The 54,994-nt window shown below is 72.1% G+C and carries 63 protein-coding genes and 1 riboswitch (2 of these 64 running past the window's edge); of the genes, 40 read left to right on the top strand and 23 right to left on the bottom strand.

Translation table 11 applies throughout. The features are described 5' to 3' along the window. The 5 genes from BT341_RS25785 to BT341_RS25805 all read left to right on the top strand — a co-directional run. Positions 1-384 carry the 3' portion of an oxygenase MpaB family protein gene (locus BT341_RS25785; protein WP_072478731.1) on the top strand. The gene continues 543 nt to the left of window position 1, outside the view, so 384 of the gene's 927 nt are visible here — the last part of the coding sequence; the start codon falls outside the window, past its left edge; the stop codon is at positions 382-384. A gap of 9 nt (positions 385-393) precedes the next feature. After that, on the top strand, positions 394-1,419 hold the full coding sequence (locus BT341_RS25790; RefSeq protein ID WP_072478732.1) for an LLM class F420-dependent oxidoreductase: 1,026 nt from the start codon (positions 394-396) through the stop codon (positions 1,417-1,419). A 118-nt stretch (positions 1,420-1,537) separates the two neighbouring features. Then, entirely contained in the window at positions 1,538-2,851 is a 1,314-nt protein-coding gene (locus tag BT341_RS25795) for an MFS transporter (protein WP_072478733.1), read from the top strand. Then, the gene (locus BT341_RS25800; RefSeq protein WP_072478734.1) at positions 2,838-4,253 is read left to right on the top strand and encodes a pyridoxal phosphate-dependent decarboxylase family protein; all 1,416 of its coding nucleotides are present in this window, start codon (positions 2,838-2,840) and stop codon (positions 4,251-4,253) included. Before BT341_RS25795 ends, BT341_RS25800 begins: the two co-directional genes overlap by 14 nt. After that, a complete protein-coding gene (locus BT341_RS25805; RefSeq protein WP_072478735.1) occupies positions 4,250-4,708 on the top strand; it encodes a hypothetical protein in 459 nt (152 codons plus the stop codon). The genes BT341_RS25800 and BT341_RS25805 overlap by 4 nt, the downstream gene beginning before the upstream one ends. Before the next feature lie 42 nt (positions 4,709-4,750). Here BT341_RS25805 and BT341_RS25810 read toward each other — a convergent pair whose 3' ends face one another. From BT341_RS25810 to mrf, 8 genes are all read right to left on the bottom strand, one after another. Further along, on the bottom strand, positions 4,751-5,023 hold the full coding sequence (locus BT341_RS25810; RefSeq protein ID WP_072478736.1) for a DUF6295 family protein: 273 nt from the start codon (positions 5,021-5,023) through the stop codon (positions 4,751-4,753). A 12-nt stretch (positions 5,024-5,035) separates the two neighbouring features. After that, positions 5,036-5,776, bottom strand: coding sequence for a dienelactone hydrolase family protein (locus BT341_RS25815; protein ID WP_072478737.1), 741 nt, complete (start codon positions 5,774-5,776; stop codon positions 5,036-5,038). Then, positions 5,773-7,443, bottom strand: a complete 1,671-nt coding sequence (locus tag BT341_RS25820; RefSeq protein WP_072478738.1) for an MFS transporter — start codon at positions 7,441-7,443, stop codon at positions 5,773-5,775. The genes BT341_RS25815 and BT341_RS25820 overlap by 4 nt, the downstream gene beginning before the upstream one ends. After that, the gene (locus BT341_RS25825) at positions 7,440-7,874 is read right to left on the bottom strand and encodes a MarR family winged helix-turn-helix transcriptional regulator (protein WP_072482178.1); all 435 of its coding nucleotides are present in this window, start codon (positions 7,872-7,874) and stop codon (positions 7,440-7,442) included. The genes BT341_RS25820 and BT341_RS25825 overlap by 4 nt, the downstream gene beginning before the upstream one ends. Positions 7,875-7,951: 77 nt before the next feature. Beyond that, positions 7,952-8,113 carry a hypothetical protein gene (locus BT341_RS45495; protein ID WP_177328895.1) on the bottom strand — a complete coding sequence of 54 codons (162 nt, stop codon included), beginning with the start codon at positions 8,111-8,113 and terminating at the stop codon, positions 7,952-7,954. After that, the gene (rpmF, locus tag BT341_RS25830; protein WP_072478739.1) at positions 8,110-8,259 is read right to left on the bottom strand and encodes a 50S ribosomal protein L32; all 150 of its coding nucleotides are present in this window, start codon (positions 8,257-8,259) and stop codon (positions 8,110-8,112) included. The genes BT341_RS45495 and rpmF overlap by 4 nt, the downstream gene beginning before the upstream one ends. After that, positions 8,259-8,513, bottom strand: a complete 255-nt coding sequence (locus BT341_RS25835) for a type B 50S ribosomal protein L31 (protein ID WP_072478740.1) — start codon at positions 8,511-8,513, stop codon at positions 8,259-8,261. The genes rpmF and BT341_RS25835 overlap by 1 nt, the downstream gene beginning before the upstream one ends. After that, positions 8,510-9,760: a ribosome hibernation factor-recruiting GTPase MRF gene (mrf, locus tag BT341_RS25840; protein WP_072478741.1), complete on the bottom strand. Its 1,251-nt coding sequence runs from the start codon at positions 9,758-9,760 to the stop codon at positions 8,510-8,512. Before mrf ends, BT341_RS25835 begins: the two co-directional genes overlap by 4 nt. 78 nt (positions 9,761-9,838) lie before the next feature. Between mrf and rpmB the strand changes: the two genes are divergently transcribed. The 5 genes from rpmB to cobA all read left to right on the top strand — a co-directional run bounded on the left by rpmB (position 9,839) and on the right by cobA (position 12,110). Continuing rightward, entirely contained in the window at positions 9,839-10,075 is a 237-nt protein-coding gene (gene rpmB / locus BT341_RS25845; protein ID WP_072478742.1) for a 50S ribosomal protein L28, read from the top strand. Beyond that, positions 10,075-10,242, top strand: coding sequence for a 50S ribosomal protein L33 (gene rpmG / locus BT341_RS25850; RefSeq protein WP_072478743.1), 168 nt, complete (start codon positions 10,075-10,077; stop codon positions 10,240-10,242). Before rpmB ends, rpmG begins: the two co-directional genes overlap by 1 nt. Continuing rightward, entirely contained in the window at positions 10,242-10,547 is a 306-nt protein-coding gene (gene rpsN / locus BT341_RS25855; protein ID WP_072478744.1) for a 30S ribosomal protein S14, read from the top strand. Before rpmG ends, rpsN begins: the two co-directional genes overlap by 1 nt. Continuing rightward, positions 10,544-10,798 carry a 30S ribosomal protein S18 gene (gene rpsR, locus BT341_RS25860; RefSeq protein ID WP_072478745.1) on the top strand — a complete coding sequence of 85 codons (255 nt, stop codon included), beginning with the start codon at positions 10,544-10,546 and terminating at the stop codon, positions 10,796-10,798. Before rpsN ends, rpsR begins: the two co-directional genes overlap by 4 nt. An 85-nt stretch (positions 10,799-10,883) precedes the next feature. Continuing rightward, the gene (gene cobA, locus BT341_RS25865; protein WP_072478746.1) at positions 10,884-12,110 is read left to right on the top strand and encodes a uroporphyrinogen-III C-methyltransferase; all 1,227 of its coding nucleotides are present in this window, start codon (positions 10,884-10,886) and stop codon (positions 12,108-12,110) included. Here cobA and BT341_RS25870 read toward each other — a convergent pair. After that, on the bottom strand, positions 12,098-12,973 hold the full coding sequence (locus BT341_RS25870; RefSeq protein WP_072478747.1) for an alpha/beta fold hydrolase: 876 nt from the start codon (positions 12,971-12,973) through the stop codon (positions 12,098-12,100). The two genes, cobA and BT341_RS25870, sit on opposite strands and share 13 nt — an antisense overlap. A 135-nt stretch (positions 12,974-13,108) precedes the next feature. On the opposite strand from BT341_RS25870, the gene BT341_RS25875 reads away from it, so the two are divergent. Beyond that, entirely contained in the window at positions 13,109-13,951 is an 843-nt protein-coding gene (locus BT341_RS25875) for a crotonase/enoyl-CoA hydratase family protein (protein WP_072478748.1), read from the top strand. A gap of 34 nt (positions 13,952-13,985) precedes the next feature. Then, positions 13,986-15,689, top strand: coding sequence for an AMP-binding protein (locus BT341_RS25880; RefSeq protein WP_072478749.1), 1,704 nt, complete (start codon positions 13,986-13,988; stop codon positions 15,687-15,689). Between the two features lie 111 nt (positions 15,690-15,800). On the opposite strand, the gene BT341_RS25885 is transcribed toward BT341_RS25880, so the two are convergent. After that, entirely contained in the window at positions 15,801-16,196 is a 396-nt protein-coding gene (locus BT341_RS25885) for a hypothetical protein (protein WP_072478750.1), read from the bottom strand. A 32-nt stretch (positions 16,197-16,228) separates the two neighbouring features. Further along, a complete protein-coding gene (locus BT341_RS43670) occupies positions 16,229-16,744 on the bottom strand; it encodes a hypothetical protein (protein ID WP_084742998.1) in 516 nt (171 codons plus the stop codon). Between the two features lie 318 nt (positions 16,745-17,062). Between BT341_RS43670 and BT341_RS25895 the strand changes: the two genes are divergently transcribed. The 8 genes from BT341_RS25895 to trxA all read left to right on the top strand — a co-directional run bounded on the left by BT341_RS25895 (position 17,063) and on the right by trxA (position 21,237). Next, positions 17,063-17,296 carry a hypothetical protein gene (locus BT341_RS25895; protein WP_072478751.1) on the top strand — a complete coding sequence of 78 codons (234 nt, stop codon included), beginning with the start codon at positions 17,063-17,065 and terminating at the stop codon, positions 17,294-17,296. A 13-nt stretch (positions 17,297-17,309) separates the two neighbouring features. Then, positions 17,310-17,927: a cardiolipin synthase ClsA gene (gene clsA / locus BT341_RS25900; RefSeq protein WP_072478752.1), complete on the top strand. Its 618-nt coding sequence runs from the start codon at positions 17,310-17,312 to the stop codon at positions 17,925-17,927. Between the two features lie 99 nt (positions 17,928-18,026). Then, positions 18,027-18,413: a glycine cleavage system protein GcvH gene (gene gcvH, locus BT341_RS25905; RefSeq protein WP_072478753.1), complete on the top strand. Its 387-nt coding sequence runs from the start codon at positions 18,027-18,029 to the stop codon at positions 18,411-18,413. 136 nt (positions 18,414-18,549) lie between these two features. Then, entirely contained in the window at positions 18,550-19,020 is a 471-nt protein-coding gene (gene garA / locus BT341_RS25910) for a glycogen accumulation regulator GarA (RefSeq protein ID WP_072478754.1), read from the top strand. Beyond that, on the top strand, positions 19,017-19,763 hold the full coding sequence (gene ftsR / locus BT341_RS25915; RefSeq protein ID WP_218177776.1) for a transcriptional regulator FtsR: 747 nt from the start codon (positions 19,017-19,019) through the stop codon (positions 19,761-19,763). The genes garA and ftsR overlap by 4 nt, the downstream gene beginning before the upstream one ends. A gap of 216 nt (positions 19,764-19,979) precedes the next feature. Next, a complete protein-coding gene (locus BT341_RS25920; RefSeq protein ID WP_004559569.1) occupies positions 19,980-20,453 on the top strand; it encodes a bifunctional nuclease family protein in 474 nt (157 codons plus the stop codon). 41 nt (positions 20,454-20,494) lie between these two features. Then, positions 20,495-20,890: a MerR family transcriptional regulator gene (locus tag BT341_RS25925; RefSeq protein ID WP_072478755.1), complete on the top strand. Its 396-nt coding sequence runs from the start codon at positions 20,495-20,497 to the stop codon at positions 20,888-20,890. Positions 20,891-20,901: 11 nt separating this feature from the next. Then, on the top strand, positions 20,902-21,237 hold the full coding sequence (trxA, locus tag BT341_RS25930; RefSeq protein ID WP_072478756.1) for a thioredoxin: 336 nt from the start codon (positions 20,902-20,904) through the stop codon (positions 21,235-21,237). On the opposite strand, the gene BT341_RS25935 is transcribed toward trxA, so the two are convergent. After that, positions 21,218-21,829: a TetR/AcrR family transcriptional regulator gene (locus tag BT341_RS25935; protein WP_072478757.1), complete on the bottom strand. Its 612-nt coding sequence runs from the start codon at positions 21,827-21,829 to the stop codon at positions 21,218-21,220. The genes trxA and BT341_RS25935 overlap by 20 nt on opposite strands. A 299-nt stretch (positions 21,830-22,128) precedes the next feature. On the opposite strand from BT341_RS25935, the gene BT341_RS25940 reads away from it, so the two are divergent. The 3 genes from BT341_RS25940 (at position 22,129) to BT341_RS25950 (ending at position 26,317) form a co-directional block, all read left to right on the top strand. Beyond that, positions 22,129-22,707 carry a MerR family transcriptional regulator gene (locus BT341_RS25940; RefSeq protein WP_072478758.1) on the top strand — a complete coding sequence of 193 codons (579 nt, stop codon included), beginning with the start codon at positions 22,129-22,131 and terminating at the stop codon, positions 22,705-22,707. 42 nt (positions 22,708-22,749) lie between these two features. After that, a riboswitch (glycine riboswitch) is annotated at positions 22,750-22,848 on the top strand. Between the two features lie 356 nt (positions 22,849-23,204). Continuing rightward, the gene (locus BT341_RS25945; RefSeq protein WP_072478759.1) at positions 23,205-24,140 is read left to right on the top strand and encodes an NAD-dependent epimerase/dehydratase family protein; all 936 of its coding nucleotides are present in this window, start codon (positions 23,205-23,207) and stop codon (positions 24,138-24,140) included. Next, complete coding sequence (locus BT341_RS25950; RefSeq protein WP_072478760.1) at positions 24,137-26,317, top strand: glycosyltransferase family 2 protein; 2,181 nt, start codon at positions 24,137-24,139, stop codon at positions 26,315-26,317. The genes BT341_RS25945 and BT341_RS25950 overlap by 4 nt, the downstream gene beginning before the upstream one ends. Here the strand turns inward: BT341_RS25950 and BT341_RS25955 are convergent. Continuing rightward, positions 26,241-26,747, bottom strand: a complete 507-nt coding sequence (locus BT341_RS25955; RefSeq protein WP_072478761.1) for a GtrA family protein — start codon at positions 26,745-26,747, stop codon at positions 26,241-26,243. The two genes, BT341_RS25950 and BT341_RS25955, sit on opposite strands and share 77 nt — an antisense overlap. 179 nt (positions 26,748-26,926) lie before the next feature. Here BT341_RS25955 and BT341_RS25960 point away from each other — a divergent pair, with 179 nt between their 5' ends. Then, positions 26,927-28,081, top strand: coding sequence for an NAD-dependent epimerase/dehydratase family protein (locus tag BT341_RS25960; protein WP_072478762.1), 1,155 nt, complete (start codon positions 26,927-26,929; stop codon positions 28,079-28,081). A gap of 50 nt (positions 28,082-28,131) precedes the next feature. Here the strand turns inward: BT341_RS25960 and BT341_RS25965 are convergent, their stop codons facing one another. Beyond that, positions 28,132-28,491, bottom strand: a complete 360-nt coding sequence (locus BT341_RS25965; protein WP_072478763.1) for a nuclear transport factor 2 family protein — start codon at positions 28,489-28,491, stop codon at positions 28,132-28,134. Between the two features lie 182 nt (positions 28,492-28,673). Here BT341_RS25965 and BT341_RS25970 point away from each other — a divergent pair, with 182 nt between their 5' ends. Both BT341_RS25970 and BT341_RS25975 read left to right on the top strand, forming a co-directional pair. Next, positions 28,674-29,483 (top strand): helix-turn-helix domain-containing protein, encoded by an 810-nt coding sequence (locus tag BT341_RS25970; protein ID WP_177328896.1) that lies wholly within the window; start codon positions 28,674-28,676, stop codon positions 29,481-29,483. A 42-nt stretch (positions 29,484-29,525) separates the two neighbouring features. Then, positions 29,526-30,296, top strand: coding sequence for an aldo/keto reductase (locus BT341_RS25975; protein ID WP_072478765.1), 771 nt, complete (start codon positions 29,526-29,528; stop codon positions 30,294-30,296). Here BT341_RS25975 and BT341_RS45500 read toward each other — a convergent pair. The 5 genes from BT341_RS45500 to BT341_RS26000 form a co-directional block, all read right to left on the bottom strand. Then, complete coding sequence (locus BT341_RS45500) at positions 30,293-31,315, bottom strand: hypothetical protein (protein ID WP_245805104.1); 1,023 nt, start codon at positions 31,313-31,315, stop codon at positions 30,293-30,295. The two genes, BT341_RS25975 and BT341_RS45500, sit on opposite strands and share 4 nt — an antisense overlap. 650 nt (positions 31,316-31,965) lie before the next feature. Continuing rightward, a complete protein-coding gene (locus BT341_RS25985) occupies positions 31,966-32,841 on the bottom strand; it encodes a 3-methyladenine DNA glycosylase (protein WP_072478767.1) in 876 nt (291 codons plus the stop codon). Beyond that, positions 32,838-33,881, bottom strand: a complete 1,044-nt coding sequence (locus BT341_RS25990) for a hemolysin family protein (RefSeq protein ID WP_072478768.1) — start codon at positions 33,879-33,881, stop codon at positions 32,838-32,840. The genes BT341_RS25985 and BT341_RS25990 overlap by 4 nt, the downstream gene beginning before the upstream one ends. Then, the gene (locus tag BT341_RS25995; RefSeq protein WP_072478769.1) at positions 33,878-35,200 is read right to left on the bottom strand and encodes a hemolysin family protein; all 1,323 of its coding nucleotides are present in this window, start codon (positions 35,198-35,200) and stop codon (positions 33,878-33,880) included. The genes BT341_RS25990 and BT341_RS25995 overlap by 4 nt, the downstream gene beginning before the upstream one ends. A gap of 348 nt (positions 35,201-35,548) precedes the next feature. Continuing rightward, positions 35,549-36,133, bottom strand: coding sequence for a TetR/AcrR family transcriptional regulator (locus tag BT341_RS26000; RefSeq protein WP_072478770.1), 585 nt, complete (start codon positions 36,131-36,133; stop codon positions 35,549-35,551). A gap of 184 nt (positions 36,134-36,317) precedes the next feature. Here BT341_RS26000 and BT341_RS26005 point away from each other — a divergent pair, with 184 nt between their 5' ends. The 5 genes from BT341_RS26005 to pip all read left to right on the top strand — a co-directional run bounded on the left by BT341_RS26005 (position 36,318) and on the right by pip (position 40,493). Then, the gene (locus BT341_RS26005) at positions 36,318-36,722 is read left to right on the top strand and encodes a hypothetical protein (protein ID WP_072478771.1); all 405 of its coding nucleotides are present in this window, start codon (positions 36,318-36,320) and stop codon (positions 36,720-36,722) included. After that, positions 36,719-37,366, top strand: a complete 648-nt coding sequence (locus tag BT341_RS26010) for a DUF3558 domain-containing protein (protein WP_072478772.1) — start codon at positions 36,719-36,721, stop codon at positions 37,364-37,366. The genes BT341_RS26005 and BT341_RS26010 overlap by 4 nt, the downstream gene beginning before the upstream one ends. A gap of 3 nt (positions 37,367-37,369) precedes the next feature. Next, entirely contained in the window at positions 37,370-38,713 is a 1,344-nt protein-coding gene (locus BT341_RS26015) for a WXG100 family type VII secretion target (protein ID WP_072478773.1), read from the top strand. A gap of 25 nt (positions 38,714-38,738) precedes the next feature. Next, positions 38,739-39,467: an ESX secretion-associated protein EspG gene (locus BT341_RS26020; RefSeq protein WP_072478774.1), complete on the top strand. Its 729-nt coding sequence runs from the start codon at positions 38,739-38,741 to the stop codon at positions 39,465-39,467. A gap of 78 nt (positions 39,468-39,545) precedes the next feature. Beyond that, a complete protein-coding gene (gene pip, locus BT341_RS26025; protein ID WP_072478775.1) occupies positions 39,546-40,493 on the top strand; it encodes a prolyl aminopeptidase in 948 nt (315 codons plus the stop codon). On the opposite strand, the gene BT341_RS26030 is transcribed toward pip, so the two are convergent. Next, positions 40,494-41,693: a Glu/Leu/Phe/Val dehydrogenase dimerization domain-containing protein gene (locus BT341_RS26030; RefSeq protein WP_072482181.1), complete on the bottom strand. Its 1,200-nt coding sequence runs from the start codon at positions 41,691-41,693 to the stop codon at positions 40,494-40,496. Positions 41,694-41,816: 123 nt separating this feature from the next. Between BT341_RS26030 and BT341_RS26035 the strand changes: the two genes are divergently transcribed. The 8 genes from BT341_RS26035 to BT341_RS26070 all read left to right on the top strand — a co-directional run bounded on the left by BT341_RS26035 (position 41,817) and on the right by BT341_RS26070 (position 50,312). Beyond that, the gene (locus BT341_RS26035) at positions 41,817-42,743 is read left to right on the top strand and encodes a LysR family transcriptional regulator (protein ID WP_072478776.1); all 927 of its coding nucleotides are present in this window, start codon (positions 41,817-41,819) and stop codon (positions 42,741-42,743) included. Between the two features lie 120 nt (positions 42,744-42,863). Further along, positions 42,864-44,123 carry a glutamate-cysteine ligase family protein gene (locus tag BT341_RS26040; protein ID WP_072482182.1) on the top strand — a complete coding sequence of 420 codons (1,260 nt, stop codon included), beginning with the start codon at positions 42,864-42,866 and terminating at the stop codon, positions 44,121-44,123. Continuing rightward, a complete protein-coding gene (egtB, locus tag BT341_RS26045) occupies positions 44,120-45,457 on the top strand; it encodes an ergothioneine biosynthesis protein EgtB (protein ID WP_072478777.1) in 1,338 nt (445 codons plus the stop codon). The genes BT341_RS26040 and egtB overlap by 4 nt, the downstream gene beginning before the upstream one ends. A 4-nt stretch (positions 45,458-45,461) precedes the next feature. Continuing rightward, positions 45,462-46,217 carry an ergothioneine biosynthesis protein EgtC gene (egtC, locus tag BT341_RS26050; RefSeq protein WP_072478778.1) on the top strand — a complete coding sequence of 252 codons (756 nt, stop codon included), beginning with the start codon at positions 45,462-45,464 and terminating at the stop codon, positions 46,215-46,217. Next, entirely contained in the window at positions 46,214-47,191 is a 978-nt protein-coding gene (gene egtD / locus BT341_RS26055) for an L-histidine N(alpha)-methyltransferase (RefSeq protein ID WP_072478779.1), read from the top strand. Before egtC ends, egtD begins: the two co-directional genes overlap by 4 nt. Positions 47,192-47,237: 46 nt before the next feature. Further along, positions 47,238-47,660 (top strand): nitroreductase family deazaflavin-dependent oxidoreductase, encoded by a 423-nt coding sequence (locus tag BT341_RS26060; protein WP_072478780.1) that lies wholly within the window; start codon positions 47,238-47,240, stop codon positions 47,658-47,660. Positions 47,661-47,802: 142 nt separating this feature from the next. After that, on the top strand, positions 47,803-49,404 hold the full coding sequence (locus BT341_RS26065) for an alpha/beta hydrolase (RefSeq protein ID WP_072478781.1): 1,602 nt from the start codon (positions 47,803-47,805) through the stop codon (positions 49,402-49,404). A 203-nt stretch (positions 49,405-49,607) separates the two neighbouring features. Beyond that, entirely contained in the window at positions 49,608-50,312 is a 705-nt protein-coding gene (locus BT341_RS26070; RefSeq protein ID WP_072478782.1) for an MgtC/SapB family protein, read from the top strand. Between the two features lie 31 nt (positions 50,313-50,343). Here the strand turns inward: BT341_RS26070 and BT341_RS47935 are convergent, their stop codons facing one another. From BT341_RS47935 to acnA, 3 genes are all read right to left on the bottom strand, one after another. Beyond that, positions 50,344-50,679: a hypothetical protein gene (locus tag BT341_RS47935; RefSeq protein WP_218177777.1), complete on the bottom strand. Its 336-nt coding sequence runs from the start codon at positions 50,677-50,679 to the stop codon at positions 50,344-50,346. A gap of 54 nt (positions 50,680-50,733) precedes the next feature. Further along, positions 50,734-51,504 carry an alpha/beta fold hydrolase gene (locus BT341_RS26080; protein WP_072478783.1) on the bottom strand — a complete coding sequence of 257 codons (771 nt, stop codon included), beginning with the start codon at positions 51,502-51,504 and terminating at the stop codon, positions 50,734-50,736. Positions 51,505-51,575: 71 nt separating this feature from the next. Beyond that, positions 51,576-54,389 carry an aconitate hydratase AcnA gene (acnA, locus tag BT341_RS26085; RefSeq protein ID WP_072478784.1) on the bottom strand — a complete coding sequence of 938 codons (2,814 nt, stop codon included), beginning with the start codon at positions 54,387-54,389 and terminating at the stop codon, positions 51,576-51,578. A gap of 358 nt (positions 54,390-54,747) precedes the next feature. On the opposite strand from acnA, the gene BT341_RS26090 reads away from it, so the two are divergent. After that, on the top strand, positions 54,748-54,994 hold the 5' portion of the coding sequence (locus BT341_RS26090) for an NlpC/P60 family protein (protein WP_072478785.1). 1,067 nt of this gene lie beyond the right edge of the window; only the first 247 of its 1,314 coding nucleotides appear in the window; its start codon is at positions 54,748-54,750; its stop codon lies off the right edge, out of view.

Below are 54,994 nucleotides of genomic sequence, written 5' to 3' on the forward strand. Positions count from 1 at the left end.
CGGGACGTCCTCGACATCGCCCGGATCGCGAAACCGCCGTTCCTGCCGTGGCTGCCCGACGCGCTCTGGCGCCCGCTCGGCACGCTGATCGCGAAGAACTTCGTCTGGCTGACGATCGGCCTCTACGACCGCGAGGTCCGCGACCTGCTCGGTTTCCGCTGGTCCGAGCGGGACGCGCGCCGGCACCGCCGGGCCGGGAAGCTGATCAACGCGTTGTTCGAGCTCGTCCCGCACGACCGCCGCTACCACCCCCGCGCCCGCGCCGGCTGGCGCCGGGCGCGCGGCGAGGTGGCTCCGGACGCGCCGGTGGTCGAGACTCCACCCAGGAACCTTCCCCCGCTGCCGGAGCGGGGCAAGCCCGAGCACTACGCGCCGAACGTCTAGGAGGCATTCGTGAAGCTGGGATTCCACGTCGGGTACTGGGGCAGCGGCCCGACCCCGGGCGCGCTGGAAGCGGTCCTCGCCGCCGAGGAGCTCGGCTTCGACTCGGTGTGGACGGCGGAGGCCTACGGCTCGGACGCGTTCACGCCGCTGGCCTGGTACGGCGCGTCCACCAGCCGGATCCGGCTCGGCACCAACATCGTCCAGATGGCCGCGCGCACCCCGACCGCGACGGCGATGAGCGCGCTGACCCTCGACCACCTCTCGGGCGGGCGGATGGTGCTCGGGCTCGGCGCGTCCGGCCCGCAGGTCGTGGAGGGCTGGTACGGGCAGCCGTACCCGAAGCCCCTGGCCCGCACCCGCGAGTACGTCGACATCGTCCGGCAGGTGATCGCCCGGGAAGCGCCGGTGACCCTGGACGGCCAGTTCTTCCAGCTGCCGCTCAAGGGCGGGACCGGGCTCGGCAAGCCGCTGAAGCCGACCGTGCACCCGCTGCGCAAGGAGATCCCGATCCACCTGGCCGCCGAGGGCCCGAAGAACGTCGCGCTGGCCGCGGAGATCGGCGACGGCTGGCTGCCGCTGTTCTTCTCGCCGAAGAGCAACGCGTTCTACCAGGCCGCGCTGGAGGAGGGGTTCGCGCGCCCGGGCGCCCGGCACACCCTGGAGACGTTCGAGGTGCCCTGCTCGGTCCCGGTGATCGTGCACGACGACGTCGAGGAGGCGGCGAGCTGGATCAAGCCGTCACTGGCGCTCTACATCGGCGGGATGGGCGCGAAGTCGGTGAACTTCCACCACGACGTCTTCGCGCGGCTGGGCTACGAGGACGTGGCCGACAAGGTGCAGGAGCTGTACCTGGCGGGCCGCAAGGACGAGGCCGCCGCGGCGATCCCGACGTCGCTGGTGGAGGACACGTCCCTGATCGGGCCGCCGGCGAAGATCCGCGACGAGCTGCAGGCCTGGGAGGAGACGGTGGTGACCCAGCTGCTGCTGCGCGGGGACGCGGCGACCCTGCGGAAGATCGCCGCCGCCATCGGGTAGCGCGGGCCGCTCCGTGGCCCGGGTCACGACGATGGCACGATTCCCCTCGACCACTACCGGGTGCGCGCCGAGATCGAATACTCATGGCCTGCACCCGGTACGCATTCCGAGGAGGACCATGGCGACGCTGTCCGGCCGGACGAGGTTCCGCTATTCGCTCGGCTCCTTCGTCACCGGGTCCTTCGGCACGGTCCCCGGCCTCGTCCTGGTCAAATACCTCACCGACACGATGGCCGTGCCGGCGGGCTGGGCCGCGGCGATCGTGTTCGTGCCCAAGGCCTGGGACGTGCTGTTCAACCCGATCGCCGGCCGCCTGTCCGACGCCGACCTGCTCAAGACCGGCAGCAGGCGGCGTTTCCTGCTCGTCGGCGGCATCGGCGTCGCGATCCTGTTCGCGGCCATGTTCGCCCACCCCGGCTTCGGGAACCCGCTGCCGGACGCGCTGTACGTGGCGCTCACGTTCGCCGCCTGCGCCACGGCGTACGCGCTGTTCCAGGTGCCGTTCAACGCGCTGCCGGCCGAGCTGACCGAGTCGGCGACCGAGCGCACGAAGCTCACCAGCGTCCGGATCGGCGTGCTGGCCGTGACGATCCTGGTCTGCGGCGGGGGCGCCCCGGCGATCACCGCCGGCATCGGCGGGGTCGCGGGCTACCGGGCGATGGCCGTGGTGATCGGGCTGATCGTGCTGGCCGCGACGCTGCTGGTGTACTTCGGCCTGAAGGACGCGCCGGTCGGCTCGCTGCGGCCCAACACCGTCAGCCTCAAGGAGCTGGTGCGGACGCTCGCCGCGTGGCGGCCGTTCCGCTGGCTGCTCGGCACGTACTTCATCCAGGCACTCGGCATCGGCACGGTGCTCGCCGCGATCCCGTTCTTCGCCCAGCGCATCCTCGGCGACGAGGGCTACGGCACGATCCTGTTCGTCATCTTCGTCGGCCCCGCGCTGGTCACCATGCCGCTGTGGCCGCGCCTGGGCGACCGTGTCGGCAAGCTCAACGGCTTCCGCCTGGCCACCGCGGCCTTCGCGGTCGGCCTGCTCGGGCTGGTGTTCGCGCAGTCGATCCCGCTGGTCGTCTCGTTCGTCTGCGTCGCGTTGTGCGGCGTCGGGTACGCGGGCATCTCGGTGTTCCCGCTGGCCATCCTGCCGGACCTGATCACCGCCGAAGAGGACCGCACCGGCGAGACGCGCGCCGGCATCGCGGCCGGCGTGTGGACCGCGGGGGAGACACTCGGGCTGGCCTTCGGCGGCGGGCTGTGGGCGCTCATCCTCGCCGTCGGCGGGTACGTGTCGAGCACGGACGCGACCGCGAACCAGCCGCACAGCGCGATCGTCGCCATCCTCGTCGGGGCGTCGATCATCCCCGGCGTCCTCATCGGGCTGGCCCTGCCGCTGCTGCGGCGTTCGGTGCTGGAGCCGCGCCGTGAACTCGCCTGAGGACGTCCTCGCGGCCCTGCGGGAGCTGCGCGCGGGCGACCTGCCGACGCACGGCGGCCGCACCCTGGCCTATGTCTACGACAGCGGTCTGTCCGAAGTGGACTCCCTCGGCGCGGCGGCGCACGCGCTCGCGTCGCCGGCGAACGGCCTCGACCCGACGGCGTTCCCGAGCCTGCTGCGCATGGAGAACGACCTCGTCTCCGCGGCTTCGGCCCTGCTCGGCGGCGTCCCGGGCGTGGTGGGTTCGGTGACGTCCGGGGGCACCGAATCGTGCCTGCTGGCGGTGCTCGCCGCGCGTGACGCGCACCCTGCGGTCGAGTCGCCGTCCATCGTCCTGCCGACCACCGCGCACGCGGCGTTCCACAAGGCCGCGCACCTGTTCGGGCTCCGCCGGATCGACGTCCCGGTCGACCCGGTGACGTTCCGCGCCGACCCGGCGGCGATGGCGGCGGCGATCGACGACTCGACGGTCCTGGTGGTGGCCGGTGCGCCGTCCTACGCCCACGGCGTGCTGGATCCGGTCGCCGAGATCGCGGCGGCGGCCTCGGCGCGCGGCGTCCGGATGCACGTCGACGCCTGCATCGGCGGCTGGGTGCTGCCGTACTTCGCCCGGCTCGGCGCGGACGTGCCGCCGTTCGACTTCCGCGTCCCCGGGGTCACGAGCATTTCGGTGGACCTGCACAAGTACGCGTACTGCCCGAAGGGCACGTCGGTGCTGCTGCACGCGTCGGCCGAGTTGCGGCGTACGCACTACTTCGCGAGCGCGGCCTGGCCCGGCTACACGATGCTGAACACGACGATCCAGAGCACGCGCTCGGGCGGCCCGCTCGCCGCGGCGTGGGCGGTGGTGCGGTACCTCGGCGAGGACGGCTACCTGCGGCTGGCGGCCGCGACGCGGGAAGCGGTGTCCCGGATCCGGGCGGGCATCGAGGAACTGCCGGGGCTGCGGGTGCTCGGCGACCCGGTGTCGACGCTGATCGCGTTCACCGGCGACGACGGCTTCGACCTGTTCACGGTGGCCGACGAGATGAAGGCCCGCGGCTGGTACGTCCAGCCGCAGTTCGCGTTCGAGGGCTCCCCGGCGAACCTGCACCTCACGGTGACGGCGGCCAACCACGGCAGCGAGAAGGAGTTCCTGACCGATCTGGCCGCGTCGCTGGCGGCGGCCCGGGCGGCGGGCCCGGTGGTCGTCGACGCCGCCGTGGCGGAGTTCGTCGCGGCCCTGGACCCGGCAACGCTGACGTCGGAGCAGTTCGCGGGCCTGCTGGCGGCGGCCGGCCTCGGCGGCGGCGCCGGGCTGCCGGAGCGGATGGCCCCGGTCAACGCGCTCCTCGCCACGGCCCCGGCACCGTTGCGCGAACGGCTCCTGCTGGAGTTCCTGGGCGCCCTCTACACGCCGTGAACGGAGTGCTGACCAGCGTCATCGCGGTGTGCGGAACCCTGGCCGGGTCCACGCTGACGTACCTCTTCGCCCGGCTCACGGCGCGACGAGCGGAGAAAGCCGCCCGCGACGAACGGCTTCGCCAGGAGAGGATCACGGCTTACGCCGCGTTCGCCGGCGCGATCACCACCCTCCGCCAGAAGGTGATCGCGCTGTGGTTCCTGAAGCAGCGCGGCGCGGACACGCAATCCGCGCACGCCGAGGCGGACCGGTGCGGAGCCGCGGCCGACCACGCCCGGTTCGAAGTCCGGCTGCTCACCGAAGACCCGGAACTCCGCCGCCTCGCCGACGCCGCGTTCGGACCGATCGCGGCCATCGGCGACGCGGCCGACCACGCCGAGGTCCGGGCGCACGAACACCGCAGCCAGGAGATCCTCACGGCGTTCGTCCAGGCCGCCGGACGGCAGCTGAGGTGAGACTCCCGCGAAAGCCCGGGAATGCCACATCCACGGACTCGGCTACTGGTTGCGGGAGGCCAGCCCCGCCGGGGCGGACTTGACCGCCGCGTGGATCGCGTCCGCCAGTGCCAGCGCGTCCTCTTCCGTGAGTTCCAGCGCGACGCGCGCCGAAGCGCCCAAGCCGGGATTGCGGAAGTCGATGTTCACCGTGTGCCCGTACGGCGCGTGCACCGGGTGGTCGACGTACACCGTGCCTTCGCTCAGCCGGAACCAGCCGCGGGCACCTTTGCCGCTGCCTTCGAGGGTGAACTTCTCGGTCAGGTAAGTGCACATGAGCGGGTCCTTTCAGGCCGAAAGCGTGCGGGCGTAGAAGTCGAGGATCCGTTCCCAGCCGTCTTTCGCCGCTTCCGGGCGGTAGCTCGGGCGGTCGACGGCGAAGAACGAGTGGCCCGCGTCCGCGTACGTGTGGAACTCGTGCTCCTTGCCCAGCTTCTCCAGCTCGGCCGCGAGCACGGCCACCTCGTCCGGGCTCGGGAACTGGTCCTCGGCGCCGAAGATGCCCAGCAGCGGGCACGACAGCTGCGGGGCCAGGCCGAGCAGCGGCTTCATCTGCTTCATGGCCTCCGGCGGTTCGTTGACGACGAACGCGCCGTAGCAGTCCACCGCCGCGTCGAGATCCAGCGAGCAGGCGGCCAGGAACGCCTGACGTCCGCCCGAGCAGTGCCCGATGACACCTACCCGGCCGTTCGCGTTCTCCAGCGCCCGCAGGTAGTCCGCCGCGCCGGCGACGTCGCCGACCAGGCGGTCGTCCGGGACGCCGCCGGCCGCGCGGACGGTGGCGGCCGCGTCGTCCGGGTCCGCGCCCGGCGCCTCCCGGGTGTACAGGTTCGGGCAGAGCGCGTTGTAGCCCTCGACGGCGAAGCGGCGCACCATCTCCTTCGTCGCCGCGTCGTAGCCGGGCATGTGGTGGATCACCACGACGCCGCCGCGCGGGGTCGTGTCGGTCGGCTTGGCCAGGTACGCCTCGAGCTCGTCCCCGCCGTGGCCGGTGATGGTGACGGTCCCGGCGACGATCTCGTCGGTCATCGGTGCTCCTTCGATCCCTCGGGGTTGTGGAAATACCGCTTGCCGCGCGAAGCGGACGCCATCGCGGCGGCCACGGCCAGCACCGTGGCCGCGGTGAACACGACCACCAGGCCGTGGTGGAACGGGCCGGAGACCAGCCGCGGGAAGAACTCCCCGCCGGTGAGCGCCGACCGGTCGGCGGGCGGCAGCCCGGACAGGACGTCCGGCCCGAGCAGGTGCCCGACCGGGTTGCTGCCGAGGAAGGCGGCGAACAGCGTGCTCACCGGCGGCAGCCGCGCGACGCCGTCCGCCACGGTGGCCGGGACGCCGTGGGCCTGCAGGCCGCTCGTCAACGTCTGCGGCAGCGACGAAGCCAGCCCGGCGATCATGAGCGAGAAGAACACGCCGATCGACAGCGACGTCCCCGAATTCTGGAACGTCGCCCGCATGCCGGACGCGACGCCGCGCTGCTCGTCCGGCACGCTGCTCATGATCGCCGACGTGTTCGGCGCCGAGAACATGCCCTGGCCGATCCCGCTGAGGACGAGCAGCGCGGCGAAGGCCGGATACGGGAAGTCCACGGGCAGCGCGAGCAGGCCGAGGAACGCCGCCGCGACCAGCAGCAGGCCGCCGGTCGAGAACAGCCGGGCCCCGAACCGGTCGGACAGGTAGCCGGACACCGGCCCGGCGACGAGGAACCCGACGGTCAGCGGCAGCAGGTAGATGCCCGCCCACAGCGGTGTCCGCTCGTAGTCGTAGCCGTGCAGGGGCAGCCAGATGCCCTGCAGCCAGATGATGAGCATGAACTGCATGCCGCCCCGGGCCACCGCGGTGAGCAGCGCGGCGATGTTGCCGGCGGCGAACGCCCGGATCCGGAACAGCCCGAGCTGGAACATCGGCGCCGCCACCCGCGTCTCGACGACGCCGAACAGCACGAGCAGCAGCACCCCGGCCGCGATCCCGCCGAGCACCCAGGGGCTGCCCCAGCCGGTGGCGGCGCCGCCGTAGGGCTGGATACCGTAGGTGATCGCGGCGAGCAGCAACGCGGTCCCGGCGGCGAAGGTGACGTTGCCGCCCCAGTCGACTTTCGCGCGCTTCGGCGTGCCGACCTCGCGGAGGCTGCGGATCGACCAGATCGTGCCGAGCAGCCCGAACGGGACGCTCACCCAGAACACCGCGCGCCAGTCGATCTCGGCCAGCAGCCCGCCGACGACCAGGCCGAGGAACTGCCCGGCCAGCGCGGTGATCTGGTTGACGCCCAGCGCCATCCCGCGCTGCCGTGCCGGGAAGGCGTCGGTGAGGATGGCCGCGGAGTTCGCGGTGAGCATCGATCCGCCGGCGGCCTGCACGATCCGCCAGCCGATCAGCCACAGCGCGCCGCCGGCCGCGTGGAACGGGTCGAACGACAGGGCCACCGAGGCGGCGCTGAAGACCACGAAGCCGAGGTTGTACATCTTGACCCGGCCGAACATGTCGCCGAGCCGCCCGAGCGTCACCACCAGCACGGCCTGCACGAGCAGGTAGCCGAGGATCATCCAGAGCAGGTAGCCGATGTTGCCGGGGGCGAGCGGGTCCAGGCCGATGCCGCGGAAGATCGCCGGCAGCGAGATGATGACGATCGAGCCGTCGAGCGCGGACATCAGCACGCCGAGCGTGGTGTTCGACAGCGCGACCCACTTGTAGCTCACAGCCGGTCCGCCAGCCGCTCGATCAGCGGGATCGCGGTGACGAGCTCGCGCCGCTCGGCCTCGGTGAACTGCTCGGCCAGCGCGGCCGCCATCCGGCGCGTGGTCCGCGAGCGGCGGTCGGTGAGCAGCTTGAGCCCGGCCTCGGTGACCGACATCAGCACCTTGCGGCCGTCGGAGGCGTCCTTGCGCCGTTCGACGAGCCCGCGCTCGACCAGCCCGGCGAGCGTCACGCCCATGGCCTGCGGCTTGACGCGTTCGAGGTCGGCGAGGCAGCCGGGGGTGGCCGGGCCCTCCCGGTCGAGCCGGGAGAGCACCGACCGCTCGGGCAGGGTCAGCTCACCGGTGACGTACCCCTGCCGCAGCCGCCGGATCAGCCGGCCCAGGGCGACGCGCAGGTCCGCGCTCGCCTGGAGAAGCTCCTCGTCGGTCACGATCGTCAACCTAGACTGATAAACCTGGGTTGATCAACTCGGACGGACGCGCAGGAATCGCCCGGACCGGACCGTCCTCAGTGGACGTGCGCAGCTTTCCCGGCGAGGCCGGCGCCGATGAACATCAGCTCCTGGCGAGGTGCCGCGGCGAGGCCCCGGGATTCGAACCGCGCCACCGGCATCGGCTCGGAGATCCCGCTCGGCTCGGCGAGCGGCAGCACGGGGACCGGGACGGTCACGAGTGGAAGTGCCTGATCAGGCGGCGCGGGACGAGCCGCGTCCCGCCGTCCACCTTGATCGGGACCAGGTCCGGCACCGTCGCCTTCCACCGCGCCCGCCCGGAGCGGGTGGTGCTGCGCGACTTCTTCCGCTTCGGGACGGCCATCAGCGCGCACCCCGCTTCCCGTAGCGGCGGTGGAACTTCTCGACCTGGCCGGCGCTGTCCATGATCCGCTGGGTGCCGGTCCAGAACGGGTGCGACCACGAGCTGATGTCGACCGGCACGAGCGGGTAGGTGCGGCCGTCGGACCACTCGATCGTGCGGTCGGAGGTGATGGTGGAGCGGGTCAGGAACGCGTCTCCGGTGGACGAGTCCTTGAACACGACGGGGTGGTAGTCGGGGTGGATACCGGTCTTCACTGGTCTTCCTTTCGGTTCGCCGCGGTCGCGTCGCGACGCGCGGGGCTGGGTGTGGTGTCCTCGCAAGGTTCTTCGTGCCAGTCGCCGAACGGGTCGGGGTAGCGAAGCCAGGCTTCGGGGCCGGCGGCCAGTTCTTCGTCGGTGAGCAGAGCGCCGCGGAGGGCGGCGTCGATCTCGCCGGGCGTTGTCTGGTCGGTCACGACGACCAGTTCCTGCGCGCGATCGCCGTGGACCGGGTCCCAGCGCAGGGACGCGAGCGTCCGCCGCTCGGGGGAGACATCCGTCCACTCCGGACCGTCCGGCGCGGCGAGCCACGGGCCGGCGTGGCCGATCCCGAGGCCGCCGCCCGCCGACTCGATCCAGAACGCGACGTCCGGCCGGCTGGCCACCCACGCCCGCCCGCGGGTGCGGACGACGCCGTCGAGCAGGACGTCGAGCGCGTCGTGCAGCCGCCCGGGGTGGAACGGCCGCCGCGCGGTGAACGTGACCAGGCCGACGCCGCAGTCGACGTGCAGCGGCGGAGCGCCGCGCAGCAGGGCGCCGTGCATGTCGGTGACCTCGCCGCGCCGGGCGTCCGCGGGCACGGCGTCGAGGACGCTGTGGCCGTCGATCCGGCTCAGCTCGACGCGCGGGACGGACGGCGCGACCCGGTCGAGGACCGCGGCCGCCTTCGCCGCGGTCCACGCGTCGGCCGCCGCGCCGGCCAGCACCAGGACGTCGGCGAACTCGACCTGCGAGAGCACCACCTGGGCGACCGTGCGCTCGTCCCCGGGGCTCGCCTGCAGGTTTCGCTCGGCGAGGACGTCGTCGCCGGTCGCGTCGGCGAGGAAGCTCGCGCAGTCGACGACCGTGAGCACGGCCCGCAGGTCGACGTCGTCGCCGGCCGGGTGATCGCCGACCAGGACGTTCCGGATCGCCCAGCTCACCGGTTCCGGCTCCATCGCCTCGTCGAGCCGGACGACGATCCGGCGCACCTGCGGCATCCGGGCGAGCCGGCGCAGCAGTGGCAGCAGGTCCTCGCGCAGGGTGCAGGACACGCAGCCGTGGGCCAGTTCCAGCACGGTCAGCTCGTCGCGCTGCCCGAGCCGCAGCCGGCGGCGGACGACGCCGGAGCGGATCTCCCGCAGGTCGTGGTGGACGACCGCGGTGCCGGGCGCGGCGACGCGCAGCAGCTCGGCGAGCGTGGCGTTCGGTCCCGGGGCGAGTCCGCCGACGAGGACGAGCGGGACGCGGGGATGAGGGGTCACGGGGGCTCCAGGAATACGGGCGGGGTACGGTGCGTAGAGTAGATGAAAACGAAAACCACTATCAACTCGGGAGGGTCCGTGTCCGCCGTGTGCCAGGTCACCGGCCGCAAGCCGGGCTACGGCAAGCAGGTGTCGCACTCGCATCGCCGCACGCCCCGGCGCTGGGAGCCGAACCTGCAGACCCGTCGCTACTTCGTGCCGAGCGCCGGCCGCTGGGTCCGCCTGCGCGTGTCCGCCAAGGGCATGAAGACGATCGACAAGCGCGGCATCGAGGCCGTCGTCGCCGAATTGAAGGCAAGGGGAGTGAAGCTGTGATGGCGAAGAGCGCCGACGTCCGGCCGGTCGTCAAGCTGCGGTCCACCGCGGGCACCGGCTACACGTACGTCACGAAGAAGAACCGGCGGAACGACCCCGACCGGATGGTCCTGCGCAAGTACGACCCGGTCGCGCGCCGGCACGTCGAGTTCAAGGAAGAGCGCTGATGGCCAAGAAGTCCAAGATCGCCAAGAACGAGCAGCGGAAGGTGATCGCCGCGCGGTACGTCTCGCGGCGCCGGGAGCTCAAGGCCGTGATCGCGTCGCCGGCGTCGTCTCCGGAGGAGAAGGCTTCGGCGGTCGTCGCGCTGCAGAAGCTGCCGCGGGACGCGAGCCCGACGCGCATCCGCAACCGCGACGTCGCCGACGGCCGCCCGCGCGGCTACCTGCGGAAGTTCGGGTTGTCGCGGGTGCGGATGCGCCAGGCCGCGCACCACGGCGAGCTGCCCGGCGTCACGAAGTCGAGCTGGTGAGCCGGATGCCGAAGCCGAACCGCGACCGGCCGGGCAAGCGCAAGGTGAACCTGTTGCACGCCAACCGGATCACTCACGTCGACTGGAAGGACGTCGACCTGCTCCGGAAGTTCGTCTCGGACCGGGGCAAGATCCGCGCCCGGCGCGTGACCGGCTTGACGCCGCAGCAGCAGAAGCAGGTCGCGACGGCGATCAAGAACGCGCGCGAGATGGCGCTCCTGCCGTACCCGGCGTCGGGCCGCGCGAGCTGACGGGGTCACGCCACCCGGAGGTTCTCCGGGTGGCGTGACCCACGCTGGGCTGGCGCCGCGGTGAACCGCCAATAAACTCCCGCCCATGGACGACCCGCACTACCTCTCCGGCCTGCAGCTCACCGGCCGCCGCGTTGTCATGTTCGGTGGCGGTTCGGTGGCCCAGCGACGGCTGCCCCGGCTGATCAGCGCCGGCGCGCGCGTCGAACTGGTGTCGCCGCACACGACGCCGTCGGTGCAGGGAATGGTGGACGCGGGCGAGCTGGTCTGGCACGAACGCCGCTACGCCGAGGGCGACCTTCGCGACGCCTGGTACGCGCTGGCCTGCACCAACGACCCCGACGTGAACGCGGCGATCTGCGCCGAGGCCGAACGGGAGCGGGTGTTCTGCGTCCGCGCCGACGAGGGCGAGTCGGGCACCGCGGTGACCCCGGCGTCGGGGCGGCACGGCGGCCTGCTGTTCGGCGTGCTCTCGGGCGGCGAGCCGCTGCGCTCGGCGGCGGTCCGCGACTCGATCCTCGACGGCCTGCACAACGGCACGGTCGAAGACGGCAGGCAGCCGCACCCGGAGGGCACCCTGCCGGGCGTGGCGCTGGTCGGCGGCGGCCCGGGCGACCCGGAGCTGATCACGGTCCGCGGCCGGCGGCTGCTGTCGCGCGCGGACGTCGTGGTCGTGGACCGGCTGGCCCCGCGCGAGCTGCTCGACGAGCTCGCGCCCGAGGTGGAGGTCGTCGACGCGGCGAAGATCCCGTACGGCCGCGCGGCCAGCCAGGACGTCATCAACCGGACGCTGGTGGAGCGGGCGAAGGAGGGCAAGTTCGTCGTCCGCCTCAAAGGCGGCGACCCGTACCTGTTCGGCCGCGGGTTCGAAGAGGTGCTGGCCTGCGCCGAGGCGGGCGTCCCGGTGACGATGATCCCGGGCATCACGAGCGCGTTCGCGGTCCCGGCGGCGGCGGACGTCCCGGTGACCCACCGCGGAGTGGCCCACGAGGTGGTGGTGGTCTCGGGCCACGTCGCCCCGGGCGACGACCGCTCGCTGGTCGACTGGGAGCTGCTGGCCCGGATGCGCGGCACGATCGTGCTGATGATGGGAGTGGAAAGGCTGCCGCAGTTCGCGAAGGCCCTGCTGGACGGCGGCCGCCCGGCGGACACCCCGGTGGCGATCGTCGAGGACGGCACGATGCGCACCCAGCGCACCCTGAGGTCCACATTGGACAAGGTCACCACGGAAGCGGCGGCGGCGGGAGTCCGCCCGCCGGCGGTGATCGTGATCGGCCCGGTGGCGGGTCTCGCGCCGGTTCAGTCCTCGTAGCAGCTCGCGGCGAAGTCACGGATCGCGTCGGTCAGCCGGGTCGGGTCCAAGCGGAGCTCCACCGGGCTGCGGGCCTGGACGAACTCCGCCGCCGGCATGTCCGCCGCCAGCGTGTCCGCGTCGCCGAACGGGTGGATCGGGTCGCGCTGGTGGCCGATCACCAGCGCGCGGGTCGTGATCTTCCGGCGTGCCGACTTCGGCGGGGCGATCCGGCCGAACAGCACGCCGTGCAGCAACGCCGCCATCGGGGCCGGGCGCTGGGACAGCGTGTCCGTGACGACGTCCACCCACTGGTTGCCGTGCGGCACCAGCGACGCCGCCAGCGCCACCGCCTGGACCGTCACCGGCAGGAACCGGGCCGCCATCAGCAGCGGGGCGAACGTCGCCAGGCCCGCGACGATCGCGTTGTCCAGCACCGGCATCTCGACGATCAGCCCGCGGGCGCGCGCCGGCGCGGCCACCGCCACCTCCAGTGAGACGTTCGCGCCCAGTGACGTCCCGCCGATCACCGCCGACGGCACCTCGAGGTGGTCGAGCAGCGCGACCGTCTGCTCCGCGAACGCCGGCATCGAGTACAGCCACGACTCCGCCGGCCGGTCGGAGTCGCCGTGGCCGAGCAGGTCGAGCGTCACCACCCGGAACCCCGCGCGGGCCAGCCGCCGCGCCAGCGGGGCGTGCATCCGGCGGGTCAGCATGATGCCGTGGGTCAGCACGACGACCTTGTCGCCGCTGCCGAACTCGGTGTACCAGAGCCGGTGTCCCTCGTGGGCGAACGAGCCGGTCAGCTCGATCGGGCGGGACGCCCGCCGGACGGGCGCGGACGGGACCGCGGGCTCGGTCGCGGTCGAAGTGGCCGGGCTCATGTCCCACCGTCCTCCCCGGTCGTGGCGTCGGTTCTTTCAGGAAAGCATCCCGTGACCGGCTCGGCACAGTGAGATGCCCGTCAGTTGACACAACGCCAATGGCGGCTCACCGCGGACATGGGTGAAGATGACCCCATGACCGCTACTGCTGACAGTCTGCCCGACCTGGTCGCCCTGAAGGTCGACGTCGACGGCCCCGTGGCCGAAGTGACGCTGCTGGGCCCGTCGAAGGGCAACGCGATGGGCCCGGACTTCTGGCGCGAGCTGCCACTGGTGTTCCGCGCGCTGGACGCCGACCCGCGGGTCAGGGCCGTCGTGCTGACCGGCAGCGGCGCGCACTTCTCCTACGGCCTCGACCTGCCCGCGATGATGGGCGACTGGGCGCCGATGCTGGGCGGGGACAACCTGGCCGGCCCGCGCACGGCGTTCCTCGACCAGGTCCGGTCGCTGCAGGCGGCGGTCAGCTCGATCGCGGAATGCCGCAAGCCGGTCGTCGCGGCCGTCTCGGGCTGGTGCATCGGCGGCGGCGTCGACGTGATCGCCGCCGCCGACATCCGGCTGGCCAGCGCCGACGCCAAGTTCAGCGTCCGCGAGGTGCGCGTCGCCATCGTCGCCGACCTCGGCAGCCTCCAGCGGCTCGCCTCGATCGTCGGCGAAGGGCACCTGCGGGAGCTGGCGCTGACCGGCAAGGACATCGACGCCGCCCGCGCCGAGAAGATCGGCCTGGTCAACGACGTCCACCCGGACCAGGAGGCGCTGCTGGCGGCCGCCCGGCAGCTCGCCGGGGAGATCGCTGCGAACCCGCCGCTCGTGGTGCAGGGTACGAAGCAGGTGCTGGCGACGAACACCGAGCGCCAGGTCGCCGACGGCCTCCGGTACGTCGCGGCGTGGAACTCGGCGTTCCTGCCCAGCAAGGACCTCGGCGAGGCGGTCCAGGCCTTCCTGGAGCGCCGCAAGCCCGAGTTCAAGGGCGAATGACGCCCGCCGGGCTGTGAGAGACAGAGGAGGCAGCGTGAGCGCTTCGGAAGCCCACCGCGCGTTCCGCGCGGCGCGGGACTACCTGCAGGCCCACCGCGAGGACTACGAAACGGCCTACCGGGACTTCGCGTGGCCGTCGCTCGACGAGTTCAACTGGGCGATCGACTGGTTCGACGTCGTCGCCCGCGACCCGGCCAACGCCGGGCGGTACGCGCTGTGGATCGTCGAGGAGGACGGCACCGAGAACCGCTGGACGTTCCCGGAGATGTCCGCCCGGTCCAACCAGGTGGCGAACTGGCTGCGCCGCCTCGGCGTCCGGCGCGGCGACCGGCTGATCCTCATGCTCGGCAACCAGGGCGAGCTGTGGGAGACCATCCTCGCCGCGATCAAGCTCGGCGCGGTGATCATCCCGGCCTCCACGCTGCTCGGCCCGGCCGACCTGACCGACCGGGTGGAGCGCGGCGCGGCCAAGCACGTCGTGGTCCGCTCGGTGGACGCGCCGAAGTTCGCCGACGTCGCCGGCGGCTACACGCGGATCGCGGTGGGGGAGCCGGTCGAAGGCTGGCACGCGTACACGACGGCCTACGCCGAATCGCCGGAGTTCGCCCCGGACGGCCCCACCAAGGCCGCCGACCCGCTGCTGCTGTACTTCACCTCGGGCACGACCGCCAAGCCGAAGCTGGTGCAGCACACGCACGTCTCCTACCCGGTGGGCCACCTGTCCACGATGTACTGGATCGGCCTGGAACCGGGCGACGTCCACCTGAACATCTCCTCGCCCGGCTGGGCGAAGCACGCGTGGAGCAACTTCTTCGCGCCGTGGAACGCCGAGGCGACGGTGTTCCTCTACAACTACAGCCGCTTCGACGCGGCCGCGCTGATGGCCCAGATGGACCGCTGCGGCGTCACCAGCTTCTGCGCGCCGCCCACGGTGTGGCGGATGCTCATCCAAGCCGACCTGACGGCGCTGAAGACGCCGCCGAAGAAGGTCGTCGGGGCGGGCGAGCCGCTCAACCCCGAGGTGATCGAGCAGGTCCAGAAGGCCTGGGGCGTGACCATCCGCGACGGCTTCGGCCAGACCGAGAGCAGCGTCCAGATCGCCAACACGCCGGGCCAGGACGTCGTGCCGGGCTCGATGGGCCGCCCGCTGCCCGGTTTCGTGGTGGCGCTGGTCGACCCGGTCAGCGGCGAGCGCGCCACGGAAGGCGAGATCTGCCTCGACCTCGCCCACCGCCCGGTCGGCCTGATGACCGGTTACGCGGACGACGACGAACGCACGTCGGCGGCCTTCGCGAACGGCTACTACCACACCGGTGACGTCGGCTCGATCGACGAGCGCGGCTACATCACCTACGTCGGGCGCACGGACGACGTGTTCAAGGCGTCGGACTACCGGATCTCGCCGTTCGAGCTGGAGAGCGTGCTGATCGAGCACGAGGCGGTGGCGGAGGCGGCGGTGGTCCCGGCTCCCGACCCGATCCGGCTGGCGGTGCCGAAGGCGTACGTGGTGCTGGCGGCGGGCCACGAGCCGACGGCGGAGACGGCGAAGGCGATCCTGGCGTACTGCCGTGAGCACCTGGCGCCGTACAAGCGGATCCGGCGGCTGGAGTTCGCGGAGCTGCCGAAGACGATCTCGGGCAAGATCCGCCGCGTGGAGCTGCGCAGCCGCGAGAACGACCCGGCGCGCGGCGCGGGCGCGGAGTACCGCGAAGAGGACTTCCCGGACCTCAAGTCCTGACGTCCCGGCTCTCCAGCGCCCCAAGGCGGCCTTCGGTGCGTGTGACGCACCGAAGGCCGCCTTGGGTGCGTGAGACGCAACCAAGGCCGCATTGGGGCGCTGGGGGCCTCGTCAGCCGCGGGTGCCCTCGACCTGGCGGCCGTCCTCCGTGGAGCAGGCCGTGACCGGGTCGTTCGGGCCGCTGCCGCACGTCCACTCGTCGAGGACGATCGGGCCCGGGCCGTCCGGGGAGTTCGCCTCGGCCGGGGTCAGCTTGGCGAAGTAGTCCTTCAGCAGCTTCGTCGCCGCGGCGCAGTCGACCTTGCCGTGGGCCACGACGGCCGTCTTCGCGCCGCCTGTGCCGGGGACTTCGCCGCACGGTACGCCCGGTGCGGTCGACTCGGCCGCCGCGGCCGCGGCGGGGGCGGGCGCGGGGGTGGACGGCGGGGCGGGCGCCGGGTCGCCGCCGCAGCCGGCCAGGACGGCGGCCGCCGCGACGAGCAGGATCGGGTACGCGAGTGTCTTCATGGGCCCTTCAGGAGCGGTGCGGGAGGAGGGACTCACTCGGACGGCACGACGGCGGCGAACACCGTCTGCTCGCCCTTGGTGCAGGTGGTGCCGCCCTGCGCGGCCGGCGGCCCGGACGTGCACAGCCAGCCGTCGACGGTCTCGTTCACCGCGTCGTTCGAGCCGGCGCCCTGGCGGCCGGCGATCTTGCGGTGGAAGTCGCCGACCAGCTTCGTCGCCGCGGCGCAGGTGACGCCCGCTGAGCCGCTGTCGAAGACGTACAGGGTCAGCCCGCTGGCGGCCGTCACGGTCCCGCACGAGCCGGGCACCGACGGCGGCGCGCCGGACGGCTTCGGTGCCGGGGCCGGCGCGGACGGGCTGCCGGTGGCGGGCGGCGGCGGTGGCGCGGTGGTGGACGCCGGAGCGGACGTCCCGGCCGGCGCCGGAGCGGACGACGGCGGTGGCGGTGCCGGTGTGGCCGGGTCGGCGGCGCAGGCCGCGAGCGCCGGCACGGCGAGGCAGGCCGCGAGCAACGGCCGCCACGTCCTCGTGGTGGTCGGGTGGGGCACCGCGATCCTTCCTCGCCGGTCGGGCTGGGCCCGGTCATTCTGGCCCCTGGGGGCCACGGCCGGTGGCGCGACTCGCCCACAGGTGTGCCGCAGATTACTCCAGCCGGGTGGCGGGTCCGCCACCCGGTGGGCCGCGACTGTCCGTCCACAATGGACGATTAACATTCCGTTCACGCTCCGAAACCTCACGCAGCCATGAAGAATCGATCGGTCTAATTCGCGCCGCGCCGGTTAACGTCCCCGCCCCGCGTGCCGAAGACCTTGGTGGAGGCCGACGAGCTTCCCGTCCCCGAAAACCGTCCCGAGCCCGTGAGAGCGATGAACACCGACGCTGTGACCAGTACCGAAGCCGGCACCGGCGAGAACGCCGACGACCCGTCCAGTCCGCCCACCGTCCCCAGCAGCGTCGTCTGGTGCTGCGGACGGCCGTACGTCCTCGAGGCGCGGCCCGGCCGCGCCCGCTGGATGGGCACCGACTACCGGGGCCGCCCCGAGGCGCTCAGCAGCGCCGAACTGCAGCGGCGCGGCTGGAGCCGCCGCCGCGCCTGCTGACTACGCTGGCCGGGTGAGCACAGCCGCCCCCGAACCCGCGAGCGCGAGCGCCGCCGAGCCGTCCCTGCTCCGGCAGGCGATGAACGTCCCCAACATCCTGTCGCTGCTGCGGCTCGCCGGCGTGCCGGTGTTCCTGTGGCTGCTCCTGGGCCCGGAGGAGGACGGCTGGGCGCTCGCGCTGCTGGTCTTCAGCGCGCTGACCGACTGGCTCGACGGCAAGCTGGCCCGCTGGCTCAACCAGATGTCCCGGCTGGGCCGGCTGCTCGACCCGGCCGCCGACCGGCTCTACATCCTCGCGACCCTGAGCGCGTTCCTCGTCCGCGAGATCATCCCGTGGTGGGTCGTGGTGCCGCTGGTGCTGCGCGAAGCCGTGCTCGGCGTCTGCGTCCTGACGCTGCGCCGCCGCGGCTTCGCCCCGCCGGAGGTCACCTACATCGGCAAGGGCGCGACCTTCGTCCTCATGTACGCCTTCCCGTTCCTGCTGCTCGCGCAGGGTGGCTCGGCCGTCGCCGCGGTCGCCCGGCCGATCGGCTACGCCTTCACCATCTGGGGCGCGGTCCTCTACGTCTGGTCCGGCGTGCTGTACGTCGTGCAGGCGCGCAACGCGCTGCGCGGCGCGGACGGCGACTGAGCGCGGCCCTTTCCCGGGCCGTGCCGGGCGGCTGCGCCGTGTGGGTGTAAGACTTCGCCCAGCACGTTTCGCCAGTGAGGGCATGAAAGGGGACCGGCGGTGTCCGCTCCTGAAGAGCTTCGCTACACCGAGGAACACGAGTGGGTCGCCACCCGCGGCGAGGACACCCTCGTCCGGGTCGGCATCACCGAGTACGCGCAGGACCAGCTCGGCGACGTCGTGTTCGTCGACCTGCCGGAGGTCGGGCGGCAGGTGAGCGCGGGCGACGTGTTCGGCGAGGTCGAGTCGACCAAGAGCGTCTCCGAGCTGTTCGCGCCGGTCGACGGGGAGGTCGTCGCGGTCAACGACGCCGTCGCCGACTCGCCGGAGCTGATCAACAGCGACCCGTACGGCGAGGGCTGGCTCATCGAGATCCGGCTCGACGACCCGGCGGGCCTGGAAGCCCTCCTCGAAGCCGAGGCGTACGACGCGCTGACCAAGGGCTGAACCGGCGTCCCGGCCCGCCGGGCGCGCACTGCGCCGGTTCGGGGAGCCGGGGCTCGGAGAATCGATCAGGCACGGTACGTTGGCAGCTACACGTTCTTGAGTACTGGCAACACAGCATGTGTGGAGGAGAGCTCAGGTGAGCACGAACGACGGGCCCGGCGGCGTTCCCCCGGAGCAGTCTCCGGAGCGGACCTCTGTCTTCCGGGCCGACTTCCTGGCCGAAGCCGAAGGCCACGAGTCCGCCCCGGCCGCCGAGGCACCGGTCCAGGGCGTCGACGCCCTGCCGCCGGGTTCGGCCCTGCTGGTCGTGAAGCGCGGGCCCAACGCGGGCTCGCGGTTCCTGCTCGACCGCGACACCACCAGCGCCGGGCGGCACCCGGACAGCGACATCTTCCTGGACGACGTCACCGTGTCCCGGCGGCACGCGGAGTTCCGGCGGGAAGGCGGCGAGTTCGTCGTCATCGACGTCGGCAGCCTCAACGGCACCTACGTCAACCGCGAGCCGGTCGACCAGGCCGTGCTGGCCGGCGGCGACGAGGTGCAGATCGGGAAGTTCCGCCTGGTCTTCCTGACCGGCCCGGGGCACGGGGGCCAGGGGGCGCAGTGACGGCGGCCGGGCGGCCACAGAACCAGGGACTGAGCATCGGGGCCGTGCTGGCGCAGCTGCGCGGCGACTTCCCCGACGTCACCATCTCCAAGATCCGGTTCCTCGAAGCCGAAGGCCTGGTCCAGCCGGGCCGGACGCCGTCGGGGTACCGGCAGTTCGCCCCGGCGGACGTGGAGCGCCTGAGGTTCGTCCTGGCCGCCCAGCGGGACCACTACCTCCCGTTGAAGGTCATCAAGGAACAGCTGGACGCGGCGGACTCGGGGGCGGCGCCCGCCGCGGCTCTGCCCCGCCCGCCGCGCCGGCTGGTGCCGATCGACGCTCCGGCGGACAACGCCGGCCTGCCTGTCGCGGACGACTTCGCCGCGGGCAAGCCGGTGCGCCTGACCCAGGAGGAGCTCCTGGAGCAGGCCGGTATCGACGCCGCGGCGCTGGCCGAGCTGCAGCAGTACGGCCTGGTCCGGCCCGGCCCCGCGGGGTTCTTCGACCCGGACGCGGTGCTGGTCGCGCGGACGGTGAAGGCGATGACCGAATTCGGTATCGAGCCGAGACACCTGCGTGCCTTCCGCGCGGCGGCCGACCGCGAGGTCGGGTTGCTGGAGCAGATCGTGACCCCGGTGTACCGGCACCGTGACCCGGAGGCCAAGGAACGGGCCGACGAGGTGGTCCGGGAGCTGGCGGCGCTGTCGGTAACCCTCCACACGCTGCTCGTGAAGGCGGGAATCCGCGGCGTCGCGGGGTGTTGACCGGTAACGGGGCAGTGAGATCCTCTTTGCGGTCCCATGTCAATGACTGAATGTTCGGTGCCGCATGCCGTACCGTGAAGGCAGGGGTTTGCGGCAGGCGAACCGAGATAGTCTCGACAGCGAGCACAGGGCGGGGATGACGGGTAGCGTCGACAGTGGCGGTGCCCGGCCGGACCGGCGCCTGCGCCCGTGTGCACGAGAGGGAGGCGAAGCCCGATGAGCGAAATGCGCGTCGTCGGTGTGCGGGTCGAGCTGCCCGCGAATCAGCCGATCTTGTTGCTGCGGGAGACCGAGGGTGAACGGTACCTGCCGATCTGGATCGGCTCGGTGGAAGCCACCGCCATCGCCTTGGAGCAGCAGGGAGTCCGGCCCGCCCGTCCGCTGACGCATGACCTGCTGAAAGAGGTCATCGGAGCGCTCGGCCGGGAGCTCGAGCAGGTCGTGATCACCGACCTCAAGGAAGGCACGTTCTTCGCCGAGCTGGTCTTCGACGGCGACATCAGGGTGTCCGCCCGGCCGAGCGACTCGGTCGCGCTGGCCCTGCGGATCGGCGTCCCCATCCACGCCGTGGACTCGGTGCTGGAGGAGGCCGGCCTGATCATCCCGGACGAGCAGGAAGACGAGGTCGAGAAGTTCCGCGAGTTCCTCGACTCCGTGTCCCCCGAAGACTTCCGGGGAGCCGACACCTGATCTCTTGCCTTGACGCGTACGTCAACGTCTAACGTCGGGGCATGCGGATCGGAGAGCTTGCGCAGCGCACGGGTGTCACCACCCGTGCGCTGCGGTTTTACGAGGCCCAGGGCCTCCTCGCGGCCCGTCGCTCGGCGAACGGCTATCGCGAGTACGACGAGGAAGACCTGCAGCTGGTCAAGGAAATCCGGACGCTGCAGACGATCGGCCTGACCCTGGACGAGACCCGCCCGTTCGTCGACTGCCTGCGCAGCGGCCACGAGACCGGGGACTCGTGCGCGAGCTCGATCGAGGTGTACCGCCGCAAGCTCGAAGAAGCGGACGCGCTCCTCGCCCGGCTCGGGGGAATCCGGTCCGAACTGGCCGCGAAGCTCGCCGGCGCACTGGCCCGGCAGGCACCCGATCCCTGTGTCGTGCCCGATTCCCCGCGTCCGTGAAGGAGCCTGTCATGTCCGAAGTCACCGAAGTCACCGACGCGACGTTCGCCGAGGTCCTCGGCAGCGACGTTCCCGTGCTGGTCGAGTTCTGGGCCACCTGGTGCGGCCCGTGCCGGATGGTCGGGCCGGTGCTGGCCCAGCTGGCGGCCGAGCGCGCCGGCCGGCTCGCGGTGCGCAAGATCAACGCCGACGAGAACCCGGAAACGACCAGGTCCTACCGGGTCATGTCGCTGCCGACGATGATCCTGTTCCGCGACGGCGAGCCGGTCGAGACGATCGTCGGCGCGTTCCCGAAGGCCCGCATCGAAGAGCGGCTCGACCGGGCCCTCACGGTGCCGTCGCTTTGACGAAGGTGGCGGCCACCTCCCGCCCGTACTTCTCCAGGTCGAGCGACGGGTCGGCCGCGTAAGCCGCGGCCACCCCGTCGATCGCCTGCGCGATCGACATCGCCATCACCTCGGGCGTGAACTCGCCGAACACGCCCTCGGCCTGGCCCTGCCGCAGCTGCCGGGCGAGCCCGTGCACCCGCATGTCGTCGACCAGCACCTTCGTCATGACCCAGCCGTCGGCATCGTCCGCGTTGGCCGCCAGCTCGGTCAGCACCCGCACGCATTCGGGGTAGGCGCGCAGGAACGCGATCGACGTCTCGATGTGCGCCCGCAGGTGGCCGGCGCGGTCGGCCGGGTCGAGGGCGCCGCCGGTGCGCGCGGCCAGGAACTCGTTCTTCGTCTCCACCACCGTGCTCAGCACGGCCTGCATCAGCCCGGCCTTGTTCGTGAAGTGGTACGAGATCAGCCGGGTGCTGCTCAGCCCGGCGCGGTCCTTGATCCTGGCGAACGTGGTCCGGCGGTAGCCGACGTCCGCGATGACGCCGATGGTCGCCCCGATGATCTGCGCGCGGCGCGCCGCTTCGGTGTCGCTGAGCCCCAGTTCCGCCAGGAGAGCGGGATTTACTTACATGAGTAAGACGTTACTCGGCTGAGTAAACCAAGGCAAGAAGTTTGAACCCGCCCGTCCGGGGTACGGCGAACGGCGCAAACGGTCATCCGACCGTTGCGGCTTGCCGCGCGTCGCGTTGACCGGCACTGTCCGGGCGCTTACCGTCGAAGGAGGTAAATCGCCACGGTGTGATTCACGGTCTGGGGCCGGACCGCGGCGATTGATCTCCGGCGGGTCCCGCTCCTGGGACCGTCCGGCTGTCATTCGCCGGCCGCCAGGTCGGGCGAGGGGAGGCTTGCGTGGTCGAGGCTGGTTCCGAGAAGCAGCCTGTAGAGGTCGCGAGTGGCGAGCAGGGTGAGCTGTTCCCCGACAACTCGCTGCCCGACGAGCTGGTGGGCTACCGCGGCCCGGCCGCGTGCCAGATCGCCGGCATCACCTACCGCCAGCTCGACTACTGGGCCCGGACGAAGCTGGTCGCACCCAGCATCCGCACCGCACACGGCTCCGGCTCCCAGCGCCTGTACTCGTTCAAGGACATCCTGGTCCTCAAAGTCGTCAAACGGCTCCTCGACACCGGCGTCTCCCTCCAGAACATCCGCGTCGCCGTCGACCACCTACGCCTGCGCGGAGTCCGCGACCTCGCCCGCGTCACCCTCTTCTCCGACGGCACCACCGTCTACGAGTGCACCTCACCCGAAGAGATCGTCGACCTCCTCCAAGGCGGCCAAGGCGTCTTCGGCATCGCGGTCAGCGGCGCCATGCAGGAAATCAGCGGAACCATCCACGAATTCCCCGCCGAACGCGCCGACGGCGGCATCGTCGAAACCCACGAACCCGACGAACTCACCCAGCGCCGCAACGCCCGCCGGACCGGGTGATCACCGCCCCGGCCGACCGGGTAAGGTCATCGGCGCGGTCGACGAATCCGCGCGGGAGAGACCGAGCCTCATACTGAGCTCGGCGCCGAAGGAGCAAATCCTCCCCGGAACCTCTCAGGCACCCTGGACCGCGCGGACGAGACGCCTCTGGAAAGCGGTTCGCCAGGACACAACCTGGCGGCCCCGCCGACGGTGCAAGCCCGGCTCAACCTGCGGGCGAAACTCTCAGGCGCCCCACACGGGGTACGGACAGAGCGGGGAGGGCGTCAGGTTCGGCGACCCGTGCTCGCGGAGTGCGCTCGCCGTCAACCTTCCGTCGTGTTCTGTGGGGGTGCAACCGCCACGCCCCGCCCGGGGGCTCCGCCCCCGGACTCCCGGCCGTGGTCGCCTTCCGGCCGAAGGCGCCGGGTGAGCCGGTTTGCTGGTCCACTGTGGATCGTTCGTGCGCTGTCGGCCCTTGCGCGGGGCGCACAGGAACGCCGGGTAGGTTGACCGCCATGGCTAGAGCGCACGGTGCTGATCGGACCTCCGTCGTCGTGACCGGCGGCAGCGGCTTCATCGGCCGGGCCGCCGTGCGCGCCTTCCGGCGGCGGGGCGTCCCCGTCACCGTCGTCGACCGCGTGCCCTTCCCCGACGACACCGACGGCGTCCGCGTCGTCACCGGCGACCTCCGCGACGCCGCCGTCCGCGAAGCAGCCGTGACCCGCGAGACGGCCGGGATCGTCCACCTCGCCGCGCTGACGTCGGTGCTCCGCTCGGTCGAGCTGCCCGAAGACACCTTCGCCGACAACGTCCTCGTCACCCAGGAACTGCTCGAACTCGCCCGCCGCCACGACGTGCCCAAGTTCCTGCTCGCCTCCACCAACGCGGTCATCGGCGACGTCGGCACCGCCACCATCACGCCCGACCTGCCACTACGGCCGCTGACCCCGTACGGCGCCACCAAGGCCGCGTGCGAAATGCTGCTCTCCGGCTACGCGGGCGCGTACGGCATGACGACGTGTGTCTTGCGGTTCACCAACGTCTACGGCCCCGGAATGTCCCACAAGGACAGTTTCGTGCCCCGCATGATGCGCGCCGCACTGGCCGGCACCGGAGTCGAGGTCTACGGCGACGGACGGCAGCGGCGCGACCTCGTGCACGTCGACGACGTCGTCCGCGCCATCCTCTTGGCCTTCGACAGCGGCTACACCGGCCGCGCGATCGTCGGCGCCGGACACTCGGTGTCCGTGCTCGAGATGATCGAAGCCGTGCGCGAGGTGACCGGCGCCGAGCTGCCGGTCGAGCACGTCGAAGCGCCGGCGGGCGAGATGCCCGCGGTCGTCGTCGACGTCTCGGCCAGCGCAGACACCATCGGCTACCGGCCGGAGGTCTCGCTGACCGACGGCCTGGCCACGGCGTGGAAGTACTTCTCCGGCCTCGCCGCGTCGTGAGCGCGTTCCTGCGCCGCCACTGGCCGCTCCTGCTGCTCCTCGTCCCGGCGATCACTCTCCGGGTCCTGACCTGGCTCGCCTACCGGCCCGCGCTGCTGTTCATCGACTCCTTCCGCTACATCGACAACCTGCACGCGCTGCGTGCCGACCAGCTCGACCCCATCGGCTACGACCTGGTCCTGCGCCCGCTCCTGGCGGTCGGCGGCCTCGCCTGGGTCGCGGCCGTCCAGCACGCCGGCGGCGTGCTCATCGCGATCGGGACGTACGGGCTCGTCCTGCGCCTCGGCGGCCGGCCCTGGGTCGGCGCGCTCGCCGCGGCGCCCGTGCTGCTCGACGCCTACCAGCTGCAGATCGAGCAGAACATCATGTCCGAGGTGACGTTCGAGGCGGTGCTGCTCGGGCTGCTGTGGCTGCTGCTCGGCCGGGGCACGCCCGGCTGGAAGCGCGCCGGCGCGGCGGGGCTGCTGCTCGGCTTCGGCGTGCTGACCCGGCTCGTCGGGATCTCGCTCGCCCTGCCGCTGCTGGTGTTCCTCGTCGTCGCCGGGGGAGCGTGGCGGCACTGGACCGGCTGGCGGCGGGCCGGCGCCGGCCTGCTCGGCCTGCTCGCGGTGCTCGTGCCGTACTCGGCGCGGGTGCACGCCGAAACCGGCAAGTGGGGGCTCACCGGCCCGTCCGGGAACATGCTCTACGGCCGCACCGCCGCCGTCGCCGACTGCGCGAACCTCCACCTCGACCCGGCGCTGATGGTGTTCTGCCCGGCCGAACCGCGCGAGAAGCGGCTGGTGGACAACTACACGCACGCCGACCTCGACCCGAACTGGCCCGGACCGCTGCCGCCCGGCGCGGACAAGGCCGCGCTCGCCCACGAGTTCGCGATCGGCGTCCTGAAAGCGCAGCCCCGCGACGTCGCCGAAGCGGTCCTGAACGACTTCGCCAAGAGTTTCGCCTGGACGCGCGAACAGGACCCGACCGACGTCCCCCTCGACCGGTGGCAGTTCCAGCCGAGCTACCCGCAGTGGGCCGACCAGTCGCTGATCGACCTGGTCACGCTGCAGAACGACGGTGTCGTCGCGAGCGTCGACCAGCCGCTCGCGAAGATCCTCCGCGACTACCAGCTGGGCGGCGGATACGTTTCCGGCGGGGTGCTCGGCATCGGCGCCCTGCTCGGCCTGGTCACGGTGGTCCGCCGCAAGAAACCCCTCGACCGCGCGCAGGCAGGCGCGCTGCTGGCGGCGTCCAGCGGGATCGTGCTGCTGTTCGCCTCGGCGGTGTTCCAGTTCTCCTGGCGCTACCAGCTCCCGGCGCTCGTCCTCCTGCCGATCGCCGGGGCACTCGGCTTCACCACGCTGACCTCGGCCGGCCGCAAACGGCTCGCTGCCTTCCCCGACGACGTCGACGCGGGCGCGCTCGACGACTTCCGCGCCCGTCACCCCGGTCTGAAGCTGGCCCCGCTGACCGTCGTCATCGCCGCCTACAACGAAGCCGGCGGCATCGGCGAAGTCCTGGAGAAGATGCCGGACCAGTGCCTCGGGATGCCGGTCGACGTGCTCGTCGTGGTCGACGGCGCCACCGACGACACGGCCACGATCGCCGAAGACCACGGCGCGTACGTGTGCGTCGCGCCCCGCAACCGCGGGCAGGGCGCCGCGCTGCGCCTCGGCTACCACCTGGCGGCCGGGTCCGGCGCCGAGTACGTCGTCACGACCGACGCGGACGGCCAGTACGACAACAGCGAGCTCGAAACCCTGGTGCGGCCGGTGGCCGAGGGCGACGCCGACTTCGTCACCGGGTCCCGGCGGCTCGGGCACGAGGAAGCCGACAGCCGCGTCCGGTGGCTCGGCGTGCGCGTGTTCGCGGCGCTGGCGTCGGTGCTGACCGGGCGGCGGATCACCGACACGTCCTTCGGCTTCCGCGCGATGCGGGCCGAGCTGGCCTGCTCGGTTCCGCTCCACGAGCCGCAGTACCAGTCCTCGGAGCTGCTGCTGGGCGTCACCGCGCGGGGCGCGCGGGTCGTCGAGCTGCCGATGAGCATGCGGCTGCGCAAGGCGGGGAAGAGCAAGAAGGGCGGCAGCCTGGTCTACGGCGCCAACTACGCCCGGGTCATGACCGGGACGTGGTGGCGGGGGTACGTGCTGCGCCGCGGCCGAACACGAGCCGGTCGAGCAGCGCGAACTTGACGACGAACACCAGCGCGTAACTGGCCACGTACGCGCCGTCGACGAGCACGACCCACCAGAAGTGCGGCAGCCGCAGCGGGGCCAGCAGCGCGCCGGACAGGGTCGTCAGCCCGATCGACGCGAGCCCGCCGAGCCCGATGACGACCAGGTACGGCAGCAGTTCGCGGCGGACGCGCGGGCGTCCGGTGCGGCCCCACACCCAGCGGCGGGTGACCACGAAGTTCAGCACCGCGCCGGCCGCCCAGGCCAGCGTGCTCGCCACCGCGGGCACCCCGCCCGCGGTGAGGACGGCCAGCAGCACGACCTGGCTCAGGACCGTCGCGGCGACCGACGTCGTGGCGGCGCGCGCGAGCCGGGCCCAGCCGCGGCGGCCTTTCGTCGCCCGGGTGTCCGTTGTGCGAGGTCGCACGCCGTTGGTTACGGTCGTCATGCCCCCATCCTCCCCGCGGACCCGGCGCGCCGCCGTCCGGGTCCCCCACGCATAGGAGATTCACAGGTCCTTACCAGGTCCTCATCAGGACGTGATCGATAACGTCGGGTGCTCGCAAGCTTCCGTTCCTCCCGGGAATCGGCATGCTTGTGGCGTAAACGAGCAGGAAAGGCGGCACAATGCGTGTGCTGGTTCTCGGCGGTGACGGGTATCTGGGCTGGCCGACCGCGTTGCACTTATCGGACAAAGGCCACGAGGTGGCCGTCCTCGACAATTTCGCGCGTCGCGGCTACGACGCCGAACTCGGCGTCGAAAGCCTGGTCCCGATCGAGACGCTGGAGGATCGGATCGCCGCCTGGAAGGAGGTGTCCGGGCGCACGATCACCAGCTACGAAGGCGACTTGCTGGACGCCGGGTTCCTCTTCGGCGCGGTGCGGGAGTTCCGGCCGGACGCCGTGGTGCACTACGCCGAACAACGGTCGGCGCCGTATTCGATGATCGACCGCGAGCACGCGGTGTACACCCAGCACAACAACGTGGTCGGCACGCTGAACCTGCTGTACGCGATCGCCGAGATCGACCCGGCGATCCACCTGGTCAAGCTCGGCACGATGGGCGAGTACGGCACGCCGAACATCGACATCGAAGAAGGCTGGCTGGACGTCGAGCACAACGGGCGCAAGGACCGCGTGCTGTTCCCGAAGCGGCCCGGCTCGTTCTACCACCTGACGAAGGTCCACGACTCGCACAACATCGAGTTCACCTGCCGCGCCTGGGGGCTGCGCGCGACGGACCTCAACCAGGGCGTCGTGTACGGCCAGCAGACCCCGCAGACGGCGCTGGACCCGCGGCTGGCCACGCGGTTCGACTACGACGCGGTGTTCGGCACCGTGCTGAACCGGTTCGTCATCCAGGCGGTGCTGGGCCAGCCGCTGACCGTGTACGGCAAGGGCGCCCAGACCCGCGGCCTGATCGACATCCGCGACACCGTGGAATGCATCCGGCTCGCCGTGGAGAACCCGGCCGAGCCCGGCGAGTTCCGGGTGTTCAACCAGATGACCGAGAGCATGTCGGTGGCCGGCATCGCCGAGCTCGTCGCCGAGCGGTTCCCCGGGCCGGTGCAGATCGAGCAGCTGGAGAACCCGCGCACCGAGGCGCCGGAGCACTACTACAACGTGAAGCACACCGGGCTGGTCGAGCTGGGGCTGCAGCCGCACCTGCTCTCGGACACGCTGATCGAGTCGATGTTCGACATCGTCGGCGCGAACAAGCACCGGGTGAACCCGGAGAAGCTGCGCCCGACCGTGCGCTGGCGGGGCGCGGTCAAGGGCTGACGGCACGGGGTGGCGTGCGGGCCCCCCGGGGGGCCCGCACGCCGCCGCGGTCAGCCCGGCATCTTGTCGAGGAAGCCGTGCACCTTGGCGATCTTCCCGTCTTCGATCTCGACGACGTCGAAGCCGATCGCGACCGGCTTGGCGTCCGGCGTGCCGAGGTACCACTGGAACCGCGCGAGGTCGTGGTGCGCGTCGGGGTCGGCGGGGAGGCTGAACGTGAGCCCGCCGAACCGGGCCTGCGCCCCGGCGATGAACTGGTCGATCCCGTCGTGGCCGGAGACCGCGCCGAGCGGGTCGGTGTAGCCGGCGCCCTCGGTGAAGACGTCGGCGATGAGCGCCCGCCGCTTGTCGCCGTCGGTCTCGTTCCACACGGCGATGTACTGCTCGACGAGGCTGCGGACGTCGGACATGGTGTGCTCCTTCGGTTGGGGGACAACGGCTTTCGTCGTCCTGCGCTGGAACCGAATCTGCCCGACGCGCGGCAGTGGCGTCGATTACGCGGGAGGTAATGCCCCGGCGGCCGCCGGGTCGGCGCCGGCGATTACCCCGGAAGTAATGGCAGCCGCGCGAAGATCGCCGTAGCGTCGCTCGCGTGACGACTACGGTGCAGGCGGCCGCGCGGCAGCGGCCGGTGGGCGAGCTTCTGCGGGAATGGCGTGACCGGCGGCGGATCAGCCAGCTCGACCTGGCGATCTCCGCGGACATCTCCACCCGCCACCTGAGTTTCGTGGAGACCGGCCGGTCGCAGCCGAGCCGGGACATGGTGCTGCGGCTGGGCGAGCACCTCGACGTCCCGCTGCGGGAACGCAACCGGCTGCTGCTCGCCGCCGGGTATGCGCCCGCCTACACGGAAAACGCGTTGGGGGACCCGGAGATGAGCGCCGTGCGCGAGGCTGTCCGGCAGCTGCTGGCGAGCCATGAGCCGTACCCGGCCGCGGTCGTCGACCGGAGCTGGAACCTCGTCGACGCCAACGCGGCCGTCGGCCTGTTCGTCGCGGGCATCCCGCCCGAGCTGACCACGAACGTGCTGCGCGCGACCCTGCACCCCGGCGGCATGGCGCCGCACATCCGGAATCTGGGGGAGTGGCGCGCCCACCTGCTCGGCCGGCTGCGGCGCCAGGTCGGGCAGACCGCCGACGCCGGGCTGGCCGACCTCCTCGCCGAGCTGCGCGGTTACCCGTGCGACCAGCCGGTGCCCGAGGTCGAGGTGCCCGGGCCGGGCGACATCTTCGTGCCGCTGAAGTTCCGCCACGAGGGCACCGACCTGACGTTCTTCAGCACGGTCGCCACGTTCGGCACGCCGTTGGACGTCACGGTCGCGGAGCTGGTGATCGAGTCGTTCTTCCCGGCCGATCCGGCCACGGCGGCGTACCTGCGCGAGCGGGCCGCCCGGGTGGAATGATGGGGACATCCGCGCAGCACCCGAAGTGAGGATCACCGGGAGATGGCCGTTCCTTCGCTCGCCCTGTCCGACGGAGTCCGCATCCCCCAGCTGCTGTTCGGTGTCGCGGGACTGACCGCGGCCGAAGCCGGCCGGGCCGTCCGCATCGCCCTCGACACGGGTTACCGCGGTTTCGACACCGCGCCGGGCACCGAGGCGGCGGTGGGTGCCGCGCTCGCCGGGGTGCCTCGCGAGGAACTGTTCGTCAGCGTCAAGGTGCCCGCGCAGGGCTACGACGCCGCGCGCCGCGCCGCCGACGCGGCACTGGCCGCGCTGGGCCTGGACCGGGCCGATCTGTGCCTGCTGGACGGCACGAAAGGCGCGTTCACCGACACCTGGCGGGCGCTGAGCCGGCTGCGGGCCGACGGCCGGGTCCGCGCGGTCGGCGTGGCCGGGTTCGGCGTCTCGGAGCTGCGGCGGCTGATCGACGCGACCGGCGCCGTCCCGGCGGTGAACCAGGTGGAGCTGCACCCGTGGCTGCAGCAGGTCCCGCTGCGTGAGTTCCACGCCGAGCGCGGCATCGTCACGGCCGCGTCGAGCCCGGCGGCGAACGCCGCGCTGCTGGCCGACGAGACGGTCACCGCGCTCGCGGCGAAGTACGGCAAGACGCCGTCGCAGATCGTGCTGCGGTGGCACCTGCAGGCCGGCACGGTGGCGGTGGCCGGCTCGGCCACCACCACGCGGACCAGGGAGAACTTCGGGATCTTCGACTTCGAGCTGGCGGACGACGACCTCGCCGTGGTGGCCGAGCTCGACAACGGCACCCGCGTCTAGGCCGGCTTGATCCCCGCCGCGGCGAAGTCGGCCTGCTGCGGCGGCTGCTCGAGGTACTCGCGGAACGTCTGGGCGGCGCGGAGGACGGTGTCGTCGATGCCTTGCCCGGCCAGGCCGATGAAGGGGTAGTCGGCCGAGCGGGCGTTGGCGACGGACTGCGGGGGCGAGCCGATCATCTCGGGTTTCTTGGTGGTCAGCTCGCTGACCCAGTACGACGATTCGGGCAGCCAGGCGGCGGGAAGCCCGCCGATGGCGCTGAGGTTGGTGCGGCCGACGAGGGCGTCGAGGACCTCCGCGGAGGGCTTGGCGTCGACGGTGACGTGCACGCACTGGCCGTGGACGACGGTGGCGGCCTGGTTCCACCGGTCGGCGGCGGCGGTGACGGGCTTCTGCACGCTCGGGGTGACGAGGATCCGCATCTGCGAGGTGCCCCCGGAGCAGCTGGCGGCCTGCGCCTCGGCCCGGCTGTTGAGCTCGCTGTCGGCCCAGTTCCACCCGATGACCCCGAGCCCGATGAGCGCGGCGAGCACGGCGCAGGCGATGGGCCAGGTGGCGATCCGCCGCCGCGGAGCTTTCTTCCCGACGATCCGGTGCGAACCGGTCGCCTCGCCCTTCCCGGCGATCCGGTGCGAGCCGGTGGTTTCACTCTTCCCGGCGGCCCGGTGCGGCCCGGTGGTCTCGGAGCGGCCAGGAGCCCGCCGCCGACCGGCGGTGTCGTCCGGCCGGGCCGTGCCGGTCCGCTCGCCGCGGCGGTCCTCGGGGGTTTCGGCGTGCCGGGTGATGACTTCGGTCCGTTCGGCGGCGCTTTCGGCCGGACGCGCGGCGGGGGTCCGCCGCCCGGCGCGACGCGAGCCGGACGTGCCGCCCCGACCGGCGGCAGGGTAGGTGCCGGAGGTCTCGGCGGGGCCGGCGGCGGCGTAAGTGCCGGAAGTCTCGCCGCGGCGGCCGGTCGACGGGGAAGCGGTTGCTTCGCCGCGCGGGGTGGCGGGGTGGGAGCCGGAAGCGTCGCCCCCGGACACGAAGTAGGAGCCGGTCGATTCACCGCGCCCGACGGCCGGGTACGAGCCCGACGCCTCACCACGGCCCGCGCCGCGCCCGGCGATCCGGAAGGCATCGGAGATCGAGCTGCGCCCGGACGTCCGGAACGCACCGGAGGCCTCGCTGCGCCCGACGGCAGGGTAGGAGCCGGAGGTCTCACCGCGCCCGGCAACGGGATGGGAACCCGAGGCCTCACCGCGTGCGGCAGCGGGATATGAGCCCGAGGTCTCACCGCGCCCGGCGAGGGGGTAGGAGCCTGAAGTTTCGCCACGCCCGGCAGCGGCGTAGGAGCCGGTGCTCTCACCGCGCCCGGCGGGATACGAACCGGAAGCCTCACCGCGGCCCGCGATGGAATACGAGCCCGAAGTCTCACCGCGCCCGGCGACCGGATACGAACCAGACGCTTCACCACGCCCGGCGGTGCGGGCCGGACCCGCCGCACCCGGGTGGCGCTGGACGCCGGCACGGTCCTGAGGGTGCGGCACGGGCTCGTCGTCCCGGGTGTGTCGCCCCATCGTCATCCTTTCCGGGGTGAGCGCATGCCGAGCACGCGCTGCGATGCAACCAAACCGTTATCACCCTAACAGGTGAGTATCGGAGAGAGAATAATCTGACTCACAGTGGCGCGCGCTCAGGGTGCTGCGCTGACCAGGCTATGGCAGTGCGCAATCAGGCGAGCACGCAGCGGTGCCGCGCGCCGGGCAAACTCCGCTTGGGCCCGTGCGTACTCCGCCCGCCCGGCCGCCGTCTCGATCCGCACCGGCGGGTAGCCCAGCGCGGCCAGGTCGTACGGGCTCGCCCGCATGTCCAGCGTCCGGATCTCGGCCGCCAGCTCGAAGCAGTCCGCCACCAGCTCGGCCGGCACGAACGGATCCAGCTTGTACGCCCATTTGAACAGGTCCATGTTCGCGTGCAGGCACCCGGGCTGTTCGAGAGCGATCTGCGTCTCCCTCGACGGCGTCAGCTCGTTACGCGGCCGGGCGGCCGCGGTGAAGAACCGGAACGCGTCGAAGTGCCCGCACCGGATGTCGAGCGACTCGACGACCGCGTCCGTGCCGGCCGAACCCAGCCGGAGCGGCACTTGGTCGTGCCGGACGGAGTCCGCCGGCTCGCGGTACACCATCGCCCACTCGTGCAGCCCGAAACAGCTCAGCCGCGGCGCGCGGGACGCCGTCGCGCTGAGCAGGCCGAGGACGAACTCCGCCGTCCGCGCCTTGCGCTCGCTGAAACCCGCCGGGTCCAGCATCACCCCGTCGGGGATCGAGACGTACCCCTTGCGGTCCAGGAACCGCCGCGCCGCGGGCCCGGCGAGCGCGACGCCGGGCCCGGGCTGCCACCGTTCCAGGTGCGACGGGCGGTGCGAGTAGTACGTGAAGAGGAAGTCGAGCACCGGGTGCTTCTCGCCCCGCGCGCGCCGCTGCTGGTGCGGGACCGTCCACCGGCGCATCCGCTCGACGTGCGCGGCCTCCCTGGCCAGCCAGTCCGGTTCCGCGAGCACCTCGGTCATGCGCTCACGTGGGTTCCGTCGCGCACCGTGCCCACGTACTCCTCGACGAGGTCCTCGAGGGCGACGACGCCGACCGCGTCGCCGCTCGCGTCGAGCGCCCGCGCCAGGTGGCTGCCCTCCTTGCGCATCGCCGACAGCGCGACGTCGAGGCGGGCGTCGGCGCGCAGCTCGGTGAGCGGCCGCGTCTTCGCGTCCGGCACGATCGTCGCCGGGTCCTGCCCGGCCAGGTCGAGGACGTCCTTCACGTGGATGTAGCCGGTCAGCCTGCCGTCGTCCGTACAGACCGGGAAGCGCGAAAAGCCGGTCGACGACACCGCCCGCTCGACGTCGCCGACGGTCGGCCCGCACGGCAGCGTGGTCAGCTCGGCCGTCGGCACCAGGACGTCGGCCACCGTCTTCTGCACCGAGGACAGCGTCTGGGCGAGCCGCTGGTGCTCGGACTGGTCGAGCAGGCCCTCGCGCCGCGACTCGCTGAGCAGCTCGGCCAGCTCGTCGGACGTGTAGGCGGTCTCCAGCTCGTCCTTCGGCTCCACCTTCACCGCGCGCAGCAGCGAGTTGGCCACGAAGTTCATCAGCCAGATGAACGGCCGGGCGAGCTTGACCCAGCCCACGTGCACCGGCACCAGCCACAGCGCCAGCCGCTCGGGCTCGGCGATGGCGAGGTTCTTCGGCACCATCTCGCCGATCAGCACGTGCGCCACGGTGATGAAGGCCAGCGCGATGGCGAACGAGATCGGGTGCAGCAGCGCTTCGGGCAGGTGCAGCAGGTCGAAGAACACCGCCAGCCGGTGCGCGATCGCCGGCTCGCCGAGGCGGCCGAGCAGCAGCGAGCAGATGGTGATGCCCAGCTGCGCGCCGGCGAGCATCAGCGACACGTGCCTGCTCGCGTTGATCACGATCTTCGCCCGCGTCTTGCCCTGCTCCAGCAGCGCTTCGAGCCGGTCGCGGCGCGAGGAGATCAGCGTGAACTCCGCGCCGACGAAGAAGGCGTTCGCCAGCAGCAGCACCACGACGAGGAGGATGTTCAGCCAATCGGTCACGACGCCACCTCGGGCACCGGCGCGACCTCGACCTCGGCGATCCGGTGCTTGTCCATCGTGGTGACGGTGAGCCGCCAGCCGTCGACCTCGGCGGCGTCGCCCTCGGCGGGGATCTTGCCCAGCCGCTCGAGGATCAGCCCGGCGATGGTTTCGTAGTCGCCGTCGGGCATCCGGAACCCGGTGACGTCGGTGACCTCGTCGGCGCGCAGCTGCCCGGAGACCAGCCAGCTGTCCGTGCCGACCTGCTGCGACGCCGGGGCCTCGCGGTCGTCGTGCTCGTCGCGGACGTCGCCGATGATCTCCTCGACGACGTCCTCCAGGGTCACCAGCCCGGCCGTGCCGCCGTACTCGTCGACGACGATGGCCAGCTGGAAGCGCGAGTCGCGCAGGCGCAGCAGCAGGTCGTCGCCGGGCAGGGACTCCGGCACGGTCGGCACCGGCCGCATGACCGAGCCGATCGGCACGTTCGCCCGGTCGGTCGCGGGCACGGCGAAGGCCTGTTTGACGTGCACGGCGCCGCGCACGTCGTCGAGGTCCTCGGCGTGCACCGGGAACCGCGAGAACCCGGTGCGGCGCGAGAGCTCGATGAGGTCCTCGATGGTGTCGTCGACGGCGAGGGACTCCAGCTGCACGCGCGGGGTCATCAGCTCCTCGGCGGTGCGTTCGCCGAACCGCAGCGAGCGGTCCAGCAGCTCGGCCGTCGACGTGTCGAGGGTGCCGCTTTCGGCGCTGGAGCGCACGATCGAGCCGAGCTCCTGCGGCGAGCGCGCGGACCGCAGCTCCTCCTGCGGCTCGACGCCGAACTTGCGGACGAGGAAGTTCGCGCTGTTGTTCATCAGCGTGATGAGCCAGCGGAACAGCGCGGAGAAGCGCGAGTGGTAGCCGGCGACGGCGCGCGCGGTCGGCAGCGGCCGGGCGATGGCGAGGTTCTTCGGCACCATTTCGCCGAGGATCATCGACAGGAAGGTCGCGAGGACCAGGGCGAGCACGACGGAAGCGCCCGTGGCGAAGCCTTCCGGGAGCCCGAGGCCGGACAGCACCGGCCGGACGAGCTCGCCGATCAGCGGCTCGGCCAGGTACCCGGTGACCAGCGTGGTCAGGGTGATCGCGACCTGGGCGCCGGAGAGCTGGAAGGACAGCGTCCGGTGCGCCTTCTGGACGGTCACCGCCCGGCGGTCACCGACCTGGCGGACGTTGGCGTCGACGGTGCTGCGCTCCAGCGCCGTCAGGGAGAACTCGGCGGCGACGGCGAGGCCGGTGCCGACGGTCAGCAGCACGAAGAGGAGGACGCCGAGCACGGCGAAGAGGATCTGGATCATTCCGCACCCGCCCGGGCGGCGGGGGATGAGCCTGTCGGACAGCCGGGATGGTCACCCGGCCCGGTACTGTCACCGGGTGACTGCGCTGCGCGCACGAAACGGTCACTCCTAGCAAGAAATCGGCGTGTACTGCGAAGATGCGGACAATCCTAACGCGTCCGCGGTGCGCGCCGCGTCCGTCGCGGGTGTGTCGGCCCGCTCATCTCAGCGGGGACGCCGGCCCAGGAGGGCGACGAGAGGGTCGGGGCCCCGGCGGATTCGACAGGCGGAGGCTCTGCCGGTCGTCGAGCCACGCGCCGGCGGCGTGCCCGGTTCGACGGAATCCACGCGGTGGGTGCGCCACGGCAGTCAGCCGGTGCCGGGCCGGTGCCGCCGCACGGTCTCCTCGACGAGGTCGAGCACCGGGCCGAGCCCGGCGCCGGGCAGGCCCATGGCCAGGTGCGAGACGAGTCCTTCGAGGACCAGTTCGAGGAACGCGGTGAGGACGTCGACGTCGACGTCGTCGCGCAGGTTCCCGGCCTCGCGCTGGCGCAGCAGGCGCAGGCGCGTGGCGGTGGTCAGCTGCTCGGACCGCTCGGCCCAGCGGGCGCGGAACTCGGGGTCGGTGCGCAGCCGCCGCGAGACTTCGAGACGGGTGCCGAGCCAGTCGGCGGGGTGCTCGCCGTCCCCGGCGAGCAGGTCCCGCATGACCTGGACGAGCCCCTGTTCGGCGACGACGTCGGCCATCCGGATGGCGTCGTCCTCGGCGAGGGCGAGAAAGAGCGACTCCTTGTCCCGGAAGTGGTGGAAGATGGCGCCCCGGGACAGCCCGGTGGCTTCCTCGAGCCGCCGGACTGTGGCACCTTCGTAGCCGTAGCGCGCGAAGCAGACGCGGGAGCCATCGAGGATCTGGCGCCGGCGTGCGTCGAGGTGATCCTGGCTTACGCGTGGCATCCTGAAATCCTGGCATCGCGGACCGGGATCTCGCAATCCGTACGTACGTACTGTGACCGGAAGTGCGGGGAACCGAAGAGTCCGCCCCATCGTCGGAACGTTGCGGCGATTCGCTGACACGACATGAGACGGTTGGCTAATCTTTGCCCCGTCACGGTGGGTGAACCGAGGGGAAGGTGCGGGCGTGATCATCGGGGAAGCCGGACAGGCGGCAAGAGCTCTCTGGGGCGACGTCTTCGAGAACTCCGGCCGGGTGTACGGCGGTGGGGGCAAGGGCGGCCAGTTCACGATGGACCCCGAAGAGCTCTCCGCGGTGATCGGCCAGTGGGAGGACCTCCTCGACAAGATCACCGAGGACGGGCAGAAGATCACCGGCATGACCACCACCCTGGGGATTGCCCCGGGAAAGGATCCGGCGAGCGGGAGCTACGCCGATACGACGATGGCCTCGCTGAGCGCTCTCCAGCAGCAGAACGACTCCATGCGTAAGTACGCGCAGGCGTACATCAAGAAACTCAAGGAAGCGCAGACGAAGACGGTGTCGACCGACCACGGCATGTCCGAGACCTTCAAGTCGTCGCAAGCATGACCCGCAACGGAAGAGCGGCCGGTCTGCTGACTGCGGCCGCTGCGTGCTTGCTGGCTTCGGCCTGCACGGGAACGACCACCGGCTCGGCCCTGCCGGCGTCGAGTGAATCGGCTCCCGCCGCGTCGTCGAGCGCGCAGGCCGACCCTGACGTGCCGAAGGTCGAAGCGACACCGCTCGACGCCGGCAAATACGCCACAGATCCCTGTGGCCTCGTCCCGGGGGACGTGCTGACTCCACTCCGCTACACCGACCCGGGCAAGTACGTTCCGAGGGGTAACACCTTGGATACCGAGGCCGGTCCCAGCTGTCGCTGGACCATCCACGGGGAAGGCATCGGCCTTCAGATGATCGTGGGGACCGGGAACCGGGACCGGGGAGCGGGCGGTCTTGCCGGGTACTACGCCGGATACCGCGCGGGCACGCTGATCAAGTTCCTCGAGCGCGCGCCCGACATCGAGGGTTATCCGGCCATCTACGTGGACATTTCCGACCGCCGCGCCAATGGGAACTGCGCCATCGCCGTGGGGGTGGCCGACGATCTCGCCATCGGGGTGCAGGCCGAGGGCTACCAGGGGCAGGACGACTCGTGCGGTGCCGCGACGCAGGCGGCGGCCGCGGCGATCAAGACACTCAAGGGGGCTTGACGAGTGGACGGCAAGCAGATCTACGACAACTTCAAGCAAGGCGACACGCAGAGGCTGAGAAGCATCGCCGGGCAAGTCGAAGAGCTTTCTTCGGCGTATATGGAACGGGGCGAGAGCATCAAGGCGCTGCAGGCGCGGATGGTGCAGTCCTGGTCCGGCGACGCCGCCGACGCCGCGAACTCGGGCGCGGGCCCGCTCGAGCGGGCGTTCTACGACAGTGCCGCGCCCCTGGACGTGACCAGGGCTTCCGTCGACTCCCAGGCCGCCGCCTTCGATCACTCCAGCAGCTCCGTCGTCGAGGTCCCGCCCAAGCCCGACAAGCCCAACCCCTGGACCACCGGGCTCAAGGCCGCCATCCCGATCGCCGGGCCTTTCATGGCGCAGGACGACATCGACAACTACCAAGAGGGCATGGCGCGGTACAACGCCGCCAACGAGACCAACGTCCGCGTCATGGACCAGTACAGCAGCGTCACCAACGGCACCCGGGCCGTGCTGCCGACCGACTACGGGGTGCTCGAGTCCGACGGTGCCTCGATATCCGTCGCCACGCCGAGCACGCCGCCGCCTGTCGGGCCGCCGCCCGAGACGCCGTTCCGGAACAGTGGTGGTGGCGATCCCGGCAGCGGCGACCACACCACCACCTCCAGCGTCGACCCCGGCCACACCGGTGGCACCGACCGGCCCGGCGGGACCGACCGGCCCGGCGGGACCGACCGGCCCGGCGGGACCGACCGCCCCGGTGGCACGGACCGGCCGGGCGGCACCGACCGGCCCGGCAGCACCGACATCCCGGGCGACGAAACCCACACCACCGGCTCCGGCCGCCCGACCGTGCCGACGCGGCCCGGGCAGCAGGTCGGCGACCGCCCGGGGAACACGCCGCCCAATGTCGGACCGATCGACTTCTACCCGACGGGTACCGGTGGCGGCCAGAACTACTCGAACACCTTCGGCGGCGGGGACCCCGAGTCCGGCCTGCGCGGCGGTCCCACCAGCGGGAACGCCGGCAGCCGGCTGCTCGACTCGACCGGCCGCGGCGGCAGCGGGACCGGCGCCGGCGGTGGGACCGGCAGCGGCAGCGGGAGCGCCGCGGGGGAGCGGGGGCTCGGCTCCGGCCGCGGGTCCGGCATGGGCAGCCTCGGCAACGCCGCCGCCGCGGAGGCCGCCGCCGCTCGGTCGGCCGCCGGGCGCGGCGGGCAGCTCGGGCCCATGGGCCCCGGCGGGCGCCGCGGCGAAGGTGAGGAAGATGATGAGCACCAGCGGCCGGACTTCCTGATCGAAGCGGACCCGGACGCGATCTTCGGCACCGACCAGCGGACCAGCCCGCCGGTCATCGGCGAGTAGGCGGGTGGACGTGGCAACAGGCCGGGTGGACGTTCCGGTCGAGGCGCTGGCCGCGCTGGCCGAGCGCGAGCAGGTCGGCCAGCTGCACATCACCCTCCGCCCGGAGCCGCTGTGGCTGTCGGACGCCGAACGCGAAGAGTCCGCCAAGCGGATCGGCGCCGCGCTGGCCGAGGCCGGGCTCGTCGACGCGCGCGGCCGGGCCACCGTCGACTTCCTCGACTGGCTGCCGCTGCTGGTGAACCCGGCGCGGGAGTGCTACGGCTGGGTCGGCGTCGACGGCCGGACCTACGGCGTCCTCGCCGCCGCCAAAGGGCTCCAGGCGGTCCTGGCCGTCTCCGACGGCACGCACGTCGGCGTCCAGGAGATCGACCGCAACCGGCTCGCGGAATCCCTCGTGGACCAGCTGCCGCCGGTCGGCCCGGGCGGCGGCCACCCGAGGACCGTGCGGGTGGCCGACCTGACCGAGGCCGCCCGCCGCGGCCGCGACGCCTACCCGCTCGACCCCGCGGTCGCCGACGTCGTCAGCCTCGTGCAGCGGCCGGTTTCCGGCAGCGGCGAACTCTACGTCGGACGCCGTGACGACGTCGGCCGCCACACCTGCCTGCAGCAGCCGCTGCACTACGCCGACACCGACTGGGGCCGCTACCTCAGCTACACGTCCGGCACGGGCGACGACGCCGTCATCCACATCGGCCCGGCGGGCCCGCGCGAGCTGGCCGACACGCTGATGGAGCTGGCGGGCGCGCTCGTCTGACCGGAAAAGGACGCGCGCGGGAGCGTCCGCCCGACTAATGTGACAGCGCTGTTGCATTCCGGGTGGAAGGACGCGCCGATGCTGTACCCCGAGATCGAGCCGTACGAGCACGGCCTGCTCGACGTCGGCGACGGGCACCGGATCTACTGGGAGACCTGCGGCAACCCGGACGGCAAGCCCGCGCTCGTCGTGCACGGCGGCCCCGGCACCGGCTGCTCGACGAACCTCCGGCGCTACTTCGACCCGGACCGCTACCGGGTGGTGCTGGTCGACCAGCGCGGCTGCGGCCGCAGCACCCCGCACGCCGGCGCCCCGGTCGCCGACCTGTCGGCCAACACGACCGACCACCTCGTCGCGGACTTCCAACTCCTCCGTACCCGGCTCGGCATCGAGAAGTGGCTGCTGTTCGGCGGGTCCTGGGGCTGCGTCCTCGGCCTGACCTACGCCCTGCGGCACACCGAGCGGGTCAGCGAGATGGTCCTGATGGGCCTGGCGACCGACCGGTTCCTCGAAATCGAGATGCTGATCCGCGGCCTCGGCGCGTACTTCCCGGACGCGTTCGGGAAGTTCCGCGCCGGCGTGCCGGAGGGCGAGCGGGACGGCGACCTCTCCGCCGCCTACCACCGGCTGCTCATGGATCCCGACCCGGCGGTCCACCGCAAGGCGGCCGACGGCTGGTGCGCCTGGGAGGACGCGATGCTCCCCGGCGTACCCCCGCACAAGACCTTCGAGGACCCGGCGTACCGGCTCTGCTTCGCCCGCCTGGTCACCCATTACTTCAGCAACCGGGCGTTCCTGCCCGACGGCGAGATCCTGCGCAACCTCGGCAAGCTCGGCGGCATCCCCGCCGTCCTGGCCCAGGGCGTGCTGGACACGAGCAACATCGTCGGCACGCCCTGGCTGCTGCACCACGCCTGGCCCGGCAGTGAGCTGGTCATGCTGGACGACATCGGGCACTCGACGCAGGACGCCCCGATGCAGGACGTCCTGGTCGGCGCGACGGACCGGTTCGCCCGCCGCGCCTGACTACGGGATGAGCAGGCCCGGCTCGCCCTCGGGCGTGCGGGCGGCCTGTGCGCGTTCGGCCCGGTTCGCCTCGGCCAGCCGCAGGCCGGTGACGCGCAGTGGCAGCCGGTCCATCTTCCACTCCGCCAGCAGCAGCGCCACCTTCGCCTGCATCTCGGTGCGCAGCCGCAGGAACGAGTCGGCCGGGTCCGCGCCCACCTCGCCCAGCAGCAGCCACCACGCCCACGCCGCCGCGCCCGCGTTCGCCACGAAGTCCGGCACCACCGCGACCCCGCGCGCGGAGAGCGCCGCCTCGGCTTCGGGTGTCGTCGCCGCGTTGGCCGCCTCGACGACGACCGACGCCTTCACGAGGTTTTCGTTGTCGGGCCGCAGCGCGTACGAAATCGCGGCCGGCACGAAGATGTCCGCCTCGATGCCCACGACGGCCTCGCGGGGCAGCGTGCGCACCCCGGCAGGCAGCCGTGCGCGGTCCACCTCGCCGAAGCGGTCGCGCAGCTCCAACAGCGCCGGCACGTCGAGGCCCTCCGGGGCGTACAGCGTGCCTGCCGCGTCGGCCACCGCGACCACCTTCATCCCGGCTTCGTGCAGGTACCAGGCCGCGCCGCCGCCCATCGTGCCGATGCCCTGGATCGCCACGGTCGTCGCGCGGACGTCCCATTCCCACGCCGCCGCGACGCCGAGGCACGCCTGCGCCACGCCGTAGCCGCCGACGACGTCGCCGAGCAGCAGCCCGCCGGGCACCGGCGCGGTGAGGCCGGCCTGGACCCGCCGCAGCGTGCGCGCCGGGTCGGCCGAACGGCGGATCGCCGCGTGGTACGACTGCTCCAGCCCCAGCTCGGCGAACACCTCGTCGATGAGGTGCTGCGGCACGCCCAGGTCCTCCGCGGTCACCCAGTGCGCGTCCAGCCACGGCCGCAGGAACGCGCAGAACCGCTTCAGCACGCCGAACGCGCGCGGGTCCTTCGGGTCGAAGTCGATCCCGCCCTTCGCCCCGCCGACCGGCAGGTTGAACGTCGCGGTCTTGTTCGCCATGCCCCGGGCCAGGTCCTCGACCTCGCTCATCGTGCAGCCGGCCCGCATCCGGGTGCCGCCGGTGGCGACGCCGGAGACCAGGCTGTGCACGACCAGGTAGCCGTGCGCGCCGGTGACGGGATCGGTCCACGTGAGCCGCATCAGCGGCTCGGCGTTGCGCGGGGTCATCAGGCCACTCACCTCCAGGGAAGTCCGGGGCGGCGCGTTCGCGGCCGCCTTCCCCGAGCGTGCGCCCCGGCCGGCGGCCGCGTCCATTTAACGAACCTGCACGATCTCGTTTAGGTTTTGTGTATGGAGCTTTCGTTGCACCGCTTGAGGATGCTTCGCGAGCTGCACCGCCGGGGCACGGTCACCGCGGCGGCTGCGTCGCTGCACTACACCGCTTCGGCGGTTTCGCAGCAACTCGCGCAGCTCGAACGGGACGTCGGCGCGAAGCTGTTCGAACGGCTCGGCCGGCGCGTCCAGCTCACCGAGCTGGGCACCCTGCTCACCGAGCACGCCGAGGAGATCCTCGGGTCGGTGGAGCGCGCGACGATCGCCCTGGAGGAAGCCCAGGAAGCCCGCACGATCCGGCTGACCGCCGGGGTGTGGGCGTCGGTGGCCTCCGGCCTGCTGCCGACGGCGCTGACCGCGCTGGCGGGCGAACACCCGGGCATCGAGGTCCGCACCCGCGAGCTGGCCCCGGAGGACACCGCCGAGGCGGTCCGCGACGGCACGCTGGACCTGTCCTTCGTGATCGACTACTCCGACGCGCCGACGCCGTGGGACGCCGGGCTGGAACGTGCGGTCGTGGCCGTGGAGCGGCTGCACGCGGCGGTGCCGCGGGGCGCGGTGCCCGCGGGGACGGCGTCACTGGACGACCTCGCCGAGCACCCGTGGATCCTCGCCAGCCCCAAGTCCCACTTCGGCCGGGCGATGCGCACGGCCTGCCAGCGGCACGGGTTCGCGCCGAAGATCAATCACGAGGTCGAGGAGCAGTCCACGGCGATGGCGATGGTCGGGGCCGGGCTCGGCATCACCCTGGTCTCGGACCTCGGCCTGCGGCTGCTGCGCCCGCCCGGGATCGACGTCGTCACGCTGACCACGCCGCTGCTGCGGACGGTGTCGATCGCCTACCGGCGCACGGCGGTCCGGCGTCCCGCGTTGCACCTGGTGATCGACGCCGTGCGGGCTTCCGCGGCCGAGCTGGGCCTGGGCACGGAGTCCGCTTTGCCCTGATCCGGGTCTTCTTACGGAGTGGTGAACTCGTCCTGCGGCACGGGAAGCGGCCTGAATTTGTCGTACCCCGCGTGTAGCGTCCGAAGTCAAGAAGTTCCATCACACGGAACAGGAATGGACATGCAAGCGGTGCACGATTTCCCCGAGAAGTCGGGTAGTGCGTCGAACCGCACCGCGCGGGTCCTGGCGGACCGCGCGGCCGGCGAGGCGTACGTCGCATCGGTGTGCTTCAAGCACGGCCCACCGCGCCTGACCGGCGTGGAGCTGGAGTTCACCGTGCACCACGCCGACGACCCGGCCAGACCCCTCGATCCCGACGTCCTCGCCGCGGCGCTGGGTCCGCACACCCCGCGGACGCTGCGCCCCGGCAGTCCCGCCTCGCCGCTCCCGGCCGGCTCACCCGTGAGCCTCGAACCCGGGTGCCAGGTCGAGATCTCCGCCCTTCCCCAGGCCTCGCTGCGTGAACTCGACGCAGCCGTCATGGCCGACCTCCACCACCTGCGCGAGCGGCTCGCCGCCCACGGCCTCGTCCTGGGCGAAACGGGCATCGACGCCCACCGCGCGCCCCGGCGGCTCCTGCACACGCCGCGCTACGCGGCGATGGAGCGCCGGTTCGCGCCGATCGGTCCCGGTGGGCTCACGATGATGTGCAGCACCGCCGGCCTGCAGGTCTGCGTCGACACGGGGCAGCCGGAGGACTACGCCGCCCGGTGGGCGGCCGCCCACGCGATGGGCCCGCCGCTGCTCGCGCTCTTCGCCAACTCCCGCGTCCACGCCGGCCGGGACACCGGCCACGCCTCCGCCCGCTGGCTCGCGGTGCACGAAACCGAGGCGGTCCGCACGCGCACCGCGGGCGTCGCGGGCGATCCGGCCGTCGGGTGGGCGCAGCGCCTGATGGACACCCCGCTGATGGTGCTGCGCCGCGGCGACCGGCCGTGGGACGCGCCGGAGGGGCTGACCTTCGCCGACTGGATCGACGGCAGGGGCGCGGCCGCGCTGCTGCCGCGGCCGACGGCGGCGGACCTCGACTACCACCTCACCACGATGTTCACGCCGGTCCGCCCGCAGGGGTACCTGGAGATCAGGTACCTCGACGCGCAGCCGCCGGACGAGTGGCTGCCGCCGGTGGCGCTGGTCGCCGCGCTGCTCGCCCGTCCGTCCACTGTGGACAAGGTGCGCGAACTGTGCGCGCCGGTCGCGGACCGGTGGACCACGGCGGCGCGCCGCGGCCTCGCCGACCCGGACCTGGCGGCGGCCGCGGCCGGGCTGGCCGACCTCGGCTGCGCCGAGCTGGGCGCGACCGGGCTGCCGGCCGACCGCATCACCGAGATCAGCGAGAGCGTGCAGGGGCGCGCGTACCGATCGAGGAGCCGAGCATGAGCACGGAAGCACTGGACGACCTGAGCGCGCAGGACCTGCGCGCCCGGGCGGCCGAAGCACTGACCCGGGCACGGGCGCGCAGCGTGGCGCTGACCGACGCCGTCGACGACGAAGACCTGGTCCGCCAGCACTCCAAGCTGATGTCCCCGCTGGTCTGGGACCTCGCGCACATCGGCGTGCAGGAAGAGCTGTGGCTGGTCCGCGACGTCGGCGGCCGCGAGCCGCTGCGGCCGGACATCGACGACATCTACGACGCCTTCCAGCACGCCAGGGCCGACCGGCCGCAGCTGCCGCTGCTCGGCCCGGCCGAGGCGCGCGCGTACGTCAAGCAGGTCCGCGAGAAGGCGTTCGACGTGCTCGAACGCGTGCCGCTGCAGGGCAGCCCGCTGACCGAGCGGGCGTTCGCGTTCGGCATGATCACCCAGCACGAGCAGCAGCACGACGAGACCATGCTGGCCACCCACCAGCTGCGCCGGGGCGACCCGGTGCTGCACGCACCGGAACCGCCGCCGTCCCGCGCGGGCGCGCTCCCGGCGGAGGTGCTGGTCCCGGGCGGGGCGTTCACCATGGGCACGTCGGCCGAGCCGTGGGCGCTGGACAACGAGCGGCCGGCGCACGAGACGGTCGTCGAAGCGTTCTGGCTCGACACCGTGCCGGTCACCTGCGGCGCGTACACCGAATTCCTCGACGGCGGCGGCTACGCCGACGAGCGCTGGTGGAGCCCGGCGGGCTGGGCCTACCGCACCGGGCACTCGATCACCGCGCCGCGCTTCTGGAAACGGGAGCAGGACGGCTGGTGGCGCACCCGGTTCGGCGGCTACGAGCGCGTTCCGGCCGACGAGCCCGTCGTGCACGTCTCCTACTACGAGGCCGAGGCGTACGCGGCCTGGGCAGGCCGGCGCCTGCCGACCGAGGCGGAGTGGGAGAAGGCGGCCCGCTTCGACCCGGCGACCGGCCGGTCGCGCCGGTTCCCGTGGGGCGACGAGGAGCCGACGGCCGAGCACGCCAACCTCGGCCAGCGGCACCTGCGCCCGGCGCCGGTGGGCGCGTACCCGGCCGGCGCGTCACCCACGGGCGCGCACCAGCTGATCGGCGACGTCTGGGAGTGGACGAGCACCGACTTCCACGGCTACCCGGGCTTTTCCGCGTTCCCGTACCGGGAGTACTCGGAGGTGTTCTTCGGGCCGGAGTACAAGGTGCTGCGCGGCGGCTCGTTCGGCACCGACGCGGCGGCGATCCGGGGCACGTTCCGCAACTGGGACTACCCGATCCGGCGGCAGATCTTCGCCGGCTTCCGCACGGCCCGCGACGCGGCACCCGGCGAGGTGGGCTAGGCGCATGTGCCGCCACATCGGCTACCTCGGCGAGCCGGTCTCGCCCGCCGAGGTGCTCTTCCGCGCCCCGCATTCGCTGCTGGTGCAGTCCTACGCGCCGGCGGACATGCGCGGCGGCGGCTCGGTGAACGCCGACGGGTTCGGGCTGGGCTGGTACCCCGGCCCGGGCTCGCCGCCGCTGCGCCACCGGCGTTCGACTCCGCTGTGGACGGACGAGACGCTGCCGCCGCTGGCCGCGGCGGTGACCTCCGGCGCGTTCGTCGCCGCGGTCCGCAACGGCACCACCGGCCTGCCGGTGACCGAAGCGGCCGCGGCGCCGTTCACCGCCGGACGCTGGCTGTTCAGCCACAACGGCGTCGTCCGCGGCTATCCCGGCTCGCTGGCCGAACTGGCCAAGACCCTGCCGGTGACCGAGCTGCTGACGCTGGAGGCGCCGACGGACTCGGTGGTGCTCTGGGCCCTGCTGCGGGCCCGGCTCGCCGCGGGCGAGGACCCGCTGCGCGCGGTCGCGGAGCTGTGCACGGCCGTCGAGGCGGCCGCGCCCGGCTCCCGGCTCAACTTCCTGCTCACCGACGGCGAAACGCTGATCGGCACGACCTGGACGCACGCGCTGTCGGTGCTGGAGACACCGGCCGGCGTGCTGCTGTCCTCCGAACCCTGCGACGGCGACCCGCGCTGGCGGCCCGTCCCCGACCACCACGCCGTGCGCGCCACCGCGGCCGGCGTCGACCTGCTTCCCCTGACCCAGGAGCACCCATGACCGAAGTCGATCTCGACCACCACCGCTCCGGCGACGCCGTCACCGCGGAACTGCGCGCCGACGTCGTCGCCGGGCTCACCGCCGAGCGGAAGTGGCTGCCGCCCAAGTGGTTCTACGACGCCGAAGGCAGCGAGCTGTTCGAGAAGATCACCCAGCTGCCGGAGTACTACCCGACCCGCAGCGAACGCGAGGTGCTGGCCGCGCACGCCGGCGACGTCGCGGAGCTGACCGGCGCGCACACGCTCGTCGAGCTCGGTTCGGGGTCGAGCGAGAAGACCCGGCTGCTGCTCGACGCGCTCACCGCCCACGGCACGCTGGAGGCGTTCGTCCCGCTCGACGTGTCCGAGTCGGCGCTGGCCGAAGCCGCCGAGGCCATCTCGAAGGACTACCCGGGACTGACCGTCCGCGGCGTCGTCGGCGACTTCACCCAGCACCTCGCCCTCCTGCCCGGCGGCCAGCCGCGGGTGGTGGCGTTCCTCGGCGGCACCATCGGCAACTTCCTGCCCGCCGAGCGCGCGACGTTCCTGCGCTCGGTGCGGGACGTGCTCGACGAAGGGGAGTGGCTGCTGCTCGGCACCGACCTCGTCAAGGACCCGGGCATCCTCGAACGTGCCTACGACGACGCCGCCGGGGTCACCGCGCAGTTCGACAAGAACGTCCTGCGGGTGATCAACGAGCGGCTCGGCGCGGACTTCGACCCCGACGAGTTCGACCACGTCGCGTACTGGGACGCGGAGCACGAGTGGATCGAGATGCGGCTGCGCGCCCGCCGGGCGCTCACGGTCGAGATCCCGGGCGCGGACCTCACCGTGCGCCTGGCCGAAGGCGAGCACATCCGGACGGAGATCTCGGCGAAGTTCCGGCCCGCCGGGGTCGAAGCGGAGCTGGCGGCGGCCGGGTTCGAGCTGGTCCGGTGGTGGACCGACTCCCAGCGGCGGTTCGGGGTCAGCCTGGCAAGATCGGTGCGTGGCTAATCCTCTCCGGGCGCTGGCCCGGGCACTGGGCACCCGGCCGTGGCTGATGCGCACGGCACGGTTCGTCGTGTGGGCGGACAAGAAACTGCACCGGGCGTTCGGCGGCCGGGTGAGCCTCGTGGCGCTCGCCGGGCTGCCGTCGCTGCGCCTGACGACGACGGGCCGCAAGAGCGGGCTGCCGCGGAGCACGAACCTGCTCTACTTCCCGCACCGCGCCGACTTCGTGCTGACGGCCTCGAACTGGGGCCGTCGGCACGACCCGGCGTGGGCGCTCAACCTGCGCGCGAACCCGAAGGCGCAGGTCGCGCTGGCGGGGCGGCCGGTCGAGGTCGTGGCCCGCGAGCTGACGGGGCAGGAGTACGACCGGATGTGGGCCGAGCTGCTCGAGTTCTGGCCGGGGTACGCGATGGAACAGCGGGAGGCGGGCCGCCCGTTGCCCGTTTTCCTCCTCGCTGCCGTGGCCGGGTAGCTTCCCACCATCCTTTCGGCCGGTGACGGCTTTAGCCGGTTTGTGCCAGTCTCACCGGGGTAACGCGCCGTGACGTCGCGACCGCGCGGCGATGCGCGTGACCCAGGGAGGAGACGTCTTGCCGAGATCCACACAGGGCCGGATGCGGTCGTTCGCGCTGGTGGGGGCGCTCGTGGCCGGCGTGGGCCTGGCCGGGACCGCCGGCTCCGCGGCGGCGGCCGAGGACGCGGCCGTCAAGCCCGCCGCCGTCGGCGCGACCGCCCCGGTCGCCTGGGGCACCTGCCCGAGCGACACGCTCGCCGGGGTGCCCGCCGACCAGGTCCAGTTCTACAGCTGCGCGCGCTACCGCGTGCCGATCGACCACGACAACGCGGCGCTGGGCACCATCGACATCGCCCTGCTCAAGCGTGCCGCCCGCACGCCGGCCACCCGTGTCGGCTCGCTGTTCCTCAACCCCGGCGGCCCCGGCGGCTCGGGCCTGCGGATGCCGATCAGCGGCCAGTACTACTTCCAGCCGCAGGTCCTCGACCGCTTCGACCTCGTCGGCTTCGACCCGCGCGGGGTCGGCCGGAGCAACCCGCTGCGCTGCTTCACCACGCAGGAGGACGCCGACGAGGTCTTCGGCGCGCAGATCCCCGTGCCGCTGTCCCGCACCGAGATCTCCGGGACGCTCGCGAGCTACCGCGACTACGGCCGGTTCTGCAGGAACAACGCCGGTTCGCTGCTGAACCACATGTCCACCAAGGACGTCGTGCGCGACCTCGACACGCTGCGCGCCGCGGTCGGCGACCAGAAGCTGACCTACGTCGGCTTCTCCTACGGGACGCTGATCGGCTCGACCTACACGTCGATGTTCCCGAAGCAGACGCGGGCGATCGTGATCGACGGCAACGTCGACCCGGCGCTGCGCACCAGCGACGGCGTCGAGTACGACCGCGAGCGCGCCCAGGGCTTCGAGATCTCGCTCGACGCGTTCCTGAAGCGGTGCGGCCAGGCCGGCGCGAAGTGCGCGTTCAGCGACGGCACCCCGCGGGCCAAGTTCGACGAGCTGCGGGAGTACCTGCGCAAGCAGCCGATCACCATCCCCGGTGGCGGCACCGTCGACATCAACGCGTTCACCGGCGCGGTGTCGAGCGCGCTGTACTCGCCGTCGGCGTTCCCCGGCCTGGCCGAGGACCTGCAGGCCCTCTACACCGCCATCCACCCGGCGGGCGCGCAGGCGCAGGCCCTGCAGGGCAAGCAGCTGAAGGTCCTCACGCCCGGCAAGCGGGGCCTGGCCGACCAGAACCCGGACAGCCCCTACACGAGCGACGACTCGTACTTCGCCGTCAACTGCTCCGACAAGCCGTTCCGGATCCGGCAGGAGCAGGTGCCGGAGATCGCCGCCCAGTGGGAGCGTGAGTCCCGCACGTTCGGCCGCTACCAGGCCTTCGCCGACACGGCGGGCTGCCCGGTGTGGCCGGTGAAGAAGCCGGACGCCTACCGCGGCCCCTGGCGGGCGAAGACCGACGTCCCGATCGTCGTGGTGGGCAACTTCTACGACCCGGCGACGCAGTACCGGTTCGCGCAGCGGATGGCGGCCGAGCTCGGCAACTCCCGGCTGCTGTCGGTCGACGCGTTCGGGCACTGCATCCTCGGCGACGCGCTCGGCGTGGACAAGGCCGTGGCCGACTACCTGACCGACCTGAAGGTGCCGGCGAACGGGCAGGTGTTCCAGCCGAACGTCCAGCCGTTCGGAGTGTGACCCCGGTCCCGCGGCCCGCCCGCCGGGCCGCGGGACCGGCTACGCTGGTCCGGTTGATCATCACCACTACGGAAGCGAGGTGAGCGGCACATGCCAGCGGACAGTCATCGGACGGCCGGGCGCGCGCTCACCGGAGGTTTCCGGCTGGGCTGAGTCCGGCCGCCCCTGTCCGGCAGTGCGCGCACGCCGGAAAAGAGCCGGAAATGACCATCTTCGAAATGCTGCTGCGCGTCGGCGCCGGCGTCGGGCTGGGCGCGGTCATCGGGGTCGAGCGCCAGTTCCGCGCCCGGATGGCCGGGTTGCGCACCAACGCCCTCGTCGCGGTCGGCGCGACGCTGTTCGTCCTGCTGTCGGCGCACGGGTTCGGCGGGCTGGCCACGAGCGGGGACGCCGACCCGACACGGGTGGCGGCGCAGATCGTCTCGGGCATCGGGTTCCTCGGCGCGGGGGTGATCCTGCGTGACGGCCTCAACGTCCGCGGCCTCAACACGGCGGCGACGCTGTGGTGCTCGGCCGCGGTGGGCGCGTTGGCCGGCGCCGGGCTGTACGTGGTCGCGGCGGCCGGAACGGCGGTCGTGGTCGGGGTGAACGTCGTGCTGCGGCCCCTCGGCCGGGTCGTCGACCGCCGCCCGGACTCCGGCGGCGAGACGCCGACGAAGTACGCGTTCCAGGCCGTCACCCGCGACGCGACCGAGGCGCACGTGCGGGCGTTGCTCGTGCAGTCGTTGACCCGCACGGACTTCCGCCTGCTGTCGGTGCTGAGCACGGACCGGGAGGACCGCACGGTCGAGGTCCGCGCGGAGCTGGTCGGCGACCAGCGCGACGACGCCCAGATGGAGGCCGCGGTGTCCCGGCTTTCGCTGGAGCCTTCGGTGTCGAGCGTGCGCTGGGAAGCCGTGCCCGCTTAGGCCGTGTCTGACGATGCGTTGGTCCAGGTGATCACGGCGGGCGGGACGACCGCTGATCGTTGCGGCCGCGGTGCCCGGCCTGCCCGGGCCCGACCAGTGTGACCAGCGGACGGCCGTTGCCGTCGACGAGGTAGTGGACTTTGGTGCTCCAGCCACCACGGGAGCGGCTGCTCGCATGATCGGGCGGCTCGGTGCGCAGATCCGTGTGGTTCGACCCAGCCCCCTGTGCGGCGGGTGATGTTCGTGGCGTGCTGATGCGCCCGCGCGATCGTGGATCCACCGACACCGACCAATCGATCAACCCAGCAGCGTCGGCGTGGGTGAGCAGGCGCTGCAACACCGCATCCCACGTCCCGTCCCCGGCCATCCGACGATGCCAGCGGCATCGCGGCCACCAGCCGAAATGATTGTCAGACAAGCCCTAGCCGAGGAATTCGTCGAGCAGCTCGTCGAAGCGGGCGGGCTGCTCGACGGCGACCTGGTGCCCCGCGCCCTCGATCACGACCTGGCGCGCGTGCGGTGCCTCGCGCGCGATCAGGTCCGCGATCTCGTGGACGTCGGTCGTGTCGAGCGCGCCCGTGACGACCAGTGTCCGGGCCCGGATCTCCGGGACGCGGGTCACCGCGTGCAGCTCAGCGCCCAGGGGAAACCCGCCGTGGCCCTTGCGCGCGTTGTCCGCCAGCAGCCGCCCGAAGAAGGCGCGGACGGCCGGGTCGACCTGCTCGGGTGTCCGGTGCGGGCCGTCGACGAGCATCCGGAGCACGCATTCGAAGGCCCGCGCGTGGTCGCCGGCGGCGATCGCCTCGGCGGTCTGCCGCCGCCGGGCCAGGGTGAAGGGGTCGCGTTCGACCATGCCGCTCAACCCGGGCGAGGCGAGCACCAGCCCGTCGACCCGGTCCGGGTGCCGGAGCGCGAAGTCGGCCGCGGTGCGGCTGCCGAGCGAGGAGCCGACCAGCACCGCACGCTCGATCCCCAGCGCGTCGAGCAGCCGCCGGAGGTCGCCGTGGTGGGAGAAGCCCGGTGCCGGTCCTGGCGAGTCGCCGTGGCCGCGGGCGTCGTAGCGGACGACCCGGTGGTGCGCGCCGAACCGGGCCATCTGCTCGTCCCAGACCGCGCTGCCGAAGCCACCCGGGTGCAGGAACACGACGGGCCGTCCCCGGCCGCGTTCGTCATGGCGCAGCTGTTCCCCCATGCCCGCGACGGTACCGGAAGTCGAAGGCCTCCCCACCGTTTCGGTGGGGAGGCCTTCGACCGGGGAAACCCTTACGCCCGCGTCATCTTCCGCAGCACGTACTGCAGGATGCCGCCGTTGCGGTAGTAGTCCGCCTCGCCCGGGGTGTCGATGCGGACGTCCGCGTCGAACTCCACCTTGCTGCCGTCGGACTTCGTCGCCGTCACGTGCACCGTGCGCGGGGTCTCGCCGTCGTTGAGCTTCGTGATGCCCGCGATGTCGTAGGTCTCGGTGCCGTCCAGCTTCAGCGACGCGGCCGACTCGCCCGCCGGGAACTGCAGCGGGATGACGCCCATGCCGATCAGGTTCGAGCGGTGGATCCGCTCGAACGACTCGGCGATCACCGCGCGCACGCCCAGCAGGCGCGTGCCCTTGGCCGCCCAGTCACGCGACGAGCCGGAACCGTACTCCTTGCCGCCCAGCACGACCAGCGGGATGTCCTGCGCCGCGTAGTTCTGCGCCGCGTCGTAGATGAACGCCTGCGGCGCGCCCTCCTGCGTGAAGTCGCGGGTGTAGCCGCCCTGGACGTCGTCCAGCAGCTGGTTGCGCAGCCGGATGTTCGCGAACGTGCCGCGGATCATCACCTCGTGGTTGCCGCGCCGCGAGCCGTAGGAGTTGAAGTCCTTCTTCTCCACGCCGTGCTCGGTGAGGTACTGCGCGGCCGGGGTGCCCGGCTTGATCGCGCCGGCGGGGGAGATGTGGTCGGTGGTGACCGAGTCGCCCAGCTTCGCCAGCACGCGCGCGCCGGTGATGTCGGTGACCGGGGCCGGCTCCGGCGTCATGCCCTCGAAGTACGGGGGCTTGCGCACGTAGGTGGACTCCGGGTCCCACTCGAAGGTCTTGCCCTCCGGGGTGGGCAGCGACTTCCAGCGCTCGCCGCCGTCGAAGACGTCCGCGTAGTCCTTGGTGAACATCTCCTGCGTGATCGCGTGGTCGATGGTCTCCTGGATCTCCTGCGCGGTCGGCCAGATGTCCTTCAGGAAGACGTCGTTGCCGTCCGTGTCCTGGCCCAGCGGCTGGGTCGCGAAGTCGAAGTCCATCGTGCCGGCCAGCGCGTAGGCGATGACCAGCGGCGGCGACGCGAGGTAGTTCATCTTCACGTCGGGGTTGATCCGCCCTTCGAAGTTCCGGTTGCCCGAGAGCACCGAGACCGCGGTGAGGTCGTTCTCCTGGATCGCCGCGGAGATCTCGTCGGAGAGCGGGCCGGAGTTGCCGATGCACGTGGTGCAGCCGTAGCCGACCAGGTGGTAGCCCAGCTTCTCCAGGTACGGCCACAGGTTGGCCTTGGTGTAGTAGTCGGTGACGACCTGCGAGCCCGGCGCCATCGACGTCTTCACCCACGGCTTGACCGCGAGGCCCTTTTCGACGGCGTTGCGGGCGAGCAGCGCGGCGCCGAGCATGACCGACGGGTTCGAGGTGTTGGTGCACGAGGTGATCGAGGCGATCACGACGGCGCCGTGGTCGAGGACGAACTCGCCGCGGTCCGGCGTCGAGACCTTGACCGGCTTGCTCGGGCGGCCCGACGCGCCGTTCGCGGCGGAGGAGGTGACCGGCGCGGCGTCGTCCTCGGCGAACGACAGCGACGGGGCGTCGCTGGCCGGGAAGGACTCCTCGGAAGCCTCGTCCATCTTGGTGTGCGGCGTGGTGTCCTCGCCGCCGACGTAGTCGTGGATCGACTTGCGGAACGACGACTTCGCGTCCGACAGCTCGATGCGGTCCTGCGGGCGCTTCGGGCCGGCGATCGACGGGACGACCGTCGAGAGGTCCAGCTCGAGGTACTCGGAGTAGGCCGCCTCGCGCGACGGGTCGTGCCAGAGGCCCTGCTCCTTGGCGTACGCCTCGACCAGCGCGACCTGCTCGGCCGAGCGGCCGGTCAGCTTGAGGTAGCGGACGGTCTCGGAGTCGATCGGGAAGATCGCCGCGGTGGAGCCGAACTCCGGGCTCATGTTGCCGATGGTGGCGCGGTTGGCCAGCGGCACCTGGGCGACGCTCTCGCCGTAGAACTCGACGAACTTGCCGACCACGCCGTGGCGGCGCAGCATCTCGGTGATGGTCAGCACGACGTCGGTGGCGGTGACGCCGGCCGGGATCTCGCCGGTCAGCTTGAAGCCGACGACCCGCGGGATGAGCATGGACACCGGCTGGCCCAGCATGGCCGCCTCGGCCTCGATGCCGCCGACGCCCCAGCCCAGCACGCCGAGGCCGTTGACCATGGTGGTGTGCGAGTCGGTGCCGACGCAGGAGTCGGGGTAGGCCTGCCCGTTGCGGGACATCACCGTCCGCGCGAGGTGCTCGATGTTGACCTGGTGCACGATGCCGGTGCCCGGCGGGACGACCTTGAACTCGTCGAAGGCGCCCTGGCCCCAGCGCAGGAACTGGTAGCGCTCGCGGTTGCGCTCGTACTCGATCTCGACGTTGCGCTCGAAGGCGTCGGCGCGGCCGAAGACGTCGATGATCACCGAGTGGTCGATGACCAGCTCGGCCGGGGCGAGGGGGTTCACCTTGTCCGGGTCGCCGCCGAGGTCGGTGACCGCCTCGCGCATGGTGGCGAGGTCGACGACGCACGGGACGCCGGTGAAGTCCTGCATGATCACGCGGGCGGGCGTGAACTGGATCTCGATCGACGGGTCGGCGTTCGGGTCCCACGAGCCGAGGGCGCGGATGTGGTCGGCGGTGATGTTCGCGCCGTCCTCGGTGCGCAGCAGGTTCTCGAGCAGGATCTTCAGGCTGTAGGGCAGGCGCTCGGCGCCTTCGACCTTGTTCAGGCGGAACACCTCGTACGAGGCGTCGCCGACCTTCAGCGTGTCTTTGGCGCCGAAGCTGTCCTTGCTGGCAGGTGCGGTCACGTCTAACTCCAGTGGCATGGACTCCGCGCCGGTGCGGCGGTCAAGTCCCGGGTCAGTTCGGTCGGGTTCGGTGGCAGCGAGTCTTGCGCACCCCCACCGTAGGACCGGATCCGGGATGGCACACCTCGCGACGCCTCAAACAGTACGCGTGTCCTGTTTGGGGTTCAAGACGACACGCGGTGTGGGCTGCGCCATCCGGACACGCGCACGCCCGGGGGTCCCTCAATGAGGGGAATTGGTGCCTACGGTGTGTAAGTTTCCCGTGATGCTTGTGATAGTGGTGTGACTGCAGTGACGCGCGGTGTGCGCAGGTGAGGCGGAGGTGGCGGGAGTGCCGGAGCGGGTCGGGTGCCGCGGAGTGCCGGGCGTGCGCCGGGGACTGACCGTGAGCGCCCTCGCCCTGGTGATCTTGTTCGGGGCCGGCGGGACGGGCCTCGCGGCGCCACCGCCGCCGCCGAACCCCAGCGACTCGGAGATCGACTCCAGCAAGGCGGAGGCCAACGCGAAGGCCGGTGAGGTCGGCAGGCTCACCAACCAGCTCGCGCAGGCCGAGCAGAAGCTGTCCCAGCTGCAGGACGACGTCGAGCTCAAGCAGGAAGAGGCGA

Source organism: Amycolatopsis australiensis (assembly GCF_900119165.1).
In the GTDB taxonomy this organism is placed as follows: Bacteria; Actinomycetota; Actinomycetes; order Mycobacteriales; family Pseudonocardiaceae; genus Amycolatopsis; species Amycolatopsis australiensis.

Coding starts and splice junctions, on each gene's coding strand:
- BT341_RS25795 (WP_072478733.1), top strand. CDS start 1,538: ATGGCGACGCTGTCCGGCCGGACGAGGTTCCGCTATTCGCTCGGCTCC.
- BT341_RS25810 (WP_072478736.1), bottom strand. CDS start 5,023: ATGTGCACTTACCTGACCGAGAAGTTCACCCTCGAAGGCAGCGGCAAA.
- BT341_RS25815 (WP_072478737.1), bottom strand. CDS start 5,776: ATGACCGACGAGATCGTCGCCGGGACCGTCACCATCACCGGCCACGGC.
- rpmF (WP_072478739.1), bottom strand. CDS start 8,259: ATGGCCGTCCCGAAGCGGAAGAAGTCGCGCAGCACCACCCGCTCCGGG.
- rpmG (WP_072478743.1), top strand. CDS start 10,075: ATGGCGAAGAGCGCCGACGTCCGGCCGGTCGTCAAGCTGCGGTCCACC.
- rpsN (WP_072478744.1), top strand. CDS start 10,242: ATGGCCAAGAAGTCCAAGATCGCCAAGAACGAGCAGCGGAAGGTGATC.
- cobA (WP_072478746.1), top strand. CDS start 10,884: ATGGACGACCCGCACTACCTCTCCGGCCTGCAGCTCACCGGCCGCCGC.
- BT341_RS25870 (WP_072478747.1), bottom strand. CDS start 12,973: ATGAGCCCGGCCACTTCGACCGCGACCGAGCCCGCGGTCCCGTCCGCG.
- BT341_RS25875 (WP_072478748.1), top strand. CDS start 13,109: ATGACCGCTACTGCTGACAGTCTGCCCGACCTGGTCGCCCTGAAGGTC.
- BT341_RS25885 (WP_072478750.1), bottom strand. CDS start 16,196: ATGAAGACACTCGCGTACCCGATCCTGCTCGTCGCGGCGGCCGCCGTC.
- BT341_RS25895 (WP_072478751.1), top strand. CDS start 17,063: ATGAACACCGACGCTGTGACCAGTACCGAAGCCGGCACCGGCGAGAAC.
- BT341_RS25920 (WP_004559569.1), top strand. CDS start 19,980: ATGAGCGAAATGCGCGTCGTCGGTGTGCGGGTCGAGCTGCCCGCGAAT.
- BT341_RS25925 (WP_072478755.1), top strand. CDS start 20,495: ATGCGGATCGGAGAGCTTGCGCAGCGCACGGGTGTCACCACCCGTGCG.
- trxA (WP_072478756.1), top strand. CDS start 20,902: ATGTCCGAAGTCACCGAAGTCACCGACGCGACGTTCGCCGAGGTCCTC.
- BT341_RS25945 (WP_072478759.1), top strand. CDS start 23,205: ATGGCTAGAGCGCACGGTGCTGATCGGACCTCCGTCGTCGTGACCGGC.
- BT341_RS25955 (WP_072478761.1), bottom strand. CDS start 26,747: ATGACGACCGTAACCAACGGCGTGCGACCTCGCACAACGGACACCCGG.
- BT341_RS25960 (WP_072478762.1), top strand. CDS start 26,927: ATGCGTGTGCTGGTTCTCGGCGGTGACGGGTATCTGGGCTGGCCGACC.
- BT341_RS25965 (WP_072478763.1), bottom strand. CDS start 28,491: ATGTCCGACGTCCGCAGCCTCGTCGAGCAGTACATCGCCGTGTGGAAC.
- BT341_RS25975 (WP_072478765.1), top strand. CDS start 29,526: ATGGCCGTTCCTTCGCTCGCCCTGTCCGACGGAGTCCGCATCCCCCAG.
- BT341_RS25985 (WP_072478767.1), bottom strand. CDS start 32,841: ATGACCGAGGTGCTCGCGGAACCGGACTGGCTGGCCAGGGAGGCCGCG.
- BT341_RS25995 (WP_072478769.1), bottom strand. CDS start 35,200: ATGATCCAGATCCTCTTCGCCGTGCTCGGCGTCCTCCTCTTCGTGCTG.
- BT341_RS26000 (WP_072478770.1), bottom strand. CDS start 36,133: ATGCCACGCGTAAGCCAGGATCACCTCGACGCACGCCGGCGCCAGATC.
- BT341_RS26010 (WP_072478772.1), top strand. CDS start 36,719: ATGACCCGCAACGGAAGAGCGGCCGGTCTGCTGACTGCGGCCGCTGCG.
- pip (WP_072478775.1), top strand. CDS start 39,546: ATGCTGTACCCCGAGATCGAGCCGTACGAGCACGGCCTGCTCGACGTC.
- BT341_RS26030 (WP_072482181.1), bottom strand. CDS start 41,693: ATGACCCCGCGCAACGCCGAGCCGCTGATGCGGCTCACGTGGACCGAT.
- BT341_RS26035 (WP_072478776.1), top strand. CDS start 41,817: ATGGAGCTTTCGTTGCACCGCTTGAGGATGCTTCGCGAGCTGCACCGC.
- BT341_RS26040 (WP_072482182.1), top strand. CDS start 42,864: ATGCAAGCGGTGCACGATTTCCCCGAGAAGTCGGGTAGTGCGTCGAAC.
- egtB (WP_072478777.1), top strand. CDS start 44,120: ATGAGCACGGAAGCACTGGACGACCTGAGCGCGCAGGACCTGCGCGCC.
- egtC (WP_072478778.1), top strand. CDS start 45,462: ATGTGCCGCCACATCGGCTACCTCGGCGAGCCGGTCTCGCCCGCCGAG.
- egtD (WP_072478779.1), top strand. CDS start 46,214: ATGACCGAAGTCGATCTCGACCACCACCGCTCCGGCGACGCCGTCACC.
- BT341_RS26060 (WP_072478780.1), top strand. CDS start 47,238: ATGCGCACGGCACGGTTCGTCGTGTGGGCGGACAAGAAACTGCACCGG.
- BT341_RS26065 (WP_072478781.1), top strand. CDS start 47,803: ATGCGGTCGTTCGCGCTGGTGGGGGCGCTCGTGGCCGGCGTGGGCCTG.
- BT341_RS26070 (WP_072478782.1), top strand. CDS start 49,608: ATGACCATCTTCGAAATGCTGCTGCGCGTCGGCGCCGGCGTCGGGCTG.
- BT341_RS47935 (WP_218177777.1), bottom strand. CDS start 50,679: ATGGCCGGGGACGGGACGTGGGATGCGGTGTTGCAGCGCCTGCTCACC.
- BT341_RS26080 (WP_072478783.1), bottom strand. CDS start 51,504: ATGGGGGAACAGCTGCGCCATGACGAACGCGGCCGGGGACGGCCCGTC.